The sequence below is a fragment of the Rhizobium sp. SAFR-030 genome, assembly GCF_059415005.1.
The window spans coordinates 340,371-397,542 of the sequence record NZ_JBPFDO010000003.1 but is presented as its reverse complement, the minus strand read 5'-3'; the positions used below and the strand labels follow the sequence as shown (position 1 = coordinate 397,542).

The 57,172-nt window shown below is 62.6% G+C and carries 52 protein-coding genes and 2 tRNA genes (2 of these 54 only partly in view); 18 read left to right on the top strand and 36 right to left on the bottom strand.

Annotated features, from left to right (window positions below; genetic code table 11):
* Positions 1–329 carry the final stretch of a zinc ABC transporter substrate-binding protein ZnuA gene (znuA, locus tag ACR65N_RS11430; protein WP_440457096.1) on the top strand. It extends 727 nt beyond the left edge of the window, so the window shows 329 of its 1,056 coding nt (coding positions 728–1,056); its start codon lies off the left edge, out of view; its stop codon occupies positions 327–329.
* 98 nt (positions 330–427) lie between these two features.
* On the opposite strand, the gene ACR65N_RS11425 is transcribed toward znuA, so the two are convergent.
* From ACR65N_RS11425 to gnd, 3 genes are all read right to left on the bottom strand, one after another.
* Complete coding sequence (locus tag ACR65N_RS11425) at positions 428–754, bottom strand: RcnB family protein (protein WP_430303867.1); 327 nt, start codon at positions 752–754, stop codon at positions 428–430.
* 214 nt (positions 755–968) lie between these two features.
* Positions 969–2,012, bottom strand: coding sequence for an L-glyceraldehyde 3-phosphate reductase (gene mgrA / locus ACR65N_RS11420; protein ID WP_440457095.1), 1,044 nt, complete (start codon positions 2,010–2,012; stop codon positions 969–971).
* 135 nt (positions 2,013–2,147) lie between these two features.
* Positions 2,148–3,584 carry an NADP-dependent phosphogluconate dehydrogenase gene (gene gnd, locus ACR65N_RS11415; RefSeq protein WP_440457094.1) on the bottom strand — a complete coding sequence of 479 codons (1,437 nt, stop codon included), beginning with the start codon at positions 3,582–3,584 and terminating at the stop codon, positions 2,148–2,150.
* A gap of 200 nt (positions 3,585–3,784) precedes the next feature.
* Between gnd and ACR65N_RS11410 the strand changes: the two genes are divergently transcribed.
* Complete coding sequence (locus tag ACR65N_RS11410; RefSeq protein ID WP_440457093.1) at positions 3,785–4,204, top strand: SRPBCC family protein; 420 nt, start codon at positions 3,785–3,787, stop codon at positions 4,202–4,204.
* Between the two features lie 2 nt (positions 4,205–4,206).
* Here ACR65N_RS11410 and ACR65N_RS11405 read toward each other — a convergent pair whose 3' ends face one another.
* From ACR65N_RS11405 to ACR65N_RS11375, 7 genes are all read right to left on the bottom strand, one after another.
* Positions 4,207–5,142: a lipid A biosynthesis lauroyl acyltransferase gene (locus ACR65N_RS11405; RefSeq protein ID WP_440457092.1), complete on the bottom strand. Its 936-nt coding sequence runs from the start codon at positions 5,140–5,142 to the stop codon at positions 4,207–4,209.
* Between the two features lie 6 nt (positions 5,143–5,148).
* Complete coding sequence (locus ACR65N_RS11400; RefSeq protein ID WP_440457091.1) at positions 5,149–6,177, bottom strand: zinc-binding dehydrogenase; 1,029 nt, start codon at positions 6,175–6,177, stop codon at positions 5,149–5,151.
* 66 nt (positions 6,178–6,243) lie between these two features.
* Positions 6,244–7,533: a beta-ketoacyl-ACP synthase gene (locus ACR65N_RS11395; protein ID WP_440457090.1), complete on the bottom strand. Its 1,290-nt coding sequence runs from the start codon at positions 7,531–7,533 to the stop codon at positions 6,244–6,246.
* Positions 7,534–7,543: 10 nt separating this feature from the next.
* Positions 7,544–8,749, bottom strand: a complete 1,206-nt coding sequence (locus tag ACR65N_RS11390) for a beta-ketoacyl-ACP synthase (RefSeq protein ID WP_440457089.1) — start codon at positions 8,747–8,749, stop codon at positions 7,544–7,546.
* Between the two features lie 29 nt (positions 8,750–8,778).
* Positions 8,779–9,249: a 3-hydroxyacyl-ACP dehydratase FabZ family protein gene (locus tag ACR65N_RS11385; RefSeq protein ID WP_440457088.1), complete on the bottom strand. Its 471-nt coding sequence runs from the start codon at positions 9,247–9,249 to the stop codon at positions 8,779–8,781.
* Between the two features lie 23 nt (positions 9,250–9,272).
* Complete coding sequence (locus tag ACR65N_RS11380; RefSeq protein WP_034477251.1) at positions 9,273–9,551, bottom strand: acyl carrier protein; 279 nt, start codon at positions 9,549–9,551, stop codon at positions 9,273–9,275.
* A 141-nt stretch (positions 9,552–9,692) separates the two neighbouring features.
* Entirely contained in the window at positions 9,693–10,652 is a 960-nt protein-coding gene (locus ACR65N_RS11375; protein ID WP_440457087.1) for a nucleoside hydrolase, read from the bottom strand.
* Between the two features lie 174 nt (positions 10,653–10,826).
* Here ACR65N_RS11375 and ACR65N_RS11370 point away from each other — a divergent pair, with 174 nt between their 5' ends.
* On the top strand, positions 10,827–11,612 hold the full coding sequence (locus ACR65N_RS11370) for a TSUP family transporter (RefSeq protein ID WP_440457086.1): 786 nt from the start codon (positions 10,827–10,829) through the stop codon (positions 11,610–11,612).
* Positions 11,613–11,615: 3 nt separating this feature from the next.
* Here ACR65N_RS11370 and cobU read toward each other — a convergent pair whose 3' ends face one another.
* Positions 11,616–12,143, bottom strand: coding sequence for a bifunctional adenosylcobinamide kinase/adenosylcobinamide-phosphate guanylyltransferase (gene cobU / locus ACR65N_RS11365; RefSeq protein WP_440457325.1), 528 nt, complete (start codon positions 12,141–12,143; stop codon positions 11,616–11,618).
* 680 nt (positions 12,144–12,823) lie between these two features.
* Between cobU and ACR65N_RS11360 the strand changes: the two genes are divergently transcribed.
* Positions 12,824–13,822: an ABC transporter substrate-binding protein gene (locus ACR65N_RS11360; RefSeq protein ID WP_440457085.1), complete on the top strand. Its 999-nt coding sequence runs from the start codon at positions 12,824–12,826 to the stop codon at positions 13,820–13,822.
* A 222-nt stretch (positions 13,823–14,044) separates the two neighbouring features.
* On the opposite strand, the gene ACR65N_RS11355 is transcribed toward ACR65N_RS11360, so the two are convergent.
* Positions 14,045–14,203: an entericidin domain-containing protein gene (locus ACR65N_RS11355; RefSeq protein ID WP_430303882.1), complete on the bottom strand. Its 159-nt coding sequence runs from the start codon at positions 14,201–14,203 to the stop codon at positions 14,045–14,047.
* 385 nt (positions 14,204–14,588) lie between these two features.
* On the opposite strand from ACR65N_RS11355, the gene ACR65N_RS11350 reads away from it, so the two are divergent.
* Positions 14,589–15,365: a formyl transferase gene (locus ACR65N_RS11350; protein ID WP_440457084.1), complete on the top strand. Its 777-nt coding sequence runs from the start codon at positions 14,589–14,591 to the stop codon at positions 15,363–15,365.
* 577 nt (positions 15,366–15,942) lie between these two features.
* Here the strand turns inward: ACR65N_RS11350 and ACR65N_RS11345 are convergent.
* Positions 15,943–16,839, bottom strand: coding sequence for a LysR family transcriptional regulator (locus tag ACR65N_RS11345; RefSeq protein ID WP_440457324.1), 897 nt, complete (start codon positions 16,837–16,839; stop codon positions 15,943–15,945).
* Positions 16,840–17,194: 355 nt separating this feature from the next.
* On the opposite strand from ACR65N_RS11345, the gene ACR65N_RS11340 reads away from it, so the two are divergent.
* Both ACR65N_RS11340 and ACR65N_RS11335 read left to right on the top strand, forming a co-directional pair.
* The gene (locus ACR65N_RS11340; RefSeq protein ID WP_440457083.1) at positions 17,195–17,422 is read left to right on the top strand and encodes a hypothetical protein; all 228 of its coding nucleotides are present in this window, start codon (positions 17,195–17,197) and stop codon (positions 17,420–17,422) included.
* A 257-nt stretch (positions 17,423–17,679) separates the two neighbouring features.
* A complete protein-coding gene (locus ACR65N_RS11335; RefSeq protein ID WP_440457082.1) occupies positions 17,680–18,699 on the top strand; it encodes a GlxA family transcriptional regulator in 1,020 nt (339 codons plus the stop codon).
* 27 nt (positions 18,700–18,726) lie between these two features.
* Here ACR65N_RS11335 and ACR65N_RS11330 read toward each other — a convergent pair whose 3' ends face one another.
* The 3 genes from ACR65N_RS11330 to ACR65N_RS11320 form a co-directional block, all read right to left on the bottom strand.
* A complete protein-coding gene (locus tag ACR65N_RS11330) occupies positions 18,727–19,584 on the bottom strand; it encodes a response regulator (RefSeq protein ID WP_430303886.1) in 858 nt (285 codons plus the stop codon).
* A gap of 141 nt (positions 19,585–19,725) precedes the next feature.
* On the bottom strand, positions 19,726–22,239 hold the full coding sequence (locus ACR65N_RS11325) for a GcvT family protein (RefSeq protein ID WP_440457323.1): 2,514 nt from the start codon (positions 22,237–22,239) through the stop codon (positions 19,726–19,728).
* 175 nt (positions 22,240–22,414) lie between these two features.
* Positions 22,415–24,907: a mechanosensitive ion channel domain-containing protein gene (locus ACR65N_RS11320; protein ID WP_440457081.1), complete on the bottom strand. Its 2,493-nt coding sequence runs from the start codon at positions 24,905–24,907 to the stop codon at positions 22,415–22,417.
* A gap of 273 nt (positions 24,908–25,180) precedes the next feature.
* Between ACR65N_RS11320 and ACR65N_RS11315 the strand changes: the two genes are divergently transcribed.
* Positions 25,181–25,432: a GlsB/YeaQ/YmgE family stress response membrane protein gene (locus ACR65N_RS11315; protein ID WP_430303888.1), complete on the top strand. Its 252-nt coding sequence runs from the start codon at positions 25,181–25,183 to the stop codon at positions 25,430–25,432.
* A gap of 80 nt (positions 25,433–25,512) precedes the next feature.
* Here ACR65N_RS11315 and ACR65N_RS11310 read toward each other — a convergent pair whose 3' ends face one another.
* Positions 25,513–26,004, bottom strand: coding sequence for a heme-degrading domain-containing protein (locus ACR65N_RS11310; protein ID WP_440457080.1), 492 nt, complete (start codon positions 26,002–26,004; stop codon positions 25,513–25,515).
* A gap of 260 nt (positions 26,005–26,264) precedes the next feature.
* On the opposite strand from ACR65N_RS11310, the gene ACR65N_RS11305 reads away from it, so the two are divergent.
* Together ACR65N_RS11305 and ACR65N_RS11300 are read left to right on the top strand one after the other, a co-directional pair.
* Positions 26,265–26,340, top strand: a tRNA-Lys gene (locus tag ACR65N_RS11305).
* Positions 26,341–26,478: 138 nt separating this feature from the next.
* A complete protein-coding gene (locus tag ACR65N_RS11300) occupies positions 26,479–26,664 on the top strand; it encodes a hypothetical protein (RefSeq protein ID WP_430303890.1) in 186 nt (61 codons plus the stop codon).
* Positions 26,665–26,763: 99 nt separating this feature from the next.
* Here the strand turns inward: ACR65N_RS11300 and ACR65N_RS11295 are convergent, their stop codons facing one another.
* On the bottom strand, positions 26,764–27,024 hold the full coding sequence (locus ACR65N_RS11295) for a DUF6074 family protein (protein ID WP_430303891.1): 261 nt from the start codon (positions 27,022–27,024) through the stop codon (positions 26,764–26,766).
* Between the two features lie 158 nt (positions 27,025–27,182).
* Positions 27,183–27,872, bottom strand: a complete 690-nt coding sequence (locus tag ACR65N_RS11290; RefSeq protein ID WP_440457079.1) for a thermonuclease family protein — start codon at positions 27,870–27,872, stop codon at positions 27,183–27,185.
* A gap of 192 nt (positions 27,873–28,064) precedes the next feature.
* Here ACR65N_RS11290 and ACR65N_RS11285 point away from each other — a divergent pair, with 192 nt between their 5' ends.
* From ACR65N_RS11285 to glgB, 4 genes are all read left to right on the top strand, one after another.
* Positions 28,065–28,286: a DUF982 domain-containing protein gene (locus tag ACR65N_RS11285; RefSeq protein WP_440457078.1), complete on the top strand. Its 222-nt coding sequence runs from the start codon at positions 28,065–28,067 to the stop codon at positions 28,284–28,286.
* Positions 28,287–28,482: 196 nt separating this feature from the next.
* A complete protein-coding gene (locus ACR65N_RS11280) occupies positions 28,483–31,737 on the top strand; it encodes a maltotransferase domain-containing protein (RefSeq protein WP_440457077.1) in 3,255 nt (1,084 codons plus the stop codon).
* A 25-nt stretch (positions 31,738–31,762) separates the two neighbouring features.
* Complete coding sequence (treS, locus tag ACR65N_RS11275) at positions 31,763–35,044, top strand: maltose alpha-D-glucosyltransferase (RefSeq protein ID WP_440457322.1); 3,282 nt, start codon at positions 31,763–31,765, stop codon at positions 35,042–35,044.
* A complete protein-coding gene (gene glgB, locus ACR65N_RS11270; RefSeq protein WP_440457076.1) occupies positions 35,041–37,251 on the top strand; it encodes a 1,4-alpha-glucan branching protein GlgB in 2,211 nt (736 codons plus the stop codon). The genes treS and glgB overlap by 4 nt, the downstream gene beginning before the upstream one ends.
* On the opposite strand, the gene ACR65N_RS11265 is transcribed toward glgB, so the two are convergent.
* From ACR65N_RS11265 to ACR65N_RS11240, 6 genes are all read right to left on the bottom strand, one after another.
* The gene (locus ACR65N_RS11265; RefSeq protein WP_440457075.1) at positions 37,232–37,960 is read right to left on the bottom strand and encodes a nucleoside/nucleotide kinase family protein; all 729 of its coding nucleotides are present in this window, start codon (positions 37,958–37,960) and stop codon (positions 37,232–37,234) included. The genes glgB and ACR65N_RS11265 overlap by 20 nt on opposite strands.
* 50 nt (positions 37,961–38,010) lie before the next feature.
* Positions 38,011–39,369, bottom strand: coding sequence for an FAD-dependent monooxygenase (locus ACR65N_RS11260; RefSeq protein WP_440457074.1), 1,359 nt, complete (start codon positions 39,367–39,369; stop codon positions 38,011–38,013).
* Between the two features lie 100 nt (positions 39,370–39,469).
* A complete protein-coding gene (locus tag ACR65N_RS11255) occupies positions 39,470–40,585 on the bottom strand; it encodes a nucleotidyltransferase family protein (protein ID WP_440457073.1) in 1,116 nt (371 codons plus the stop codon).
* Between the two features lie 10 nt (positions 40,586–40,595).
* On the bottom strand, positions 40,596–41,015 hold the full coding sequence (locus tag ACR65N_RS11250) for a hypothetical protein (RefSeq protein WP_440457072.1): 420 nt from the start codon (positions 41,013–41,015) through the stop codon (positions 40,596–40,598).
* Positions 41,016–41,144: 129 nt separating this feature from the next.
* Entirely contained in the window at positions 41,145–41,426 is a 282-nt protein-coding gene (locus tag ACR65N_RS11245; RefSeq protein ID WP_430303900.1) for a hypothetical protein, read from the bottom strand.
* 178 nt (positions 41,427–41,604) lie between these two features.
* Positions 41,605–42,015: a DUF6894 family protein gene (locus ACR65N_RS11240; protein WP_440457071.1), complete on the bottom strand. Its 411-nt coding sequence runs from the start codon at positions 42,013–42,015 to the stop codon at positions 41,605–41,607.
* A 128-nt stretch (positions 42,016–42,143) separates the two neighbouring features.
* Between ACR65N_RS11240 and ACR65N_RS11235 the strand changes: the two genes are divergently transcribed.
* Positions 42,144–42,395, top strand: a complete 252-nt coding sequence (locus tag ACR65N_RS11235; RefSeq protein WP_440457070.1) for a CrpP-related protein — start codon at positions 42,144–42,146, stop codon at positions 42,393–42,395.
* 341 nt (positions 42,396–42,736) lie between these two features.
* Here the strand turns inward: ACR65N_RS11235 and tig are convergent, their stop codons facing one another.
* Together tig and ACR65N_RS11225 are read right to left on the bottom strand one after the other, a co-directional pair.
* Positions 42,737–44,233: a trigger factor gene (gene tig, locus ACR65N_RS11230; protein WP_440457069.1), complete on the bottom strand. Its 1,497-nt coding sequence runs from the start codon at positions 44,231–44,233 to the stop codon at positions 42,737–42,739.
* Positions 44,234–44,392: 159 nt separating this feature from the next.
* Positions 44,393–44,477 (bottom strand) — tRNA-Leu (locus ACR65N_RS11225).
* 692 nt (positions 44,478–45,169) lie between these two features.
* On the opposite strand from ACR65N_RS11225, the gene ACR65N_RS11220 reads away from it, so the two are divergent.
* Positions 45,170–45,316, top strand: a complete 147-nt coding sequence (locus ACR65N_RS11220) for a DUF1127 domain-containing protein (RefSeq protein ID WP_430303905.1) — start codon at positions 45,170–45,172, stop codon at positions 45,314–45,316.
* A 260-nt stretch (positions 45,317–45,576) separates the two neighbouring features.
* Complete coding sequence (locus tag ACR65N_RS11215; protein WP_430303906.1) at positions 45,577–45,720, top strand: DUF1127 domain-containing protein; 144 nt, start codon at positions 45,577–45,579, stop codon at positions 45,718–45,720.
* Between the two features lie 130 nt (positions 45,721–45,850).
* Here the strand turns inward: ACR65N_RS11215 and ACR65N_RS11210 are convergent, their stop codons facing one another.
* The 8 genes from ACR65N_RS11210 to ACR65N_RS11175 form a co-directional block, all read right to left on the bottom strand.
* Entirely contained in the window at positions 45,851–46,789 is a 939-nt protein-coding gene (locus ACR65N_RS11210) for an NAD(P)H-dependent flavin oxidoreductase (protein WP_440457068.1), read from the bottom strand.
* Between the two features lie 175 nt (positions 46,790–46,964).
* Positions 46,965–47,183 (bottom strand): hypothetical protein, encoded by a 219-nt coding sequence (locus tag ACR65N_RS11205; protein WP_430303908.1) that lies wholly within the window; start codon positions 47,181–47,183, stop codon positions 46,965–46,967.
* Positions 47,184–47,532: 349 nt separating this feature from the next.
* A complete protein-coding gene (locus ACR65N_RS11200; protein ID WP_440457067.1) occupies positions 47,533–48,450 on the bottom strand; it encodes a PhzF family phenazine biosynthesis protein in 918 nt (305 codons plus the stop codon).
* Positions 48,451–48,538: 88 nt separating this feature from the next.
* Positions 48,539–49,282 (bottom strand): NUDIX hydrolase, encoded by a 744-nt coding sequence (locus ACR65N_RS11195; protein ID WP_440457066.1) that lies wholly within the window; start codon positions 49,280–49,282, stop codon positions 48,539–48,541.
* Complete coding sequence (locus ACR65N_RS11190) at positions 49,279–50,388, bottom strand: endonuclease/exonuclease/phosphatase family protein (protein WP_440457065.1); 1,110 nt, start codon at positions 50,386–50,388, stop codon at positions 49,279–49,281. Before ACR65N_RS11190 ends, ACR65N_RS11195 begins: the two co-directional genes overlap by 4 nt.
* A 49-nt stretch (positions 50,389–50,437) precedes the next feature.
* Positions 50,438–51,469 carry an ABC transporter ATP-binding protein gene (locus ACR65N_RS11185; RefSeq protein ID WP_440457064.1) on the bottom strand — a complete coding sequence of 344 codons (1,032 nt, stop codon included), beginning with the start codon at positions 51,467–51,469 and terminating at the stop codon, positions 50,438–50,440.
* Positions 51,457–53,151: an ABC transporter permease gene (locus ACR65N_RS11180; protein ID WP_440457063.1), complete on the bottom strand. Its 1,695-nt coding sequence runs from the start codon at positions 53,149–53,151 to the stop codon at positions 51,457–51,459. Before ACR65N_RS11180 ends, ACR65N_RS11185 begins: the two co-directional genes overlap by 13 nt.
* Before the next feature lie 5 nt (positions 53,152–53,156).
* The gene (locus tag ACR65N_RS11175; RefSeq protein ID WP_440457321.1) at positions 53,157–54,140 is read right to left on the bottom strand and encodes an ABC transporter substrate-binding protein; all 984 of its coding nucleotides are present in this window, start codon (positions 54,138–54,140) and stop codon (positions 53,157–53,159) included.
* A gap of 232 nt (positions 54,141–54,372) precedes the next feature.
* Here ACR65N_RS11175 and ACR65N_RS11170 point away from each other — a divergent pair, with 232 nt between their 5' ends.
* The gene (locus ACR65N_RS11170) at positions 54,373–56,274 is read left to right on the top strand and encodes a CASTOR/POLLUX-related putative ion channel (protein WP_440457062.1); all 1,902 of its coding nucleotides are present in this window, start codon (positions 54,373–54,375) and stop codon (positions 56,272–56,274) included.
* 46 nt (positions 56,275–56,320) lie between these two features.
* Here the strand turns inward: ACR65N_RS11170 and ACR65N_RS11165 are convergent, their stop codons facing one another.
* Positions 56,321–57,172, bottom strand: the 3' portion of a protein-coding gene (locus ACR65N_RS11165) for an epoxide hydrolase family protein (protein ID WP_440457061.1). The gene runs 300 nt beyond the window's last position; the window shows 852 of its 1,152 coding nt (coding positions 301–1,152); the start codon falls outside the window, past its right edge; its stop codon occupies positions 56,321–56,323.

Sequence of the window (57,172 nt, the reverse complement as noted above, 5' to 3'; positions counted from 1 at the left end):
TCGTCGTCTTTCACGATGCCTATCAGTATTTCGAGCATCACTACGGCGTGAAGGTCGCAGGCTCGGTCACCGTCTCGCCGGAGACTGCACCGGGCGCCGAGCGGCTGCGTGAGATCCAGTCGAAGATCGTCGATCTCGGCGCCACTTGCGTGTTTGCCGAACCGCAGTTCACCCCGAAGCTGATCAACGTCGTGACCGAGGGCACCAGGGCGCGCCACGGCGTGCTTGATCCCGAGGGTGCGACGCTGAAGGAAGGACCGGATCTGTACTTCGATCTGATGAATGGCCTGTCGTCGTCGCTGGTCGAGTGCCTCGGCAAGGACAGCTAGAGCAGAACCGTCTGGAAGGGCCAGGATCTTGGATGGCCCTGAACGCAGAAAAGCCGCCGGGATCCCCGGCGGCCTTTCGAATAGTCCTGGTCCAGCCTTTAGCGACCGGCCATGATGCTGGAAATGATGCCGCTGGTGACGCCGATCAGCAGGAACTGGTTGTCGACGCGCACCCACTGGTAGCCGCGCGGCGGAGCCGAAAGGCGGTGGCTGCGATAGTCACGAACCGCGGCAGCGCGGGCGCGTTCGGCGCGGGTCATGCGGTGACCCTTGTTCCAGCGCTGCTTCTTGACGATCGTCTTCTTGACGATCGTACGCTCGACGGTGCGGTGACGATCGGGACCATGGCCGCGGTAGTCCTGCGCCATCGCCATCGGCGCGGCAAGAATGGTGGCGGCGGTCAGGATGGAAATGAAAGCCTTCATCGGGCGTCTCCTCGTATGTCTTGTTCAACAGCCTGACCCTAGGTGCCGAGGGGTGAACGGCAGATGAACCGCCACATTACAATTCGGCAATGAAATGAGCCGCTTGTTCCAACTCGTTTACGCCGCACCTGAAGCGCCTGCGGGTCACCGATACGAAAAAGCCCGGCGCTCGGCCGGGCTCTGACGATGACGATGACGACGCGGACCGAAATGCTTAGCGGGCCGGACCTTCGCGTTCTGCCGAGGCCGCCCAGAGATTGATGTCGGCATCCTTGGCGAAAACCTCGATCTCCGCCAACTCCTTCGCCGAAAAGTCCGGCCTATCCAGCGCCTGCACGCAATCCACCACCTGCTCCGACCGGCTCGCACCGATCAGCGCCGAGGTCACCCGCCCGCCGCGCAGAACCCAGGCGATCGCCATCTGCGCCAGCGTCTGGCCGCGCTTCTCGGCGATCGCATTGAGACCACGCAGGTTGCCGATATTGCGGTCGTCGAGGAAGGCCGGACGCAGCGACTTGCCCTGCGCCGCGCGGCTGTCATCGGGAATGCCGCCGAGATACTTCGATGTCAGCATGCCCTGGGCGAGCGGCGAGAAGACGATGGAGCCAACGCCGAGATCCTCGAGCGTATCGAGAAGCCCGTCCTCCTCCACCCATCGGTTGATGATGGAATAGCTCGGCTGATGGATGATGCAGGGCGTGCCGAGAGCCTTGAGGATCTCTACCGCCTCGCGGGTGCGCTTCGAGTTGTACGAGGAGATGCCGACATAGAGGGCGCGGCCGGAGCGGACGATATGGTCCAGTGCGCCACAGGTTTCCTCGAGCGGCGTGTCGGGGTCGAAACGATGGGAGTAAAAGATATCGACGTAATCGAGCCCCATCCGCTTCAGCGACTGATCGCAGGATGCGATCAAGTACTTGCGGCTGCCCCATTCACCGTAGGGACCCGGCCACATGTTGTAGCCGGCCTTCGACGAAATGATAAGCTCGTCGCGATATCCGGCAAAGTCGGTCCGCAGGATCTCGCCGAACGCGGTTTCAGCACTGCCCGCCGGCGGACCGTAATTGTTGGCGAGATCGAAATGGGTGATGCCGAGGTCGAAGGCGGTCCGGCAGATATCCCGCTTGCGCTCGTGCGGCGTGTCTTCGCCGAAATTGTGCCAGAGACCGAGCGACAGCGCCGGAAGCTTGAGGCCCGAATGACCACAACGATTGTACTGCATGCGGGAATAGCGATCGTCAGATGGCTGCCAGCCCATGGATATCTCCTCCGTCTTGAAAAGAACCCGTCCTCCCTCAGGACGGAAAAGCCGTGCGCGATGTTGGACGCGCACGGCGGTCGCTCAAGGCCGCGGACCGGCGAAGATGCCGGGTCCGCAGATGTCGTTCATGGATCAGGCGCCGGTTCCCAGCCCGCTCCCCCAGGGGCCGTGCGGGCGATCGATACCGTCGACGCGCTCGAAGCCGTGCGCGCCGAAGAAGTCGCGCTGAGCCTGGATGAGGTTCGCCGTGCCGCGACCGCGGCGGTAGGTGTCGAAGTAGGACAGCGCCGAAGCGAGCGCCGGAACCGGCAGCCCGGACATGACGGCCGTCGAAACGACTCGGCGCAGCGAGGCGTCGGTTTCCTTGACCAGCGCCGAAAACGCCGGCGTGACGATCAGGTTGGCGATATCCGGGTCCTTGGTGAAGGCCGAGGTGATCTCGTCGAGGAATTCCGAGCGGATGATGCAGCCGGCACGCCAGATCTTGGCGATCGTTGGCATCGGCAGGTTCCAGTTGTACTCCTTGGACGCTGCCGCCATCACCGCAAAGCCCTGCGCGTAGGCGGCGACCTTGGCCGCCAGCAGCGCGTTCTCCAGATCGTCGAGGAAGGCCATTCCGTCGATACCGGGCATCGCCGTCGTCTGCGGTAGGCCGAAGATCTCCTCGGCGGCAACCCGCTCGGCCTTCTGCGACGACAGGATACGGCCGGCGACCGCGGCCTCGATGCCCGTTGCCGCCACGCCGAGGTTCTGCGCCTCGATCACCGACCACTTGCCGGTGCCCTTCTGGCCGGCTGCGTCGAGGATGACGTCAACCATCGGCTTGCCGGTAATCGGGTCGGCAGCCGACAATACCTTCTCGGTGATCTCGATCAGGTAGCTGTCCAGCCGGCCGGTGTTCCAGCGGCCGAACACCTGGGCGATCTCGGAGGCCGACAGCTTCAGCCCGTCGCGCAGGATGCCGTAGATCTCGGCGATCATCTGCATGTCGGCATATTCGATGCCGTTGTGGATCGTCTTGACGAAATGGCCGGCGCCGTCGTTGCCGAGCCAGGCGACGCAAGGCTCGCCGTCGTACTTCGCGGAGATCGAGGTCAGCACGCTCTCGACGCGCTTCCAGCTGTCTTCCGTACCGCCGACCATGATCGACGGGCCGTGGCGCGCGCCTTCCTCACCGCCGGAAACCCCCATGCCGATGAAGGTCAGCGGGCTGTCCTTCAGCGCATCGAAGCGGCGCATGGTGTCGCGGAAATTGGCATTGCCGGCATCGATCATGATGTCGCCGGCCGACAGGTAGGGCTTCAACAGTTCCATCTGCTGATCGACCGGATCACCGGCCTTGATCATGATGATGATCGGCCGCGGCGGACGGATGGCAGCCACGAATTCTTCGAGTGTTTCGCAGGGAATGATCTGCCCCTGCAGGCTTCCGGCCTCGGCATAGAACTTCCGGGTCGCTTCCGGCGTACGGTTGAAGACCGCGATCCGGTTGCCTTTTTCGGCGATGTTCAGTGCGAGGTTGGACCCCATAACACCAAGGCCGATAAGGCCGATTTCTGCCTGTTCCACGAAAATGCCTCCATAGGGATCGGGATGCTGTTTTGGCACTGCATATGGCAAACAGCAAGGCGATTGGCGAGGAGCGGCAATGAAATTTACTGACGATCGGTCTCGTCCGCACCCGCTATGCAGCAGGATTGAAAGGCTTCCTTGCCAGGCCCGTCAGCTGCGCCATAAACATAGGAAAGATAAACAGGAAGGAGCAACGCATGGCACCGATGGAGAGCCGCATCGTCCACCTGGCGATCAACAGGGACTGGCGCAGCGTCTACGATTTCGCCCATCGTCCCGAAAACATGTCTCGCTGGGCATCGGGGCTCGGGGAAGGCCTGAGGGCGGACGGCGACGGGTGGCTGGCCGATGGCGGACCGCTTGGCGAGGTACGGGTGAATTTCGCAGCGCCGAATGCTCTGGGCGTCATAGACCATGTGGTCGACATGCCGTCCGGCCTGCGGGTCCACAACGCCTTCCGGATCGTGCCGAATGGCGATGGTGCCGAGGCGATGTTCATGGTCACCCGCCTGCCCGGCCAGTCGCCGGAGCAGTTCGAGGAGGATGCGCGGCATGTCGAGGTCGATCTGCAGCGGTTGAGGGAAATCCTCGAAACCGACGTGGAGACCAGCGTCTGACATCAATCCTTAAGGCTGTGCTTGATGTTCCAACGGTCGTGGTACCAGAGCCACTGCTCTGGATGTTCGCGTACCCAGCTCTCGACCTTGTCGTTGAGCAACTGGCCCATCGCCTGCACGTCGACGGCGCCCTTGTCGTTGCGGGCGATCTCGATCTTCGGCTCGATCTCCAGCCGGTAGCGGTTGTCGGGGAGCCGGATGCAGCGTGCCGGATAGACTTCGCAGTCGAACTGCCGGACGAGCTTGGCAAGCAGCGGATTGGTCTGCACCGGGTTGCCGAAGAACTGCGTCGACAGCCCCTTCTGGAATTTCTGGTCGACGAGGACGCCAATCCCCTTGCCCGCCTCCAGTTGCCGGGCGAGCGCGAACGACGATCCGGCATGCGAGGGAACGAGCTTGCCCATTCGGGCCGCCCGGAAGGAAAACACCTTCTCGGCAATGTAGGGATTGTTTGGCGGCCGGAACATCACCGTGACCGTCAGGCCGAAGGCGTTGCCGGCCACCGGCAACAGTTCGAAATTGCCGGTATGGGCGGTAAAGACGATGAACGGCCGTGGATTGTCGCGCAGATCGAGGAAGATCGGGATGCCCGAAACCTCCACCCGTCCCGGTGCCTGGCTCTCCGGGTCGAAATCGAACAGTTCGTCGAGGAATACGTATTCGGCCGCGAGCCGGCCCATGTGGCCCCAGCTGGCCATAGCGATCTCGTTCCGCTCGGCCTCGGATTTTTCCGGGAAGGCATTGGCGAGGTTGACCAGCATCAGCCGATGTCGCCGCGTGCGTGGCCCGATCTTGCGCACCAGCCAGTCGGCGAACCGGATCGCCGGATCGGCCGGCAGCAGCTTCAGCAGGTTGAGGAAGCTGAAGGCGACCTGCGCCACCAGCCATTGCTGGAAGCGGCGCAGTGCCAGAACGATCCGGGTGATCACCATCTTCACGGCGCGTCAGTCCATCCTGAGGATGATCTTGCCGAAGATCTGCCGCGACTCCATGCGCTCGAGCGCCTTGTCGATCTCGCCAAAGGTCACCTCGGTGTCGATCACCGGGTGGACGATGCCGCGCGCCATCTTCTGCATGGCATTCGCCATGTTCTCCATCCGACACCCGAAAGAGCCGAGCAGCTTCAACTGCTGCTGGAAGAGCATCATCAGGTTGACGTCCGTCGAGACGCCGGAGGTCGAGCCACAGGTGACCAGACGACCGCCGCGCTTCAGGCAGAACATGGAAGCGGCAAACGTGTCTTTGCCGACATGTTCGAAGACGACGTCGACGCCCTTCTTCTTGGTCAGCTTGCGCACGACGCCTTCAAACCGGTCCGTGCGGTAATTAATGACGTGGTCTGCGCCAAGGGCCTTGGCCCTCTCGATCTTGTCGTCGGAGCCGACGGTGGTGATTACCGTGCAGCCCATCTTCTTGGCGAGCTGGATCGCGGCGCTGCCGATGCCCGAACCACCAGCATGCACGAGGATCGTCTCGCCGGGCTCGAGCTTGGCGTTGTCGAACAGCATGTGTTCAACCGTGCCGAAGGTGACTGGCGCCAACGCGGCGGCAACCGCATCGATGCCCGGCGGTGCCGGAACGAGCTGGCGGGCCGGGATGTTGATCTTTTCCTGAGCGAAACCGTCGAGATGAAAACCGTGCACGCCGGCTACGTGTTCGCAGAGATTGTCGCGCCCTTCGCGACAGGGCTTGCAGAGACCGCAGGTGCGCGCGCCGTAGACCGAAACCAGTTGGCCGGGCAGAACGTTCGACACGCCGGGGCCGATGGCCTCGACGACGCCAGAGGCTTCCGCGCCGATCGTCAGCGGCATCTTGCGCTTGGCAAACGCCATGCCCCGCCATCCCCAGACATCGATGTGGTTGAGCGCCACAGCCTTCACCCGCAGCGTCACCTCGCCCGGGGCCGGCGCTTCGGGTTCGGGGATATCGACCGCTTCGAGACGGCGGTCGTCGATAAGTTGCAGAGCGCGCATAGAAGTTTCCTTATCACCCGGAGGCGTCAAAGATCATGGGGCCAACCGGCCGACTTGGAGCGCTGTTTAGGCTGGCTCCGCCGTCATGACAAGGCTGGCATTCTGACCGCCGAAGCCGAAGGAGTTCGACAGCACCGCCGTGACCTGCTGGTCGCGCTTCACGTTCGGCACGACGTCGAGCACGATCGTCGGATCCGGATTGATGTGGTTGATCGTCGGCGGAAGCGTGCCGGTCAGCATCGTCTGGATCGAGAACACCGCCTCGACCGCGCCGGCAGCCGTCAGGGTGTGACCGATCATCGACTTGTTGGACGAGCACGGGATCGCATCCTTCAGCCGGTCTCCGAAGACAGCCAGCATCGCGCCGTATTCCATCTTGTCGTTTTCGGGCGTCGAGGTTCCGTGGGCATTGATGTAGCCGATGGCGCCCTCGTCGATTCCCGCATCTTCCAGCGCCGCACGAATGGTGGCAATTGCCGGCCCGCCGTCGGGCGACGAACGGGTGCGATGGAAATGGTCGGCCTTTTCGCCGCAGCCCTTCAGGATGCCGAGCACCTTGGCGCCGCGGGCGACAGCCGATTCGAGCGATTCCAGCACCAAGGTCGCCGCGCCTTCGGCGATGACGAAGCCGTCGCGATCCTTGCTGAACGGCTTCGACGCCTTCTCTGGCGGATCGTTCTGCGTCGACAGTGCCGACAGAAGCGAGAAGCGGATCAGCGCCTCTGCACTGACCGATCCGTCCGTGGCAACCGTCAGCGCGCGGTCGGTGCGCCCCTGGCGGATCGCCTCGACCCCAAGCTGGATAGCCGTTGCACCGGAGGCACAGGCCGTCGACAGCGTCACCGGCAATCCGCGCGTGCCGAAGTAGTCCGAGAGCCGCTCGGAGATCGAACCGAACTGGGCGGCCTCGAGAAAGACCGGATCGGGACGTTCGCGCATGGCCGCCAGAAAACGATCATAGGCATCGCCTTCCACCTGCGCCGGCGGCGCACGATCGGCCAATTCGAACCTGGCGCTCCACTCGGGCTCGACCGGCGGTGCGGCAAGGAACAGCGGACCGCCGAAATCGCCGGACAGACCGGCCTGTGCCAGCGCCTCGACCGTCGTTTCGCGCGCAAACGCGAACGACCGCTCGACGGAGTTCGGACGCGGGATCTCGATGAAGTCGACCGTGCCGCTGATCCGGGTCGACAGACCCTCGGTGGGGAACCGTTCGATCGGATGAATACCGGAGGTGCCGGAAGTGAGCGCCGCCCAGTTGTCAGTCAGCCCCTGGCCGAGCGACGTAATGACACCCATGCCGGTAACGGCGACGATCGGCCGCCCCAGGTGATCCGTGAAAGCTGTGTTGGTCATGATGATGTCCTCAGCCGTTTGCCGACAGCACGGCGATACCTTCGCCGCGCAGATAGCCGACCGTCGTTACCACCGCATGGGACGCGCCGCCGCTCATCGGCCGCTCATGCTCGGCGTCGAAGGCCGGAACCTGTGCATGTCCGTCTAGCGCCAGCGCTGCGAGCGCCAGCCCCAGCGGAAACTGTGCTTCCATGGCGTGACCGGCAACCCCGCCATAGCCGCGGATCGCCGCGCCCGGGAATTCCGCTTCCAGCGACGCCCGTTCACGTGCCGCAAGATCGACCACGCCGCTCGATCCGGAAAATACAACCAGATCGCCCGTCGTCACGTCCGTCGCCAGACCAGCGAACCGGGCAAGTCGTGTTTCCAGGCCCCGATCCGCGCGGTTGCCGCGGTCGCCCTCGATCGCATCGATCTTTGCGTAGATGTGCGCACCGCGGGCTTCCGCATGGGTGCGGGATTCCATCACCAGGAAGGCGCCGACCGATCCCATCATCATCCCGCCGCCATTGTCGACAGAACGAGACCACAGCGGGTGCCATTCGCCCGTGGCATGGGCCTGGATGCCCTCTACCAGCAGGATGATGTCTGGACGTTCGGCAACGAAGGCGCCACCGACGAGCGAATGCGTCGACTGGCCGGCCTTGATGCGATGATAGGCGGTCTCGACCGCCGATATGCCGGCGGCTTCCTCGCCCATGAAGGTGCGCGACGAGCCGGTCACCTTGTGGACGATGGAGATGTTGCCGGCCATCAGGTTGGAAAGCTGCGCCAGGAACAGCGTCGGACGCAGTTCCGTCGTCAGCTTCTCGTTCAGCAACCGTTCGCGGTCGTTGCGCTTCAGACCTTCGTCGACGATCATCGAGTCGACCTTGATGTCGCGCTCGCCGCCGCCCGCTGCAACGATCATGTCCATCGACCCGCAGGCCTCGGCATCGTCCTTCAGGCCTGCATCGTCGAGCGCCAGACCTGCGGCGAACACGCCGAGCCGCTGCCAGTTCTCCATCTGGCGCTGATCGCCGCGCTTGGCGATCTGTTGCGACCAGTCGATCTCCGGCATCGGATGCACGGGATAGGGCGCAAACCGTTCGGTCTCGACGCGCGGCCGACCGACCTCGCCGCCCGTCAGCAACGCGATATGCGGCTCCTTGCCGACCCCCGCGCAGGTGACGATCCCGACACCGGTGATCACGACATCATTGTCTGAGCTGCTCATAGTGAGATCAATCCTTCTCGCCTGCCGGTTCACTCAGCGGCAAGCGCATCCATCAGCCCGACTTCCTCGGCCCGCTTGCGCACCACATCAGCCAGTGGCACCTCGTCGAACGGCATGGTCCGCAGCTTCAACTGCGCATCGCATACCCGCTTCCCCGCAACGGTGATCTTGGCCTTGGTCACGGCATAACCCGATCCCTCATGCTCCAGAAACACCTCTATGTCGAGGACCGCATCGGGTTCGACGAAGGTCCGCATCTTGGCGCCGTCGACCGACATCAGGAAAGGCATGGCGGCAAACCCGCTTGCCCCGAGCACCAGGAAGCCACTCGCCTGCGCCATCGTTTCGATCAGCAGCACGCCGGGCACCAGTGGCATGCCGGGGAAATGCCCTTCGAACACCGGGCTTTTCGAAGGCACGACGGATCGCGCCTTCAACGTCTTCGCGTTGAGATCGACCGCTTCGACGCGATCGATCATCTGGAAATATTCAAGAAGCATGAGGCCTCGCCGGCAGCGGCATTTCAGCCCTTGGCCGCCCTCAACTCGTCGATCTTGGCGCACAGGTTTTTCAGAACGAAGTATTCCTCGGTCGAAACCTTGCCTTCGTTGACTTCCTGCGTCCACTGCTCGAGCGGAATCTTGATGCCGAATTCCTTGTCGATCGCAAAGACGATGTCGAGGAAGTCCAGGCTGTCGATGCCGAGATCGTCGATCGTGTGGCTTTCCGGAGTGATGGTAGCCCGGTCGATCTCGCTCGTTTCGGCGATGATGTCGGCGACTTTATCGAAGGTAGCGGTCACGCTGATATCCTCTGAATGCTGATTAGTTAAGGTTCCACATAGGGAAAACCGGCTTCGATGCCAATGGGCCGCGAAGCTGGGAATGGAATTTTGCACCCGAACTGTTGCCTAAACAGCAACGCCGGGACCTGAAGCACTGGCTCAGAGAGCCTGACCCGAGACGATAGCCGCGCGGATCACCGCCAGCACCTCATCCGGCTGCACCTTCGTGCAGACGAGTTGGCTCGGATGACTGTCCCAATGGCCGGGGGGAAAGCCTCTGCTGTCCGGTTTCTGGATCGTCTGCCCGTCCGCAATCCCTCCGCACACCACGCGGATGGGGCCACTTCGGGTTTCAAAGAGATCCGGTCGGACGAGATAGACGCAGGCGCAGCTGTCGTGCACCACCATGCCGTCGCCGACCCGCGTCTTGTAGAATTCTATATAGAACTGGGAAATGTCGGACAGCAGCCTGACGTCCTCGCCGCCTGAAGCGACCATCTCCGCCAGGAAGCCACTTGTCATGACCGTCCGCATCGTCACGTCGAGGCCGATGACAACGACCGGCCAGGCGGCGGCAAACACCACGTCGGCGGCTTCCGGATCGCCATAGATATTGGCTTCCGCTGCGGGCGATACGTTGCCGTTGACGCCGAAGGCGCCGCCCATGATGACGACCTGCCTGACGAGGCCCGAAATTTCGGGATCGGCCTGCAGGGCAAGGGCGAGGTTGGTCATCCGCCCCACCGCAACAAGGGTGATCTCGCCGGGATGGGCGCGGACCGTGTCGATGATGAACTGGTGGGCAGGGCGACCGTCTTCGACGCGGTTGATGACGTCAGGGATGGCGACCTCGCCGATGCCGTTTTCGCCATGGATCGCGGTCGGCCAGTAGCCGCCCTTGCGATCTTCATCCAACGTGACGCCGGCACCCCGGGCGACGGGCGCCGGAATGCTCCACGCTTCACCGAGGTAAAGTGCGTTGCGGGTGGTGATGTCGATCGGAGCGTTGCCGAAAACTGTGGTCACGCCGACCAGATCGATCTGCGGGTGCTTGTGAAGGAACAGCAGCGCCATCGCGTCGTCGATGCCTGGATCCGTGTCGAAAATGACTTTGTGCATGGAAGACATCCCGAGAATTTGAAAAGCGGCGCACCATACCGCCGAAGTTCGAGGACGCAAGAGCGACGGTGCGGTGCGCAGTGGCTTTGTGACACGCGGATGCCCGGTTGCAATGCGCTCGGGCCGGTGCAACAAGACCGGCCTTGCCTCCTATCGCTTTGACGAGTCTTTCCCGTGCACGATCTCGCGCCCCAAGTTCTGTTGCTGCTGTTCCTTGCCGCCATTGTCGCCGGCTTCATCGATTCCATTGCCGGCGGCGGCGGACTGGTCACTGTTCCCTGTCTTCTGCTGGCCGGCATCCCTCCCCTAGAGAGCATCGCCACCAACAAGGTTCAGGGACCGTTCGGCGCTGCGTCAGCAACGATCGCCTATGCACGGCGCGGCCACGTCGATTTGAAAAAGCAGCTGCCGATGGCTCTCATCGCCGTGATCGCGGGCGGCGGCGGCGCGCTGATCGCGTCGCATGTGCCGGCGCGCGTGCTGGGTGCGGCCATCCCGGTCCTGCTCATTGGCATCGCGCTGTTTTTCGCCCTGAAGCCCAATCTATCGGATCTCGACAGCAGCCGTAGGGTTTCGCCGAGGATTTTTGCCGTCACCGCCGTGCCGTTGGTAGCGCTCTATGACGGCGTCTTCGGGCCCGGCGCCGGCTCATTCTACATGCTGGGCTTCGTGCTGCTGGCCGGCTTCGGATTGCTCAAGGCGACGGCGCATACCAAGCTTATCAACCTCGGCTCCAATCTCGGCTCGCTGCTGGTTTTCGCCATCAACGGCTCAATTCTATGGAAACTCGGGCTGATGATGGGCGTCGGGCAATTGATCGGCGCACAGATCGGTTCGAGGCTCGCCATGCGCGGAGGCGCGAAGCTGATCAAGCCGCTGCTGGTGCTTTCCTGCGTCGCCATGGCCGCCAAGCTGCTGTCTGATCCGAGCCATCCGCTTCGGCTGTGGCTGGGCGTCTGACCTTCAACCCTTCATCCTGAGCGGCAGGCCCGCGGCGACAAAATAGACTTCGTCGGCAATCGAGGCTATCTGCTGGTGCAGCCGCCCGGCATGGTCACGGAACTGCCGTGCCATCTTATTGTCGGGGACGATGCCGAGACCGACCTCGTTCGACACGAGGATGACCTGTCCGCGAATCTTCCGAAGCGCACCAGCGAGCTGCTCGCCCTCCCCTTGCACATCGCGCGCCGCCATCATCAGGTTCGACAGCCAGAGTGTCAGGCAGTCGACCAGGATGACCCGGTCACCCGCATCGACATCGCCGATGGCCTCGGGCAAATCCACAGGCACCTCGTGAGTCATCCATCCGTCGCCGCGTTGCTCCTTGTGCTGCGCGATCCGCGTCTGCATCTCGTCGTCGAAGGGCTGCGAGGTGGCGATGTAGTGTCGCTCCAGGCAGCTCGATATAGCGAGGCTCTCAGAGAACACCGATTTTCCCGAGCGTGCGCCGCCGAGCACCAGGATGATTTTGCCGGATTGGGGAACGTCCATGAACACGCCAGGCAAGAGGGGAAGGACGGACCGGCCGACACGCATCATCGTCCATGAAAGGCGGCGAATTCGTAGATGAGGAGGTCGCCCGCCAGGCTGATCATGGCTTTGAAGCGCGGGCCTCGGCCGCCAGGGCGTCTCATCCGCCTGCGAAATGCAGCGCCGTCGACAAGGAGCACCTCAGCCTGTCCCTCAGGACACCGATTGTCCGTCCGCACCACCGCGAAGAGACGCGGCGGCACGTCGATATTTGGGGCCGCGAGGCGTATCTGTCAACGGTGCATGCCGCCACATATCTTGCAGGGCAGGTCCGATCCCATGGGCGGCAACTTTGGGTAAGATGCGGGCAGGACGTATCTCCGCCCTTTCGAGCGGCGGCGGCAAGGCTCCGGGACGCAATACCAATCCGGAGCCACCGCGGCCTGGCCACGCAGGACTGATAGCCCGTCATGTGTTACCGAGGCGTTAGTGCCGACACCGAATGTCCGCCGGCGAGCTATTTTTTCCGCAGCCCGTGAACTCGTCCTCCCGTCCTGGCGATGCGCCGACTTGTCTTGATGGCCGGTAAGGGTCGGCCTCGCTAAGGCCGACGGAGGTTGCTTTTCCTCGCCGAAGCCGTAGGTTCCAACAACCGCGGAAACGATGATGCAGACGATATTGCTGCAGAGGTACAGGACAGGATGACACGGCTGCTCTCCTTTGCTGCTCTCGCGATCGGTCTCTCTGCAGGTGCCGCCTGTGCCGAGGCGGCTGACTGCGGAGACGTGACGATCGCCGAGATGACTTGGGGTTCTGCGGGCCTTGCGGCACATCTCGACAAGATCGTTCTTGAGGAGGGATACGGCTGCCAGGTTACGCTCGTTCCCGGTGACACGATGCCGACCTTCACCTCGATGAACGAGAGAGGCGAGCCGGATCTCGCGCCGGAAATGTGGGTTGACGGCGTGCGGACAGCGCTCGAGAAAGCGGTCTCCGAGGGACGGCTCATCCAGACAGTCGCGCTCTTGTCCGATGGTGGCGTCGAAGGCTGGTGGATTCCGAAATTTCTTGCTGACGCTAATCCGAAGATCCGGACGGTCCAGGACGCGCTTAAGTACCCCGACCTGTTTCCGGCACCGGATAATGGACGCAAGGGCGCGATCACCAACTGTCCCACGGGTTGGAACTGCCATGTAACGACGGAAAATCTCTATCGCGCTCTGAATGCTGAGGAGCGCGGCTTCCAACTGGTGCAGACGCGTTCGGCAGCCGAACTTGATGGGTCGATTGCCAAGGCGTTCAAAGAAAAGACCGGATGGCTCGGCTATTACTGGGCGCCGACCGCAACGCTCGGCAAATACGATATGGTGAAACTGTCGTTTAACGTGCCGCACGACAACATGGAATGGAACAGGTGCACCGCCATTCCTGGCTGCGAGCACCCAAAGGCCAACGCCTATCCGGTCTCCGACGTTCAGACGGTTGTCACCCGACGCTTTGCCGATAAGGCAGGCGTTGCGATGGAATACGTTCAGACGCGAACATGGGACAACCAGACGGTCGGCAAGGTGCTGGCATGGATGGACGAAGAGCAGGCTGCCAGCGAAGACGGCGCGAAATACTTCCTCAAGACCTATCCGGACATCTGGACGAAATGGGTCCCGTCGCATGTTGCGAAGAAGATCAAGGCATCACTCTGACGTCGATGCAGTTTCTCAGCCTAGTGGCTCGCCGCGGACCGACTCACGATTTTCCGCCGGCCCGCCTGAGACCCGAGAATGATCGAATTCCTTATTTTGGCCCACCGGAACGTGATCGCTGTGAGGACCGTCATGGCTCAAACAGCCGCAAGCACAACAGCATCCGGGAGATCATAAGAAAAAGCCGGTCCTACGTAGGACCGGCTTCTCGGTCCGGGCGCCTTACTGGGCGGCCCGATTAACACGCTTGCCAGCATCCTGCGTCGCATCGACGGTGTTAGCCGTATCGGCGCCCATGCCGCGAATGGTGTTGCCGCAGGAAGAAAGCGTCATGATTGCTGCGAAGAGGGCAGCGGTTACGGTGACTGTCTTGGCCGTCATGTCGAAATACTCCGATGGAAAGAGGCAAAATCGTGTCGGAAATCATGTTTCCGCTTCTGGAACGTACGAGACGCGAAAAGGTTCACGTGATTGCCTAGGGAGCGATTGCGAGCGAAATCCTGCGCGCATGTCAGCATCAGATCAATGAGCATATCGACCCCCGCCGTATGCCGGATATCTGGCATTCCTGCAGAAGATCGGGTGTCGGCAAAATCTTCTGTTCGCTGGGTTCGACCGGCACGCGAGCTGCAGCCTATCTGGAGCTTGCGTATGAGTGCTGTCTTGCCGGTTTCGGCGATATGTCGGCTGCGCTTACCGCCGTTTAACGCTTTCTTGCGAGCCCGTGGTGGAGGATCCCGGCGATCTGTTGGGAGGTTGGAAACCGATGCCGGAATTGCGCGACGCCAGAGTGGCCGTGTTAACAGCCGGCGGGCCGAACCCGCAGGTGATGATCAACGTGCTCGCCGCTCATTTTCCGAACCTGCAGGTGATCCAGGAGAATAGCGAGACCAAGCGCACGCTGCTGAAGCGACGAGCGCGAAGACTTGGGTGGCTGACGGCCCTCGGCCAGTTGGCGACCATGATCGTCTCGCGCTTCGGCAAGACGCTGGCGGCCCGGCGCAGCGCGGAGATCCTGAGCAGTCACAACCTTTCTGATGCATTCGACACCGCCCTGCCTGTCCGCCGTGTGGCATCGCTTAACGATCCCGAGGTGCATGCCGTGCTCGCGGAACTCAATCCGGACCTCGTCTTCACCATTTCATGCCGGCTCCTGTCGCGCGTGACGCTTGCCGCCATCTCCTGCCCCGTCGTCAACTTTCACGCCGGCATCAACCCGACCTACCGTGGCCAGATGGGCGGGTACTGGGCTCGCGTCGAGCGCGACGAGGAGAATTTTGGCGCGACGATCCATCTGGTCGATGCCGGCACCGATACCGGCAAGACGCTCCAGGAGATCCGCCTCCGTCCCTCGCCGCGGGACACGATCTCCACCTATCCCCTGCTGCTGACTGCCGCCGGCGCGCATCAGGTCGTCGCGGCACTGCGCGCCGTGCTGGATGGCACGGCAGCCCCTTACGCTCCCGAAGGCCGATCGGAACTGCGTTTCCCGCCGCCATTGTGGACATACCTCTACCACGGCCTAACCCGCGGCATCTGGTAAGGCCCCTCCTAGGAGCTTTGCGCAAGCGGCATCCGGAGCAGGTCGCCGCCGACGGCACCTCGATCGGGGTCGTCACGCTTACAAGTCGGTCCAAGGCGCTGTTGCAGCCACCTCGGCGGCACCCGCAGCCGCCGGCGGTCGGCGTGGCGGCCCGACGCAACGACTGGCGTGTCTCCAAGTGCGACAGCTTCGCGAACGGTTGCGCGGATAATGAGTGGAATGGCGGAATGCGCTTTCGCCTGTGTCTTCGGTCCGGTCATGACGATGCGGATGCGCAAGACGGAAAGGCCTCAGGATGCAGTATGACTGGACCGGGAGTGATGACCGCCGGCGCATGTTCGTCCGCCTCGGCTTCGTGATCGCTTTGGCGACGGCCTTGGTTGCCGCCGCCATCTTGCAATTGATGTGATGCACCAGACCCGCAACCTTCCTGTGTGGATCGGTTGCGGGTTTTACCGCCGCGTTCGCAATCTGATCGGCGTGTCGATGTCTGACACAGACCCGCTCGTTCTCGTCTTGCGTCCGCCAGGCGCGGCCGCTCTGCCCGCAGGCGCCGCCGAAATCACGACTGAACGCGTCAGGCGGCAGCCTTTTCCCGTTCCGCATAGGCATCGCGGATGCTGTCCGCCACCGCCTTCGCCGGAACGGATAGGCTTGGCGCACAGAGAAGCCGGACGTCGAACGTCATCAGGTCGGGCAGCCCCTCCTTGACCCCGAGCACCGCCATATCCTCGGTGATATACGACCGCGGAAACGGTGCGATCGCCAGATCAGAGAGCACCGCGGCGCGCTGCGCCATCGTATTGGCACTGAGATAGGAAATCCGGTAGGGCCGTTTCATTCGCTCCAGCGCGTTCACCGCCGCCTGGCGCCAGATGCAGCCTTCCTCCCAGATGGAAATCGGCAACGGATCACGAAGATGCGCCGTTCCGCATCGGGCTCCGGCCCAGACAAGCCTGTCCTGGTAGACGATCTCCCCCGGTAGCGTAGTCGAATGATTGGAGAAATTCACCAGTGCAAGATCAAGCCGCTGCTCTTCCATCCGGCGTCTGAGCTTCAGGCTCATGTCGACCGTCACATCGACCATGATACCGGGAAACTTGCTGCCAAAGTTTTTCAGTATCCCCGGCAGCAGTCGCTCGGCGATGTCGTCTGCCGCCCCAAGGCGGACAACTCCTGACAGTTCCGGCATGATGAAACGTGACACCGCCTCGTTGGACAGGGCGATCATCCGCCGCGCATAGGATAGAAGCATCTCGCCGTGCGGCGTCAGCGACACCGACCGCGCGTCGCGCAGGAACAGCGTTACCCGCAACTGCTCCTCCAGCTTCTTGATCTGCATTGAGACCGCCGAGGGAGTGCGCAACACCGCCTCGGCGGCGGTAGAGAAATTGCCGGTGTCGGCAATCGCTACGAACGTCTTCAGTACGTCGTTGTCGAGCAGAGGAAGCGCGGGACGGAAGGAGGCGTTCATCATCTGTCTTTCAATATTTTTGAACAGAGGAACGATATCACCGCGTTCGCCTCACAGTCAATCCGACGCGCGGCTCATCCGGATCGACGTCGGATTCCGTCGCACCTTAATCTTGATCGCAGTTCATGGCTGACGGGCACTCGGCAGATGGACTAGATATCTGCGCACCAGCGTCAACAAAATTGAAACTTAGCCGCACATCATTGCATTTGATTGACAGCAATTAATGGCGCAGCTTCAGAAAGCTACGGATCTTCCATCAATAACTATCATGGATCGGATAATGTCGATCTGATTGATTGAACAGTTGGCGAGGCGCATCCATAGCTCGGCTAAACAACGAAAGGATTTGGCTGTGACCCTTGCTCTCCCGCATGCCCGGCCTGACCGGCGGGCCTATTCCTCACCTGTGCTCACGGAGCGCCTGGCGCTCCTGGTGCAGGCAGCCGGCCGCCGGCTGCTGCGGCACGCCGCTGAAAGCAACCGCCGCCGGACGGCCCTGCAACTGGAAGGTCTACCCTTCGACGTCCGCAAGGATATCGGCTGGCCTGCTGATGACATCGGCAACGGGCCAAAGTCCTAGCATGGACCATCACCGCTCTGCTTCAAGCCCGCGCTGAACCGACACCGGTAGCGCGGGCGATGCGTCTAGCGTTTCGGCTAAACTTTCGGCAGATCCGGGCATCCACGTGTGCATCTGTGCAACCAAGCGCCAATCGGGAACGTCTCCAAAGACACTCCTGCCCGCGCGACGGCATTAGAGATGTAGATGTCGCAAACGAGACATTGAACAACCATAATTTCAAGCGAGGAATGTTGAACCGCCACGGAGTTCCCGCGATGAACAAGCACCCCGCCCACAAGCGTACCCTGGTCTTCTTCCTCGTGCCGAATTTCACGATGCTGCCATTCTCGGCAGCGGTCGAAACCCTGCGGATCGCCAACCGAATGCTCGGCTATCCAGCCTATGAGTGGCGCCTCTCCTCCGTTGACGGCGAAAAGGTCTCATCCTCCAGCGGCATTGCCATCGAGGTCAACACCTCGCTTGCCGAGGAGCGCCGCAACATCAGCGGCGAGCACCGTCCGAACATGGTGCTGATCTGTTCCGGCATTCAGATCGAGGACTTCAACAACAAGTCGGTGCATGCTTTCCTGCGCGAGACCTACAACCGCGGCACTGCCGTCGGCAGCCTCTGTACCGGCGCCCATGTGCTGGCCCAAGCCGGCCTCCTGAACGGCAAGCGTTGCGCGATCCACTGGGAGAACCTGCCGGGCTTTGCCGAGGCCTTTCCACAGGCGGAGGTCTATGCGGATCTCTACGAAGTCGACAGCAACCTCTACACATGTGCCGGCGGCACTGCATCGCTGGACATGATGCTCAATCTTATCGGCCAAGATTTCGGCGAGGCATTGGTCAACCGTGTCTGCGAGCAGCAGCTGACGGACCGCGTCCGAAACCCGCACGACCGCCAGCGCCTGCCCCTGCGGGCTCGCCTCGGCGTGCAGAATAGCAAGGTACTGTCGATCATCGAGCTGATGGAAAGCAATCTGGCAGAGCCGCTGTCGCTCGTCGAGATCGCCGACGATGCCGACCTCTCACGTCGTCAGATCGAACGGCTGTTCCGCCAGGAGATGGGCCGTTCGCCTGCGCGCTACTATCTCGAGATCCGTCTCGACCGCGCGCGTCATCTGCTGGTCCAGTCGTCGATGCCGGTGGTGGAGGTCGCAGTGGCCTGTGGCTTCGTCTCAGCCTCGCATTTTTCTAAATGCTACCGCGAGGTCTACAACCGCTCCCCCCAGCAGGAACGCGCCGAGCGCAAAATGACGCTCAGCAGCGCGCGTGCCGGCGTCGCAGCCTGACGCCTGGCATCTGTCGCGGCCGAGAGATCAGGCAGGCACGGCGAGACTGGCAGCCGCGTCGCGGGCGTTGGATGCCTTGATGGTTCGGATCTGCGACAGCGTGTCGAGGTTCTGGTTGACGCGGCAGTAGAACTCCTCGTCGATGAACGGCCGCAGCATGAAGTCGTTGCCGCCGGCCTTCAGGAACCGCGCCGACAGCAGCCGGTTGGTCGAGGACGACACGCCGATAACCCTCAATTCGTGCGAACCGCGAACCGAGCGGATACGCCGTGTGAGCTCGAAGCCGTCGATGTCTGGCATGTTGTAGTCTGTCACGACGAGACCGATATCGGCATTTTTCTTCAACAGATCGATCGCCTTGGCGCCGCTTTCGGCGACGCTGACACGAAAATTGTAGCGCTTCAGGCGGGTCGACAGCAGCGCCCGGGCCGTCGGGCTGTCGTCGACGATCAGCACGTGATGGCGGTGGTTTGTGAGGAACCGGCAGACTGACTCAACCAGCATCTCGACGGCGAAGATGTTGTCCTTCAGGATGTAGTCGACGATATCCTTGGCGAGCAGCTTCTCGCGCGTCTGCTCCTGGAACGTGCCGGTGAAGACGATCGTCGGAATATTGAGGTCAAGCAGATATTCCAGCGCCTCGCCGTTCTCTGCACCTGGGAGGTTGATGTTGGAGATGGCCAGCCGGACTGGTTCTTCCGACAGCTCGTTCGCCGTGGTCAGATCGTCGTAAGTCCGGCAGATCTCGACGTCGATGTCGAAAATCTCCTTCAAACGCTGCCGCACCATCGAGGTGAAGACGTTCGAATCCTCAGCGAGGAGAATCCGGGCATCCGGAAATTTTTCCCCAGTATACTGCATTCCAGAAACACCCAGATACGTCATGACAAGCCTTTTGATCCCCAATCGTCGTGACGATAAGGCACGCGGATTTCGGAACCATTAAGCAGGAGCGGGTGGACGACAGGCAAGACTTGAATAAGCGGCTACAGGAAGCCGCTTTTCGGGTGTCCGGAAAGTTCTTATTCAGGCACGCAGGACGTTGTTGTCGGGATCGAACGGGCTTTCTCCGATAACCTCTGCCTCATACAGCGTTCCGAGGATCTTGACCTTGAGCTGCGTACCGAGAGCTGCGTGTTGCGGCTTCAGCATCGCCAGCGCCAGCGACTTGCCGACGCGCCAGCCGAATCCACCGCTGGTCACGCGTCCAACGATGTCCCCTGCCTCGTTGTAGATCGCCTCAGAGCCGCGCGCGTCGACTTCCGTGTTACCGCGTACCTCCACCGTGCTGAATGTCCATTTCAGGCCGGCATCGCGGTAGGATACGAGCCCATCGCGACCGAGGAACGGCTTTTCAGGCTTGATGAAGCGGTCGAGACCGGACTCGTAGGCATTGTATTCGATCGACAGTTCGCGGCCCATGTTGCGATACGACTTCTCGACAGCCATCGAAACCATGGCACGGATCCCGAACGGCCTGATACCAAACTCGGCACCCGCTTCCATCAACCTGTCGAAGATATAGGCCTGCATTTCAATCGGATGATGCAGCTCCCAGCCCAGCTCGCCGACGAAATTGACGCGCAGAGCATGTGCGCTGGCAACGCCGACGGAGATCGGCTTTGCCGTCAACCATGGGAAGTCTTTGTTATCCAGGCTCGTGCGCGTCAGCTTCTTCAGCACGTCGCGTGACCGTGGTCCGGCAAGCACCAGTACCCCGCATTTCTGGGTGATCGGCTGCAGTACGACAGATCCATCCTGCGGCAGGAGCCGCCACAGAAGGTCGTGATCGTGCGCCTCAAGACCACCGGCTGAGACCATGTAGAAACGGCCGGGCGCCCATTCGTAGATGGTGAACTCGGCACGCACGCCGCCGGCCGGCGTCAGAATATGGGCGAGCGTGATGCGGCCGCGCTTCTTCGGTATGGCGTTGGCGAAGATTGTTTCCAGCCAGGCCCGCGCGCCGGGACCCGAAACCTCGATCTTGGCAAACGGCGACATGTCGAGCACACCGACATTCTCCGTGACGTTCTTCACCTCGTCGCCGACATGCTCGAAATAGTTCGAGCGGCGGAACGACCATTTTTCGACGACCCGGCCATCATCGGTCCGTGGCGCGTGGTTGTGGCTGGTAATGACGTCGGCGCCGACGCCGAGATCCTCCTCCGGCACCGCATAGCCGGCTGGCGCGAACCAGTTGGCACGTTCCCACCCATAGACCGAGCCGAACACGCCGCCGAGCGCCTTGAGGCGATCGTAGACCGGCGTCGTCTTCAGCGGCCGGGCCGCGGCGCGCTCCTCGTCGGGGTAATGCATGGTGAAGACGTTGGCATAGGCCTCCTCGTTCTTGGCGATGAGGTAGCCTTCCGTCGCGTAAGGCCCGAAGCGGCGTGGATCGACGCCCATCAGGTCGACCGTCGGCTCGCCGTCGACAATCCATTCGGCAAGCTGCCAACCGGCGCCACCCGCGGCCGTGATGCCGAAGGAGTGTCCCTCGTTCAGCCAGAAGTTCTTGAGCCCCGGCGCCGGGCCGACGATCGGGTTGCCGTCCGGCGTATAGGCGATCGCGCCGTTATAGACCTTCTTGATGCCGACTTCGCCAAAAGCCGGCACCCGGGCGATAGCTGCCTCGATGTGCGGCATCAGCCGGTCGAGCTCTTCCTGGAAAAGCTCGTATTCGCTCTGGTCCGAAGGTCCATCGACGTAGCAGACTGGAGCGCCGACCTCGTAGGGGCCGAGAATCAGGCCGCCGGCTTCCTCGCGCATGTACCAGGCGCTGTCGGATTCGCGCAGCACGCCCATTTCCGGCAGCCCCTGACGGCGGCGTTCCTGAATGGCCGGATGCGGCTCGGTGACGATGTACTGATGCTCGACGGGAATGACCGGAATGTTGATGCCGACCATCTCGCCGGTCTTGCGAGCAAAATTGCCGGTACAGGAGATCACGTGCTCGGCGGTGATGTCGCCCTTGTCGGTCGTCACCACCCACTGCCCGTCGTCCTGCTGCGCGATGCCCGTCACCGTTGTGTTGCGGTAGATCGTGGCGCCGAGGTCGCGGGCGCCCTTGGCAAGCGCCTGGGTCAGGTCCGCCGGCTGAATGTAGCCATCGTCGGGATGCTGGATGGCGCCGAGCAATCCTTCCGTCTCGCAGAGTGGCCAGACCTCCTTCACCTGTTCCGGTGTCAGAAGGTTGACCTTGACGCCGATCGTCTCGGCGATGCCGGCGTAGTACATGTATTCGTCCCAGCGGTCCTTGGTGCGCGCCAGGCGGATGTTCGACACCTTGGAGAAGCCGACATTCATGCCGGTTTCCTGCTGCAGTTCCTCGTAGAAGCGAACAGAATACTTGTGCAGCTGGCCGACGGAATAGCTGAGGTTGAAGAGCGGCAGCAGTCCTGCAGCGTGCCAGGTGGAGCCCGAGGTCAGCTCCTTCCGCTCGATCAGGACGACGTCGCTCCAGCCCTTCTTCGCCAGATGGTAGAGGGTCGAGACACCGACGACGCCGCCTCCGATAACCACTGCCCGCGCCTGTGTCTTCATCACCCAACCCTCTCAACCTTCCGCCGGCGTTCACGACGCGGCGGATCGGACCCGCAATGGGCTGGACTATGCAGTTCCCGCCCGCCCGCCAGATGCCTGATAACGACAGCGAAAGAGCTTGGCGCGACGAGGGCAGCTTTGGCAACAGGATCGCGCGGAAGGACCGCGGTTGCCGTTACTTTCCCTCGTCCTCCGGCAGCGTCTCCGGCTGTGCAGGAGGGATCGGCTGCGGCATCGGATGCGGTTGCCGGCCCTGGCGCGCGGTGAACACGGTGCCGCTGACGTTGATATCCTGATGCGGGAACGGCATCTCGATGCCAGCCTCCCGGAAGCGACGCAGCACTTCCATCCGCACGCGGTTTCGAACCGCCAACCCGTCGTTCATGTCGGCAAGGTGGAAGCGCAACTCGAAATCAAGCGACGAAGCGCCGAACCGCAGGAATTCCACATGCGGCTCCGGATTGCGCAACGCCTCTGGTATCTCGCTGGCGATCTGCATCAGAAGGTCGATGACCTGCTGCGGATCAGTCTCGTAGCTGACGCTCACCGGCACCTCCGAACGCTGGATCCGGTTGCGGTGGGTCCAGTTTCCGACGGCCGCGTTAATGAGATCGGAATTCGGCACGATGATCGACTGCTTGCGGAAGGTCTCGATCTCGGTGGCGCGCACAGAAATTCGCTTGACGATGCCTTCCGTCGTTCCGGTAACCACATGATCGCCGACCTTGAACGGGCGCTCTACGAGAAGGATGAGCCCCGAGACGAAATTGGAGACGATGTTCTGCAACCCGAAGCCGATACCCACGGAGAGCGCGCTCGCCACTAGCGCCAGGCTCGACAGGTCGATGCCTGCCGCCGAAATGCCGACGACGGCGGCAAGCCCCATCCCCAGATAGCCGATGCCCGTCTTCACCGAATTTCGGACGCCTAGATCAACCTGGCTGCGCGCCATGACGTTGCGGTCGATCCAGCGCTGGGCAAAGCGGGTGCCGAGATAGCCAAGGAGGAACAGTAGGATGCCGCCGAGAATGCCGATCAGCGAGATGGAGATGCTGCCGATCGATATCTGCGTGAACAGCCGGTAGGCGGCCGCCTGGATGTCCTGGATCTGGAAGCCCCAGGTGAGCAGGATCATCGGAACGCCGAAGACCAGCGCCACGGCGTAAATGCCGAGCCCGGAGGCAAGGCCGATCTGATCAAGCGCCACCTCCGACAGCCGGTAGCGGCCGGTGAGATAGCGTCCGACGGAGGTGCGGGCGAAGGCGCCCTGCTTGCCGACCGCCTTGCCCGAGAGAATGCCGATATACATCGTCACGACCAGCGCGCCGGTGAGGACGATCTGCGTCGCGGCGAAGCGCGCCAGTCCGACATAGCCGGCAAGAACCGCCAGGATCAGCGCCACGCCTGCAGCCCGCAACAGCAGCGGGAAGCCGCGCGGCCAGGGCCGGCCCGGGGAGTCCGGATCCCTGTCTTCCGCCAGCAGCGGCTTCATGAACGACATCAGCAGCAGGATTACGCCAATCAACACCGAGGCGATCAGGCTCTTGGCGATGGTGAGGACCACAGGCGAGTTCAGCACCTCGCTGATCTCCGCCAGCACGTAGTCCAGGCCGTTGATCACCGCCATCAGCAGCGTCAGCCAGTACATGCGCCGGGCGCCGCGGTTCGACATGCGAATGAGGCGCCAGTTCGGATGGAGCGGCGCAAACACCAGGCCGCTCAGGCGAGCCACGAACACCACCACCCAGATCATCCCCAGCAGCGCTCCCAGCACCGGCGCAATGTCGGGCCGCAGCACGTTGAAGCTGACCAGGAAGAAGAAAGTCGAAGCCAGGAAGGCGGACAGCGAGAAGGTCTGGACAATCAGCGACCAGAAGGCAAACGACAGTCGGGTGATGAAGGGTGGGCTCTCCATCGCCAGGTCGCGCTTCACCATCCGGCCGAAAAACCGGTAGCCGCCGGCAAGAAACAGCAGGGCCGCGCCGAAAGACAGGACCACGGCTCCGAGAAACTGCAGCTTCTTGAACTTCCAGGCAAACGCCAGCCATCCGGCAAGCGTTGCGGTGAAGGTGCCTATCTCGTCGATGAAGGCTGAGCCGGCATCGATGAAGACGCCCGGCGACAATTCCGTGTGCTTGAGGAGCGTTGCCGAGAATAGCCGGCGCCGCTGCTCGGTGATCTTGCCGGAGAGTTCTCGCGCGCCGGCGACGATGTGGTTGATCTCGCTGCCGGTCGCCGTCAGTTCGGTCCGCTCGACCGTCAGCCGTTCACGCTCTTCGGTGACCACGGCGGCCTCCGGCGGCTGTCCCTCCTTCGGTGGCTCTCCAAGTTCCTTCAGACGCGCCTGGATCTGTTCGACACGCTGGTTCAGGTCCGCCAGGATCGCCGTCAGTTGCAGGTCCACGTCATCGGACTGCGCCTTGAAGTCCGCCAGTTGCACGTCCTCGACGTTTTCAGCATCCGCCTGGGCGCGGAGCGCCTGGAGGCTCTTGCCGGCATCGGCTGCGGCCTTCTGCGATCGCGTCGTCAGCCGGTCGGGAGCGGTATCGGCCGCCGGCACGGCATCAGGCGTCGATGCTGCACCCGCGTCGGGTGCCGGCGCCGGTGGCGGCGCTGCTGCCGATGGCGGCGCGGGCTCGGACTGCGCCAGCACGGCAGCTGGAGCCACTGCCGATGCGACCAGGCAAAGGACGAGGACGGCATGGCGAAGGAGCGCGGGCGTAGATCGAAAAACACGGTTCTGCAAGTCCGTTGACCTCATCGAAGATGGCGCATCCAGTTAAAGACAGCCGCTTGCAAAAGAAAGCGCTTCCTCAGAACCGGCTTTGATCGAGGCCCTTGGAGAAGATTTCCCCGGCAGAACTATGGCGGGTTCCAAAGCTCGGGAACCTGAAGCGAGGATCCGCGTTGATGGGGCGCAACCACAATGGAAGGGACAATTATGGAAAGCGCAGGCATCGGCTGGATCGCAGCTATCATCATCGGGGGTATCGCCGGCTGGCTCGCAGAGCAGTTCATGAAGAGCAACATGGGCGTTCTGATGAACATCCTGCTCGGCATCGTCGGCGCGATCATTGCCAACGCCATTCTGGGCATCTTCGGCGTCGTTCTGGGCGGCTGGATCGGCTACCTGATCGCCGGCTTCATCGGCGCTTGCATCCTGATCGCCGTTGGCCGGATGATCAGACGATAATTGTCGTCACCAGTCTGTCGGAGGGCCGCCATAGCGCGGCCCTTTTTCGTTGTTGATTGATCCGACTCGGAAGAGGCCTCTCAAGGTAGCCGGAGATGGCTCGGCTCGATGCCGAGATGCAGTGCCAGCGCTTCGACGACCAGACTATGGTCTTCCCGCTGCGGCAGGCCGGACACCGTCACCGCACCGATGCACCCCACTCCGATGACGCGAATTGGAAAGCTGCCGCCGTGCGCTGCGTAGTCGGCGGATGACATTCCCCATTTCGCTTCCGTCGTCGTGTTCTGCTGCGCCAGTTCGAGTCCGATAGCGTAGCTCGGCCGCAGCAGTCTCAGCGTCAGATTGCGCTTGCGGCGGATCCAGTGCTCGAAATCGGGCCTGGCGCCAGGCAGTGCGACAAAGAACGCCTGCATCCCGTTGATCTGGATGTCGATCGAAAGGACATGGCCTGCAGATGACGCGGCCGCGCGAATATGCTGGCCGAGAGACCAGGCGGAATCGAGATTGAAGTGCTCGAAGCAGAGCGCCTCTTCCTGCGCGGCAATCCGCGCCAGATCGTCTTTCGTCGACATCCTCATCTCCTCCTCTGATAGACGGCTCCTCTAATTGGACGTCGCGAACTGCGCTGTAAAGCCTAACTGATGGCCGGCAGTTGGCTGCAGGCAAGCCGTTTGCGAAGTCCCTTACGAGTTGCACGCGACGTTATCCCCAGACCGCTGGCCAATTGAAAAGAAACGAAAGTTTTTTCACATGGGTGCTAGACAAGCCTGCGCATCCTCTTTATACGCCCCTTCACACCAGCGGCGCCGCCGAACGGAAGCGCCACGGGGATGGGTGATTAGCTCAGTTGGTAGAGCAGCTGACTCTTAATCAGCGGGTCGTAGGTTCGAGCCCTACATCACCCACCAAACATTTTCCTGACAGGTCATATCAGAGAGCTGCAGCGCAAGCTGCGGCAGAACTGCAACGATTACAGATGTCGTTCGACAGGCTCTTGCAGTCTGGCGTCGCATGTACGATCTACGCGGCATAGACTGGAGATCGTCATGAACAAGAAATCCGCCGCTGTTGCACTTATCCTCGCTTTCGCGAGCCTCAGCCTTGCCGGCTGCACGTCCACGGGCAATCCGCACATCTATCAGGGACAGCCCGTCGGCGGCTTCGTCCAGGAACATGGCGGCGCCAATCCCGAACCGGTCGTCTGGCCGTCCGCGGTCGGCGGCGGCTACTGATCCTGCCGATCAGGCATTCTCGCCGAGAGCCTCGGCGAGGCCGCTGGATATTGCGGCCTCCGCCGGAATCGATCAGGGAACTGAGAAGATGCGCGGGAATCAGGCGCGGGCGTCGACGGCCAGATCGTCGTCTGCCGCGAACAACGCTTGCAGTTCCATCTGCACGGCATTCATGAACAGCGCCGCCTGGCGCGAGATCTCTTGTGGCTCAGCGCCCTGCTGCGCAAGTTCCGCGGCGATCGCCCGCATTTCGGAACGCCAGTACTGGTTGGCTTCTTCGCCATGAAGCGTCAGGAGCGCCTGCGCGCAGCGGCGGATATCGGCAGTCCGTCTATCGGCCGGGAAATGGGCAAGCGTCATGGTGTCTCCTGCTACGCACGCGTTCGAATCAAACTCACTTAGGCAAGATCGCCTGAACTGGTTCCCAAATCCTAAACACGCTGCGGACAATCCGATCGGTGCCTCGATCCGGAACAGCGGCCGGGCCTGCCGGCGCAGCCGCATCTTCCGGTCGCCGGTCAGCTGCACCAGGTTCTTCCGCCATCCGAAGCGGTCCGCACCAGACCTTCGCGAGCAAGCTGAGCGCCTATCGACTGGCCGTTGCGCATCACCACCCTGAGCTTTCGGCCTTGCCCGTCCTCATCCTTGTTCGGCCAGTCGGCGAGTTCGAACGTGCCGTCATTCAGCAGATCCCGAAGCCGCACCTTCGCCGCAAAACCCTTGGCGCGCTCTCCGTCGCACCGGGCATTCTGCGACGCTGGCGCCGAGATATCCGCAAGCCGGATTGCCTGCTTGCGGAACCAGAAGACATCGCCGTCCGCAACGCAGTTGTCGAGGCCGGACGTGCCGCAGAAGTAGAAGGTGCCGTGGAAGTTCTTGCCGACCAGCTCGCCGGCCTCCGGCTTGCTGACGGGCGCCGCCGCCATTGGAACTCCCGTAACCGGTGCGCGCGGCACCGGGTGGACGATCGGCACGGCAGGTGCCGGACGATCCGCCAGCCGACTTTCGGTCGCCGCCAGCAGCCTGGCCGGGGCGGTCTTGAACACCGTCGGCGTCCACCTGCGAAGCTGGTCGCCATGCTCGTAGGCCGTGATCCCGCCTGCGACACCGACGAGCGCCACCACCCAAGGCCAGACCCGGCTGCCGCTCTTCTTCCTGGTCGTCCGACGCTTGGTCCGCCGTCCTTTGCTTGCAGATGCGTTGGCCATGATCGCTCCATTCCAAGATGGCTGCATCATCCTCCGTGGAGGTTGCCAAAGAGTTTTCAGCCGCGGCTTCATCCCCGGTTTTGGCATAGGATGTCAGGACACAGAAAACGTGGGTTGGAACTTTGGATCATGATTGAAGTTAGCGCCTCGTCGCTACGGTATTGTTCTGCCGGCAGCGCGTGGGAGGAGCACATGGAACATACTCAATGGCGCCGGCCGGTTCAGGCCGCCGGGCTCGATATTACTGGCCCGCTCGAAGCGATCCAGTTCATGGATCATCGTTGGCCCGGCGTGAAGGCGATGAGCTTCGCGACCGCCCACCAATCGTGCTTGGCGGCCCTCGATGGTCGCGAGAAACCCGACCACGCACGCGATTGTTTCAAGCAGGCGGTCGACGAGGCGCAGCTGCACTGAATACTTGCGGATGGGCGCTAGCCGGCTCGACAACGCCACCGGCCGGCGATGGTTGTCCGTCAGCCCCGAGGGTATCCTCGTTGCGTCCGGCGGGGATCTCCCGACGCGCGTCGCTGTGCGGCCAAGAACGCTTGGCGCGCGTGGAACCTGCCCTTCCTCCCGACGTTAGACGCAAAACCTGCGGAGTACGGCGCCCATGAACATCGTTCAATCGAACCTTACCTCTTCCACCCTTGCCGCCCCCCGCATCTACTACATTCATCCTTTACTGCTCACCGATCCCGCCGCGTGGAACGCCGTCTTCCAGCATGCCCGCGGGCTCGGCTTCGACACCATTCTCAGCGCCCCGCTCTTCCCCCGCGCCGTTAACACGAGCGTCTTCGTCGCATCCTCTCTGGACCGGCTGGATCCGGCCTATGGGCTCGGCGATGATCTGGAGGAGGGTCTTCGACGCTTGGTGGGGATGGCCGACGAGCATGGCCTGTCACTGATGCTGGACCTGGTGGTTGACCGTCTCGCAGTTGCAGAAGGCCAAACCAATGGCCCGGCCGCCGATCCGCGGCTTTCTCCGCACGACGCGAACAGCCGCCGAGTGAACGCCGACGATCCCGGAGCGCTCGAAGCGCATCTGAACACCTGGTCGCAACGGCTCATGCGGATAGTCGGTGCCGGTGTTGCCGGCTTCCGCTGCCTTGGTCTGGAGGGCCTGCCGACCGAGAGCTGGCGGCGGCTGATCGAAGCCGCACGGCGCGCACGTCCGGATGCCACCTTCCTCGCCTGGACGCCCGGCACCTCTTTCGAGCTGCGGCGGGCGCTTCCCGACGTCGGTTTCGATGGCTGCTTCTCCTCGCTTGCGTGGTGGGATCTGGAGCAGCGCTGGTTCATCGAGGAGCATGATCTGCAGCGCGCCTTCCGGTACCAGATCGCTTTCCCCGAAGTCCCCTTCGCAAAGCGCCTCGCCCACGGCATGGACAGCACCGAGATACGCGCCAGACGGGCAGTCCAGGCTTTGAAGCTTTCGGCCTCGATCGGCAGCGGTCTGATGGTACCGATTGGGTTCGAATATGGCGCGACGGCAGCGCTCGATCCCGTGCACGGCAACGGCGAGGGCCTACGCGGACTTGCGGACCGCCAGACATACGATCTTTCCTCCGAGATCCGCCGCGTCAACGACACGCTGTTGCGCGATGGAGCACAGTTTCGCTCAAGCCCGTTGCAACTGATCAACGTGACGCAGAGCCCTGCGGTCGCCCTGCTGCAGGCCGACGCGGCAGACCATCGCTCGGCGCAAGGCATCCGCCTGGTGGTGGTCAACCGCGATCTGCGCGCCGGGGCACCGGCGCCACTCAATGCGGTGCGCGATGCAGCCTCCGGCTTCCTGCCGCTGACAGATCCGACCGAGGGCGGCTCCTCGCCGATTGCCCCCCACCTGCGCCTCAAGCCCGGCGAACTGCGCATCTTCGAGGGGTACGCTTCGCCCGCTATTGCCGGCGCAGTGCCCGCCCAGGATGTCGATGAGGCAGCCGCCTCGCCGCGCCTGGCGATCGAGGCAATCACCCCGAGCGTCGACGACGGACGTTTTGCCGTCAAGCGCGTCGTCGGCGATACGGTTGTCGTGGAAGCCGACATCTTCGGCGACGGCCATGATCCGATTTCCGCTGCCCTGTTCTGGAGGACGGCCGACGAGGAAAGATGGACGGAAGTTCCAATGCGCCTGGTCGAGAACGATCGCTGGCGCGCCGAGTTCACGCCGAAGCGCATGGGCCGGCACGAATTCGCGGTCGAGACCTGGCGCAACCCGTTCCAGATCTTCCGCTACGAGTTTTCGAAGAAGCACGACGCCCGCCTGGACCTCAACCTGGAGATCCAGGAAGGCATGGCCCATGTTCGAGATGCGCTTAGCGCTGCCAAGGGTGATGTTCTGATAGGCTTGCAGGAGCTGGCGGAAAGGCTGGACCGGGCAGCCGAGCCTGAACGTATCGAGCTCCTTCTGGCGCCGGAAACCTTCCGGTTGATGGCCGAGGCCGATCGTCGTCCGCACCGGCTTCGGTCGAAGAGCATTCCGCTGGATGCAGAGCGTCGCGAGGCTGCCTTCGCCAGCTGGTACCAGATCTTTCCACGTTCGCAGAGCGGCGATCCCAATCGCCACGGCACGTTCGACGACGTCATTGCGCGACTGCCGGCGATCCGCGAGATGGGCTTCGACGTTCTCTATTTCCCGCCGATCCACCCGATTGGCACCACCAACCGCAAGGGCCGCAACAACAGCCTGACGGCCGGGCCGAACGATCCGGGCAGCCCCTATGGCATCGGCTCTCCGGACGGCGGCCACGACGCGATCCATCCGGAGCTTGGGACCTTCGATGACTTCCGCAGGCTGGTCGGGGCGGCCGCGGAGAATGGCCTGGAGATCGCCCTCGACCTGGCTATCCAGGCATCCCCGGACCACCCCTGGCTGAAGCAGCATCCCGGCTGGTTCGACTGGCGCCCGGACGGAACGGTGCGCTACGCCGAAAATCCGCCGAAGAAGTACGAAGACATCGTCAACGTCGATTTCTACGCCAAGGACGCCGTGCCGTCGCTGTGGACCGAGTTGCGCGACGTGGTGCAGCTATGGGTCGACAACGGCGTCAAGCTGTTCCGCGTCGACAACCCGCACACCAAGCCCTTCCCGTTCTGGGAATGGCTAATCGCCGACATCCGTGACCGCCATCCGGACGTGGTCTTCCTCTCGGAAGCCTTCACGCGACCCAAGGTGATGTACCGGCTCGCCAAAGTCGGCTTCTCCCAATCCTACACCTACTTCACCTGGCGCAACACCAAGTGGGAACTCGAAACCTACATGCGCGAGATCACCACTGAAGCGCCCAAGGAATTCTTCCGCCCGCATTTCTTCGTCAACACGCACGACATCAATCCCGACTTTTTGCAAAACGCGCCGCGCTCGGCCTACCTGATCCGCGCGGCGCTGGCCGCCACCCTGTCCGGCCTCTGGGGCGTCTACAATGGCTTCGAGCTTTGCGAGGGCCGCCCGGATGCCAAGCGCAAGGAATATGCGGATTCCGAGAAGTACGAGATCCGTGCCTGGGACTGGGATCGACCTGGAAACATCAAGGGCGAGATCGCCCTGCTGAACCGGATCCGCAAGGAGAACCCGGCGCTCCATTCGCATCTAGGCCTCAACCAGCTGATCGCCTGGAACGACAACGTGATGTTCTACGAGAAGGCCAGTGCCGGCCGCGAGAACGTGCTCCTGATCGGCGTCAGTCTCGATCCGCACAACGTGCAGGAGGCGGATGTCGAGATACCCCTCTGGTCATGGAACCTCCCGGACAATGGCGCGCTTAACGTCGAAGATCTCGTCAGCAGCCAGAAATTTACGCTGACGGGGAAATGGCAGCGGCTTCGACTTGAGCCGAACCAGCCTTTTTCCATCTGGCGCGTACGATAACCGAGGAAAATCCTAAATGGACATGATGCAGAGCCAGAGCCAGCCGACCGAAAAGGATCTCCTGTGGTACAAGGATTCGATCATCTACCAGTTGCACGTCAAATCCTTCTGTGACGGCAACGGCGACGGCATTGGCGATTTTGCCGGTCTCACCCAGAAGCTCGATCATATCGCGTCGCTCGGTGCCACGGCGATCTGGCTTCTGCCCTTCTTCCCCTCCCCGCGTCGTGACGATGGTTACGACATTGCCGACTACGGCAATGTCAGCCCCGACTACGGCACGATGGACGAGTTCCGCGCCTTCGTTGATCAGGCGCATCAGCGTGGCATTCGGGTGATCATCGAACTGGTCATCAATCACACGTCCGACCAGCATCCGTGGTTCCAGAGGGCACGCAACTCGCCTGCCGGATCGCCAGAGCGGGATTTCTACGTGTGGTCGGATACCGACCAGAAGTTCCCGGAAACCCGCATTATCTTCCTCGATACCGAAAAGTCGAACTGGACATGGGACCCGGTCGCCGGCTCCTATTACTGGCACCGCTTCTACTCCCACCAGCCGGACCTGAACTTTGACAACCCGCAGGTTCTCGATGAACTGCTCAGTGTCATGCGCTTCTGGCTCGAGACCGGCATCGACGGCTTCCGCCTGGACGCCATCCCCTACCTGATCGAGCGAGAGGGCACCAACAACGAGAACCTGCCCGAGACGCACGACATCCTGAAGAAGATCCGCGCCGCCCTCGATGCGACGCATCCGGGAAAGGTGCTGCTCGCCGAGGCCAACCAGTGGCCGGAGGACACCAGCGAGTATTTCGGCAACGGCGACGAATGCAACATGGCGTTCCATTTCCCGCTGATGCCGCGCATGTACATGGCGATTGCCAAGGAGGATCGCTTTCCGATCACCGACATCATGCGTCAGACGCCGGAGATCCCGGAAAACTGCCAATGGGCGATCTTCCTGCGCAACCACGACGAACTGACGCTCGAAATGGTGACCGACGCCGAGCGCGACTATCTCTGGAGCATCTACGCCGCCGACCAGCGCGCCCGCATCAATCTTGGCATCCGCCGGCGCCTGGCGCCTCTAATGGAACGCGACCGCCGACGCATCGAACTGATGAACGGCCTGCTGCTCTCCATGCCTGGAACGCCGGTCATCTACTACGGCGACGAAATCGGGATGGGGGATAACATCTATCTCGGCGACCGCGACGGCGTTCGTACCCCGATGCAGTGGTCGCCGGACCGCAATGGCGGGTTCTCGCGGGCCGACCCGGCCCGCCTCGTGCTGCCGCCGGTCATGGACCCGCTCTACGGTTACGAAGCGCTGAACGTCGAAGCACAGAGCGTCGACAACCACTCGCTGCTCAACTGGACGCGGCGCATGCTGGCGCTGCGCGGCCGGCATCCGGCATTCGGACGCGGTACGCTGCGTTTCCTGACGCCCGGCAACCGCAAGATCCTCGCATACCTGCGCGAATACGGAGGCGACACCATTCTCTGCGTCGCCAACCTGTCGCGCCTGCCGCAGGCAGTCGAGCTCGATCTGTCGGAATTTCAGGGACGCGTGCCGATCGAACTCACCGGCATGTCGCCCTTCCCTCCGATCGGCCAGCTGACCTACCTGCTCACTCTGCCTCCCTTCTCCTTCTACTGGTTCCAGCTTGTGGCCGAAGCCGATGGCCCAGCCTGGCGAACGGAGCCCCCCGAGCAAATGCCTGACCTCACGACGATGGTCATGCGCCGAGACCTGATGGAGCTGATCGACGAGCCGAAGCTTGCAGCCACCCTGTCGCGTGACATCCTGCCGGCCTACCTCGACAAGCGCCGCTGGTTCGGCTCGAAGGGCGAAACCCTCAAGCGGGCGACGCTGGTGGCGGCGACCCCCATGGGCTTCACCCACAACATCCTGCTCGGCGAACTGGAAGCTGAACTGGAGGGCCACACCGAAACCTATCTGCTGCCGCTGACGGCCGCCTGGGACGACACTCAGCCGCCGGCACTGGCCCAGCAGCTGGCTTTGGCCCGCATCCGCCAGGGCCGCCGCGTGGGCTACCTGACGGATGGGTTCGCCATCGAGAACATGGCACGCGGCGTCATCCGCGGTCTTTGCGAAAGATCGGTCATTTCGGGCCGCTCAGGCACCCTCGAGTTCCTCGGTACCGAAGCGCTCGACTGCATGAGCCTTGCCGAGGATCTGCCGGTTCGGTGGCTGTCGGCCGAGCAGTCCAACAGCTCGCTGATCATCGCTGACGTGGCGATGATCAAGCTGATCCGCCACATCTTCCCGGGCGTTCATCCGGAAGTCGAGATGACCCGCTACCTCACCAAGGTCGGCTACAAGAACACTGCGCCACTGCTGGGCGAAATCGCCCGGACCGCGCCCGACGGTACACGCTACACGCTGATCATCGTCCAGGGAGCGATCCGCAACCAGGGTGATGCCTGGAACTGGATGCTGACCAATCTGCGCCGGGCTCTCGACGATATCGGCCTGACGCAGCCGGGTCCGGAAGCCGAAGCCGACCTCCTGCGCCCGCTGGTCGAGTTTTCGGGCATGATCGGCAAGCGGCTTGGCGAACTGCACGTGGCGCTCGCCAATCCGACGGACGACGAGGACTTTGCCCCGCTTCCGGCCAAGCCGGAGAACGTCGAGTTCTGGCGCCGCAGCGCAGTGGGCCAGATCGAAAAGGCACTGGCGATCCTGGAGGAGAACCAGCGCGACATGGAACCGGAGACGGCAGCACTGGTCACGCCGCTTCTGTCCCGCCGGGACGAGCTGTTGCGGATTTCCGCGGAGCTTGCACAGGCCGCCGAGGGCGCGCTGATGATCCGCAATCACGGAGACTTCCATCTGGGCCAGATCCTGGTTGCCGAACACGATGCCTACATCATCGATTTCGAAGGCGAGCCTGCGCGCGACCTGCAGGAGCGGCGCGGCAAGACCATCCCGCTTCGTGACGTTGCAGGACTGCTGCGCTCGCTTAGCTACCTTGCGGCCACTGCAGACCTGGAAACCGAAGCGGTGACCGAAACTGATAACCCGGTGCGCGGCGATATCATCCGCCGGTTCACCGAGCAGGCGGAAGCGGCCTTCCTCGAACAGTATTTCGAGGCAGTCGGGCAGTCGGAAAACCTGGCTGTCAGCGAAGATGACCGGCGCCGCATGCTGGATCTCTACCTCCTGGAAAAGGCGGCTTACGAGATCAGTTACGAAGCACGCAACCGTCCGAAATGGCTGCCTATTCCGCTGAGCGGCTTTGCCGCCATCGTCGACAGGCTCGCGGAGAAGAGCGCATGAACATGGAACGATCCGAACTTATCGCCGGCCTCGATCGTGACGCGGTGAATGCCCTTGTCGATGGACGACACGGCGATCCCTTCTCCATTCTCGGGCCCCATGTCGTGAATGGAATCACGGTCGTGCGGGTCTTCCTGCCCGGCGCCGAGGGCGTCGAGATCCTGCAGGCGGATGCAAGCGCCGTTCGCACCAAGATGCATCCGGTGCACGAGGCCGGCCTGTTTGCGACTGCGTTGGAGACAGGCGGGCGCTACAGCTTCCGGATCCAGTGGCCGGATGCGGTACAGGAGACCGAAGACCCCTACTCCTTCGGGCTGCTGCTCGGCGAGCTTGATCTCCACCTGATCAGCCAGGGAACCCATTACGATCTCGGCCGCACGATGGGTGCGCGTGCGATGGAGGTGGACGGCGTTGAAGGCGTGCGTTTCGCGGTCTGGGCGCCGACTGCCCGGCGTGTTTCGGTGGTCGGCGACTTCAATGCGTGGGACGGCCGCCGTCATCCGATGCGCCTGCGCCCGCAGGCCGGCATCTGGGAAATCTTCCTACCGCGCATCGGCCCGGGAGACCGCTACAAGTTCGAAATCGTCGACCAGAACGGCAACCTTCTGCCGCAGAAGGCCGACCCGGTCGCACGTGCCAGCGAAGCCGCGCCGGCCACCGCCTCGATCGTTGCGTCCAGCCGGCCGTTCCAGTGGACCGATGGCGAGTGGATGCGCCAAGGTGCCGCCAAGCGCTCGGGCGAAGGGCCGATCTCCGTCTACGAGGTGCACCTCGGCTCCTGGCTGCGCGTCGCCGAAGAAGGCAACCGCTCGCTAGATTGGGTCGAGCTTAGCCAGCGCCTGGTACCCTATGTAGCAAAGCTCGGTTTCACCCACATCGAGCTGATGCCGATCATGGAGCACCCTTTCGGCGGCTCCTGGGGCTACCAGCCGCTGGGTCTCTTCGCGCCGACAGGGCGCTACGGCACGCCGGAGGATCTTGCCTACTTCATCGACCGCTGCCATGCCTGCGGCATCGGCGTCATCCTCGACTGGGTCCCGGCGCATTTCCCGACCGATCCGTGGGGGCTCGCCCGCTTTGACGGCACCGCACTCTACGAGCACGAGGATCCCCGCGAAGGCTTCCACAAGGACTGGAACACGCTGATCTACAATCTCGGCCGCAACGAGGTGAAAGGCTTTCTCATTGCCTCGGCACTCGAGTGGCTCGAGCACTTCCACATCGATGCGCTGCGCGTCGACGCGGTCGCCTCGATGCTCTACCGCGACTATTCGCGCAACGCCGACGAATGGATTCCCAACAAGTATGGCGGCCGCGAAAACCTCGAATCGGTGGAATTCTTCAAGCACCTCAACAGCATTATCCATCAGCGCTGCCCGCATGCCTTCACCGTTGCCGAGGAATCGACTGCCTGGCCAGGCGTTACGAAGCCTGTGGAAGAAGGCGGTCTCGGCTTCGACTTCAAGTGGAACATGGGGTGGATGCACGACACGCTCCACTACATGCAGGAAGAGCCGGTCTACCGGAAGTACCACCACGGGACGATGACCTTCGGCATGGTCTACGCCTATTCCGAGCGGTTCATGCTGCCGCTCAGCCACGACGAGGTGGTGCATGGCAAGGGCTCACTACTCGGCAAGATGCCCGGCGACCACTGGCAGAAGATGGCGAACCTGCGCGCCTATTTCGGTTTCATGTGGGCGCATCCGGGCAAGAAGCTCATCTTCATGGGCTGCGAGATTGCGCAGGAGACCGAATGGAACCACGACGCCTCGATCGTGTGGGATCTCCTCGACCGGCCGGACCACGCCGGCATGCAGCGGCTGATCGGCGACCTCAACCGGCTCTATGCGGAAGAACCCGCCCTGCAGCACGGCGACCTACACCCCGACGGCTTCGAGTGGGTGATCGGCGACGACGCCGAGAACTCGGTCTTCGGCATGCTGCGCAAGACGGGCGATGGCTCCGCCATGGTCGTCGCCATCTCCAACATGACGCCAGTTCCGCGACAGGGCTATCGCGTCGGTGTGCCGCGGGAGGGCCGCTGGCAGGAGGTCCTCAATACCGATGCTGTCGTCTATGGCGGCTCCAATCTCGGCAATGTCGAGGCACGGAGCGAGCCGCAGCCGTCACATGGCAGGGATCATTCGATCCTTGTGACGCTCCCGCCGCTGGCGACGATCTACCTCAAGTGGCAGCCGGCGTAAGCTCCGGCTGATCGGCGGGCAGCGGCTGCTGAGGCACAGTCGTCACTCCGCTGCCCGGCCAGTCGGTCTCGAGACGTAAGTGCCGCAGGATCGCGTCGACGACATCCGTGTCACGTGTCGTCTCGTCCTGCGGCACGACCATCCAGCCATCCGCCTCGGCCATCTGCATCAGCAGAACCTGGATGCTATCCTGGTAGGCGCAGTAGGCGCTCCTCGGATCGCCGGCCAGGCCGTCCCAGCGGCCAAGCTCGGTCTCCTTGAACTGAGCCCGACGCGTCCAGGAAAGCTTGGGATCGATCGACAGCAGCACCACCAGATCCGGTTCTGCCGCCGCGGCAAAATAGCCGCGCAGCACGTCGAGGCTGAGACCGGCCCGTCGATGTGCCTTGGCGATAACCCGGTACTGCGACCCGTCCATCACCGAGATCGTCCGGCTGCCTTTCAGCATGCGACCGATGGCGGAGAACCAGGCGGCCAGAAGGTGCAGATAGAAATACGTACCGAGCAGATCCTGCTTCGGCTCGCCTTGCTGCGGCCAGATGACCTCCTTCAACAGGCTGAGCCGGCTATCGGCGAAGTTGTCGCCAAAGGTGATGTCGCTCTTGTTCAACGCCCGCGCCGGGTGGCCGAGCTCGCTGAGCGCCCGCGCAAGCCTGCCGGCGATGTGCGTTTTTCCCGCACCGTCTATTCCCTCTATGGCGATCAGCATGATCCACGTCCCTGACGGCATATCTGATTGTCGATGAAGTGCATCAGCCCCTATTGGGCGGCGACCGGCTGCCATTGCTCCTCGGCGGATGGCAGGACTTCGTGGCCGAGCGCTGCCGCAATGGCTGCACCCACATAGGCGCCGCTGACCAGCGCCGGAACCAGCCCCCGGAACCGGCCGACCACATCGCCGCAGAACCAAATCCGTCCGTCGCCGGCAGAGAGACCGTTATCGACAGCCGGGAAGGCCCCGACGCCCTCGATCGCCGGGAACAGGCAGACCGTCTGTGGCGACAGCATGTCGGGGAAGCGGCCGATCAGCATCCGCAGGCTTTCCGCGAGCATCTCGTAGAGTTCCGGATGAAGCTTGCCGGCGATGTCGCCGCGGCGGAAACCACCCTGTGGATACCAGGGCCTGCCGTGCGGATCGGGATCGCCGTCCGGCATCGGCAGTCCCAGGAACTCGGGCAGCGGCTGCCAGACTGCCGGTGCCTCCTCGCCCAGCTCCTTCTGCATGGCATCCCAGATCCGCCGGCCGGTCTCGAACCGCTGGCCTGTGAAGCGCGCCAGGAGGCCGAAATTGCAGTAGCGACTGGGCGGGCCATCGGAACGCCCGGACAGCGCCGCGACGTCGCCATAAGGGATCATCCAGACCTCGCCGTTGCGGCAGGTGCAGAACGTGCGCACCTCCGTCTCCAGCGCGTCGAGGATGAACTTGACGTCGGGACGCTTGACGCGAGACAGGAAGCCGATGCCATCGGGATGCTCAAGGCGGATGCCGAATTCCAGCCGCAGGTCGGTCATTGCCATCGGCGACGACAGCATTCCGGCGAGCGCTTGCGGTCCGAAGCGGCCGGTCGCCAGCGCGAGGTGGCTGAACTGCTCCTCGCGGACCTTTCCATCCAATCCGACAGACCTGACGCCGAACCCGTCCGCGGTCTCGTCGATGTGCTCGACGCGCGTATCGCAGCGGATCTGCTCCTCGAAGTCGCGGATCATCCTGCCGATCAAAGCGCGGCGCTGGATGAGCGATCCGTAGGTGGAGAGATAGGCCTTGGCGATCATCGGCGCGTCGGCTGCGACAAATCCGTGTCTGGCATCCGGGGAGAGCGGTGGTGCCTCGATGCCGGCCTCCGTCAACTGCCGCTCGATCGAGCTATAGGCCTCTCCCAGCCGCACACGATCGGCGAGTGTGTAGAGGTGGGTGCCGGACGGATAGAAGCTGAACTTGCCGTCCGAAAACAGGCCGGCGCCGCCGATGCCGGCACCGAGATGGCCCGCCTGCTCGTGTTGCCGCTCCATGAGTGCCTTGCCGGCCTCGAACAGGACGAAATCGATCCCGGCTTCGGCCAATACCTGGCCCGTGGCCAGACCCGCAGGCCCACCTCCGATGATTGCTACGCGTTGCATGCTCTCTCCCCCCGGAATTTGTGAACATCGCTGGGCCCCATCCATCCGGGCAGCAAAGATGGCTGCCGGTCAGAACACGTGCTGGATGTCGTGACTTGGTTCAGGCAAGCTCGATGTCGGTGACGACGGTTCGCGACAGGAGCTTTGGCAGGATGTCGCCGAAATCGGCGGGATCCGGCTGGCGTGTCGGATCCGGAAGCAGAAGCACCAGGACCTGCATCGGGATCGGCGCGTCGAACAACCGCCGAACCTGCTCAAGCACGTAGAAGATCGCCGCCGAGAAGCGATACTTCGAGGCGATGGCGAGAAGCTGCGGCCAGTCGATCTCCGACCCGTGCAGCCGTAGCAGTGCATCGATATCGCCGAGCATCTGCAGCTTCAGCGTGCCGTGCTGGAATGCCTCGTAATAGACCCGCGCGGCGCTGAACCAGAGAGCGGTGGTCAAGGACTGGCTCGGCACCTCCCGCCCCAGAACACGCCGCCGGCCAGTGCCGCGCCAGACATCCGCCTCGTCCATCCCCTCGCCGAGACTGAAATGCACGTCAATGAACACCGGCATGCGAACCGTCCCGTCGTCCTTGACGAATGACTTGATCTGTCGCATCCGCCATTCCGGGGCGATCAGGCTGACGTCGAGCGCCGGCCGGATTTCTTCGACCTTGGTGACCGAATGAAGCGCATATTTATGCTCCATGGTCTTCGGCGTGATCTTGCGGAACATGTGCGTGAACACTCCGTCCGCCGGATTGAACACGCCGTGCTGGTAGCCGAGGGCGTAGAGCTCGCGCTGGACGCGTCGCACGTCTGCCGCCCGTACCATCAGATCGATGTCCTGCATCGGCCGCAGAGCCGGGTCCGGGTAGAGAAGTGCCGACATCATCGGCCCCTTGAACAGGTAGTGATCGATGTCTGCCCCACGGAAATGCGCGAGCAGTTCGCCGAGTTGCTTGAACTGTACCTCGCTGCGTGCCCGCGATAGCTGCGACCAGGCCGTCATGTAGGCGATCACCCACTGCGGAACGGCGTAGCCGAGGTCCAGTCGGCGAAGATGATGGAGGCAGACCGGAAGCGTCTGATAGCTCTCGGCACGCCAAAGAATGAAGGACCAGTCGGGCTCCTCCGCGACGATGCGCATGAGACGCTGGTCGTCGGCGCCCGACAGGTAGGGTCTGCAGGTCAGGAGGAGAAACGTCTCCTCACGGGAAAGCTGAACCATGCCATCCTCCTCACGGATTGGCGGCCTTGACGACCGCCTTCTTGGCGCGCATCGCGTCATCCCCGTCGGCTGCGATCAGCGGAGCACCCGCCGGTCCGCGTGCCGACATCGGCAGCATGTTCTGGTACCGATCCAACTGCCGCTCGAAGTCGTCGAGGTCGCGGTCGAACCCCTGACCGAAGATATCCTCGAGCGAGGTTTCCTCCCGTTCTGCGCCGTTCCCGGAAGGCTGCTGCATCAGCCGCACCGCCTGCGAGGCAAGCAGGCTGTAAGGGAACAACCGCGTCACGCTGCCGGCGGAGCCGGGCTCATTGGTCACTTGCGCGGCGATGTCCTGCATGATCGGAAGCGCCAGCTTGCCAGCCAGCGTGATGACGAACTTGCCATCGTTTTCCTCGACCGAATATCCAAAAAGCAAAGCGTCGTTCATCATGACCTCCCTCAGACAGTCGCTTTCTTTATCGCGCGCAGCGCCCCGGCGGGGACGTCGCCACATTGGCTGCGCCACCTGCACGCGGGGCTACGGCTTCGATTGCCCCGCGCCGGAATGATCGAGGCTTCAGGCCGCGCGGTGAACTGCGAACGACCGGCGGCGGATGCTCTTGCCCTGCTTGAACAGCCGGATCTCCTGTCGGGCCAGCGCCAAAGCGCTGCGACCGGCCTTCACCATGCTCCAGTACTTCTTGCGGTTCCGGCTCGCCTTGTAGCGCTTGGCGAGCGCGAAGCAGTTCTTGGCGAGCTGCATGTGCCGGCCGGCCGGAGAGGCAGCCAAACCGCTGCGCGGCTTACTTGCCGAACCGGCCCGCGCCACCTGCAGAAAGGGATTCTTGGAATACACCATTTGCGTTCCTCCTGATTGACAAGACAACCGTAGAACGTATTAGCACATAGGTCAATTCAAAAGTGCATTCCTGTAAATAACGTCTCATGATTGTATGCATAGGTGCCGATTGATGGCTGGCAGAGCCCGCCATCGAAGGTTCGGTACGTCGTGATGGGATTGGAATAACAAGGAAGGCTTAGTCGGCGCCATCGCCGCCGGAGCTGCTATTGCCTAACCATTCCGCGACAAACGACAGGCTGCTCACAAAAATCGGGCAGCCCTCAGCGTCGAGGACCTCAAGAAAGACGAGAAGGCGGTCCCTTCCCGGCAGTTCGTCGCGGGCAACATCTGACAGCAGTCGACCGGCCTCCACCAGCACGTCGACAGGCGAGGCCAAATCGACGGCGACGACATCACTGGTCCATCCGTCGTCGCTGCGCAGATTGAAGTGGTATCGCGTCATGCCATCACCTTGACTGAATACGATGAAGTCATTCGATGGCGAATTGGTTCCTGGAATTCGCGACTGAAGCAGACCATCGGGTCCGCTTTCGCAACCTTTGGGATGTGGAATGGTTAGAGCGGCACGCGCCGACACCTGCTTCACTAAGCGACTGATTCTTCAAGCTTCTCTATTATGACGAATATTTGCTATTTCGCGTCCGTACTGCCGTCGATCGCCTTGCGACCACGCCGACATGTCAGTATTACGCCCTCCTCTATAAGGATCGGCGCATGGAAATTGAGTCTCTGTTGGATTGTCAGGAACGCGGTGCCAACGCCCGTATTCTCGGCGTGCCGGCACACGAGAACCCATATTTTTCGAGCGACGCCGCCCTCCTGAGCGAAGAGGAACGACGCCTGCTGCGTGAAGCCTGGGCATTCGGCTGGATTATCGAGGACTCGGTGCGCCAGAACGAGACCGGCGTTTACGCCTTCTTAAGGGCAGAAGCAGCTTCGGTGGCTTCGCACCGGGGCCGGCCTTGAGCCACTCGAAAGCCGCAGGCTAACGTGCAGCCAGCCGGCATGACGCCGGTCAGGGGCTCGCGGACCCCCGGCTCTGCAGAGAGTTGGTGAGCCCCGCCTTTGCGGGCGGCCGCGGAACAGACGTTCGATGTCGACAGGCGAGCCAGCCGTCGGAACGGGCTGCGCAGGGCAGCCGACCTTTCAGCCGTCTTCGGGTGCGTCGCGCCTCCTCTCCCATCCCACTCCCCCTGGAGCCCAGCCAGAGACGTCCACACAGCAGAGGCTGGCGTCTTCGCCCCCCAATCATGCAAAAACCCCCGGCATTGCTGCCGAGGGTTCTGATCATGAGTGAAGGTTCGCGCTTACTCGGCGTCGCCTTCGGCAGCCTTCTTCTTGGCCGGAGCCTTCTTCTTCGGAGCGGCAGCTTCTTCGCCTTCGGCAGCTTCGGATGCTTCCGCCTTGGCGGCCTTCTTCTTCGGAGCAGCCTTCTTCTTTTCGGCCTTGGCACCGTCTTCGGCACCATCTTCGTCTTCGGCCATCAGCTCTTCCTTCGTCACCGTCTTGTCGGTAACGTCGATTTCCGACAACAACTGGTCAACGACCTTCTCTTCGAAGATCGGTGCACGCAGCGAAGCGGAAGCGCCGGGGGTGTTGCGGAAGAAGTCGAGGATTTCCTTCTGCTGGCCCGGGAACTGCTGCAACTGGGCGTACAGCGCACGCTGCATTTCGTCCTCGGTCACTTCGACGCCGGCCTTTTCGCCGATCTCGGAGAGCACCAGGCCAAGGCGAACGCGACGCTCGGCGAGCTTGCGGTATTCCTCGCGAGCGTCCTCTTCCGTCGTGTCTTCGTCGGCAAAAGTCTTGCCCGACTGCTCGAGATCCGTGTTGATCTGGCGCCAGATGTTGTCGAACTCGGCATCGACGAGGCCAGCCGGGGTCTCGAACTTGTACATTTCGTCGAGCTGGTCGAGGATCTGACGCTTGACCTTCTGACGCGTCACGTTGCCGTACTGGCTTTCGATCTGGCCGCGAACGATTTCCTTCAGCTTGTCGAGCGACTCGAGACCGAGCTTCGAAGCAAGCTCGTCGTTGAGCTCGACTTCTGCCGGAGCAGCGACTTCCTTGACGGTGATGTCGAAGGTGGCTTCCTTGCCCGAAAGGTTGGCAGCCGGATAGTCAGCCGGGAAGGTCACGGTGATGGTCTTCTCGTCGCCAGCCTTGACGCCGACGAGCTGGTCTTCGAAGCCGGGGATGAAGCGGTTCGAGCCGATCACCAGTTCTGCGTCTTCAGCAGCACCGCCGTCGAACGCTTCGCCGTCCACCTTGCCCAGATAGTTCATGGTAACGCGATCACCGGAAGCGGCCTCGCCATCCTTCGTTTCGAAGGTGCGGGCGCTATCGGCAATCTTGAGGATCTGCTCGTTGACTTCGTCTTCGGAAACTTCAACGACTTCGCGGGTGACCTTGATGCCGCTGGTCGGCTGCAGTTCGATCGGCGGGATGACTTCGTAGGTCAGCGTGAATTCGAAATCGGCCTGAGCGTTGAGGATCTTCTCGGCTTCGGCTTCGTCTTCGGTCATCGCGATGGTCGGCTGTGTCGCCGACTTTTCGCCGCGTTCCGAAAGGATGGCGCTCGGGCGATCACGAACGATTTCGTTGACCAGCTCGGCCATGATCGACTTGCCGTACATCTTCTTCAGATGCGCGACCGGCACCTTGCCCGGACGGAAACCATTGATGCGAACCTTGTCCTTGGCATCAGCCAGGCGTTCGTTCATCTGCTGTTCCATGTCCTTGGCCGGGATAACGACCTTGATTTCGCGCTTCAGCCCTTCAGCGAGCGTTTCGATAACCTGCATAAGTCATACCTTCATATCATGCGGCGGTGCTCAGACAGCCGTGGTTTCCGTGAGCACGACGCCGGAACGTGTTGCCGGTCGTGGCCTCGATGCAATCTCGTGCGCTGGGTCTTTGCGGCCACCGGCCGATTTCGGCCTTCGACGACAGACTCCTAGACCTGGTGCGGGTAGAGAGACTTGAACTCCCACGCCTTGCGGCACCAGAACCTAAATCTGGCGTGTCTACCAATTTCACCATACCCGCGCCGCAAACCGCGACGAAAATCCTCGCGCAGAGGCCTTCCGGAGCGCGCGTCTCTATAACAACCGTTTTTTCCGTACGCAAAGGAAAAATGACAGGTCGGGCCGCCTATCCCAAGGGCGAAGCTGCAGTGCCTTACCTGATAATGCCGCGTGTGATGAACCTTGGCCAATGCCGGGATCTTAATGCTCCGGTAACCAGTTCGGAATAGGATTGAGCATCTGCAGATAAGACATGCGCCTGATGAATGGCTCGCATTCGATTATTGCCCCGCAAAATAGGCGGCAGTCAGTCTATCTCATCAAGATAACGCAGATTGATTTCTGCGGCGACATTCGGAGCGCCGCGCTCCTCCTCCCAGCGGGACTCCGATCGACCGGCAACCCTCCTCCTCCCAAGCGCTGGTCACTGAGATGACGCCCACCGGACATACTCCCCCGGTGGGCGTCGTTCTTGCGCGTCCATGTAGCCGGACGACCCGCAGCCGGAGCGTCCAAGCATCCGCCCACGCCAGTCCGCACATTTATTCACCAGCTGGCCACAGGGGCGGATCAAGCAATGCATTTCTCGCATGGGTGGCATACGGGATGGGCGCTGTTCATCGGCGCAGGGCTGATTATATTGGCATTCAATCGATTGAGAGACGGCAACACACCCCGTGAACGGCTCTCGCAACCATCAAGAGGAATTGACCAATGAACATCGCTCGCTCGCTCACCAACTGGCGCAAGTACCGTCAGACCGTTTCGGAACTCGGCCGCATGTCGGACCGCGAACTTCACGATCTGGGTATCGGCCGCTCTGAAATTCGCCGCATCGCCCGTACGGCCGTCGGCATCTGATACGACGTCGTCCTGCGGCTTCTGCCGCTTGCAAAACGCCCTCCCGATCGCGGAGGGCGTTTTTTTATGTCCGCGTTTCCGGCGTTCATCCTCTGCGCCTAGTTTCTGATCCACGGCTACAAATGCGGCAATCCATTGCACATTTGCATGGCAGTCGCTTATTTTTTGCACTGCAAGATATTGAGCTTTGCGCCTATATAGGTGCATCGCCAGTGACAAGACCGTCACCCGGCGCGAGACAAGCTCAAGGAAACATCACCATGAACCCGATTCGCCTCGCAAAGAGCTGGATCAGCTACCGTCGCACGATGAACGAGCTGGGCAGCCTGTCCAGTCAGGCCCTGAACGACATCGGCCTGACCCGCTACGACATCCGCACGATCGCATCCCGCTCGTTCCGCTAAAAGACGCATACCGCCATCGGCGCGCCAGAACGCAGCCAGTGGTACGGTAGACGTTAAATGCATGGCCCCCAAGCTTGCTCGGGGGCTTTTTGCTGTCCAGCGTTTCGCAAGGCCAGCGGTGTCTCGGCCGCTAGGACAGAAACCGGTCTTCGGCTCCCGCCGACAGCGCTGCGCGGTACTCGCGGATCAGTCGGGCGCACAGTTCTGCCGCTGAAGGAATGTCGTCGATCGCTGCAACGCCCTGCCCGGCTGACCACACGCTTTTCCAGGCCTTCGCCTCATGGCCGAGATCCATCGGTCCGCTGGCGACGAGATTATCCGGATCTAGCCCCGCAGCCACGATGCTCTGGCGCAGAAAGTTCGCGTTCACGCCGGAAATAGCCGGCGTGTAGACGACGTCACCGGCACGGGCTTCCATCGTCATCTGTTTCTGCTCCTGGCTCGCCATCGATTCCTGCGTCACCAGGAACCGCGTGCCGAGATAGGCCAGGTCGGCGCCCATCAGGCGCGCGGCAGCCACCTGCGCCCCGGTGCTGATTGCGCCGGACAACAGGATCGTTCCATCGAAGAACGAGCGGATCTCAGGAATGAAGGCGAACGGGCTCAGCGTCCCGGCATGACCGCCGGCTCCGGCGCAGACCGCAACGATGCCGTCGACCCCTGCTTCCACGGCCTTCTCCGCATGGCGCCTGCTGATCACGTCATGGAAGACGACGCCGCCGTAGGAATGAACCGCCTTCACGACGTCCGGCACGGCGCCGAGAGACGTGATCACCAGCGGCACCTTGTGGTCGACCACGGCCTTCAGGTCCGCCTCGATGCGGGGATTGGAGCGGTGAACAATGAGGTTGACGCCGCATGGCGCAGCGTCGGGCACGCCTGCCAACCGTCCCTCGATCTCCGCCAGCCAGTCGACGAAACCTTCCGTCCGTCGCTGGTTGAGCGCCGGAAAAGTGCCGACGACACCGGCGCGGCAGGTCTCGACGACAAGATCGGGGCCCGACGCCAAGAACATAGGCGCCGCGACGGCAGGGATACGCAGGTTCTTGAACGACGGTGGTAGCGGCATGGATCCTCCCCAGGATGACGTGCCGCAAGGCGGCAGCACTCCACCGATATAAACCGCAGTTTACGTAAACGGCAAGGCGCCGCTGGGTCTGCTGCTGTGTCTCTCAGACAAGAACGGCGCGGACCGAGATCCGCGCCGTAGACATAATTCCGGAAGTCTTCCGAGGGTGCGGAGATCAGTGACCGCGTGCAGCCGCTACCATTTCGCGCAGCAGATCCTCGCGGCGGACGCCCTGCCGGTAAAGCTCGATGGTGATGGCTGCGAGACGATTGGTCTCCTCCGCGTCGTCATCCGGGCAGATTTCCAAGCGCAGACGCTCGAAGACCTGCTGGCACTTCGCCAGGTCCTCCGAGTTCAGCGGATCCTGGCTGGGTCTCGTCTCGCTCCTGATCATCAGGTTACTCCTAAAGCATGCAATTTCGACGGATCGCCGCGGCGGCCACACGGGTGGCGCTACGCTTGAACAGAGCAGCGATCATCTTTTTTCTGGAGGTGAACACTCGCCTCCGACGGCGATTTCAGCGCCTCGTCGGTTTGGCAGCGGGATGTCGGTTCAACGCAGGCGGCACATCAACGGGATCGATCCGGTCGATCAATTGCGGCTGGATCAACCGGGGAAAATTCGGCTGGTTCCAGCATCATCAAGGTGCACTCGAAACACGTCTGCATCGTCCTTCTCCGCTCGGCTCCCAATAACGCCGACCTCGGATCCAGGTTCCCATCGGCCGAAAAAATATCCGGAATCAGAGATGGATCTCGCCGGTCGCTGTCTTCAGAGACTGCCCCCCAATGCGCGCCCGCGCAATGGCACCGTCCTTCACATCTATGTGCAGATGAATGAAGGAGGGACGTCCCATCTCGACGCCCTGCTCGATCAGGACAGGATGATGGCCGTCGGGGAGCCCATCGAAATGCCGGATTGCGCCGGACAGAGCAGCGGCTGCCGCTCCCGTTGCCGGATCCTCCGCTATTCCCATGTCCGGCGAGAACATCCGGGTGTGGAATTTAGCCGCATGGTGCACCCCGCCACGGCAATAGAGGTAGGCCGAGGCCATGCGACCCTCGACGAACGGCGCCGCCTTCTCCCAGAGGCCGGGGTCAAACTCGACCGACTGGGCAACCGCCAGATTGTGCAGCGGCAACATCAGAAACGGCACCCCGGCACTCCAGATCGACGGCACGTGATTTTCGAAGGCGAGATCGGCAACCTTCACGCTGAGCGCGTCGGCAAGTCCCTGACGGTCGAGATTGAGCTCGATCCGGGAGGGAGTGCGCGGTAGGTCAAACTCGGCGAAGCTTGCAGCCTCCGCCGACAGGCGAACGGCGCAGCGAACCGGCCCGACCTTTTCCTCCAAAACGCAGACAAGGTCGAAATCCGGGCGCTGCTCGGCATGATTGAGTTCACAGAGCGCTATCGCCGCGCCGACGGTCGGATGTCCCGCAAACGGCAGCTCGCGCATCGGCGTAAAGATCCGCAACCGCCCCGCATGTGCCGGATTGGCGGCACTGCAGATGAACACCGTCTCCGAGAGATTCATCTCGCGTGCCAGGGCCTGCATCGTTTCGTCAGACAAAGCGTCTGCATCGAAGATCACGGCCAGCGGATTACCCGCCAGCCGGCGATCGGTGAAGACGTCATAAATGGCGTAGCGAAGACCCAAGGAAACCTCCCGATGCGATACTCTTTCATGGCTGCCGGAACCGGCAGCCGGCCGTTCGCGCCCAAACTGCCCGAGACGACCTCTTCCTTCAACCCGCAATGTCTCGCGGGTTGCCGAAAACGAAGGGCAGCACGATGCGCGTCAGACCGTCGTAATCGAAGGCCTGCGGATCGGCATCGCGAATCGCGTAGACGGCGTCGATCTCAGGGTTGGGGTCCGTTTGCATATGCGTTTCGACACGCCGACACATCTCTTGCGCCGTCATCGGGAAACGGAACAGCCTGAAAGCATAGTGACGACGGTTGAAGGCGGTGGCGTAGAGTTGCGGATCGGCGACCGCCTCGGCAACGGAAAGACCGGTCTCCTCAAGCAGTTCCCGCGCCATGCTGCCCAGCGTATCCACCTGGCCGCCCGGCATCACATCCGAGCGGTCGAGCGAACCTGCAGCGAAGTAGACCTTGCCGGCATTGGCCGTATGCCGGGCCATACGGATGACGATCAACGCGCCGTCGCTGGACATGGGCACGGCGCTGGCGACGAAGATGCCACCGCTCACCGGCTGCCGCTGCTTGAGCCACCACAGCAGCGTTGCGAAGTCCGAGAGCCTTGCCCGAGCATGAACAACGCCGTTCTCCAGCCGCACCTCGTCCTGCAGCAGCACGTCGCCATTGAACAGCGCCGGGTTGGCCGTCGTTTCGAGCGACCAGTTCCGGGCAATGGCATCGGCTTCTGCAATCTGGAACGGATGCTGCCCGTCGTGAAGGCGCATGTCGACGCGGTCGATCGGCACGACGCTCCGTTCGCCCGGCCAGACGATCCTGTCCGAACTCATGGAAGCTCCAGCGAAACGACCACCGGGCAGTGATCAGAAGCCTTGGGCCGATCCCAGCCAACGCGCGGGAAACGCTCCACCTGCTGGCCAGCGGGCATGACGGTCCGGTACGGCTGCCCCTGGCGAATGATCTCCGGGAAGACGTCCGGATTATGCCGCGCCAGCGCCTGCGACAGGAAGATGTAGTCGAGCTGGCAGAGATGCTGTTCCTCCGGCCCCCGGGAGTGAAAGAGTGTCCAACGATCCATCTCCGGCCTGCGCCTGACGATATTGTCGGCAAAGCCGTCGCGGGTGAAGATGTCGAGCGCGCTCATCTCCTCGCGCACCGGCTCGAAGGCATAGCCGGAGAACTGGTCGCCGGTGACCTTCAGGCGCTCCTGATAGTCGTTCATGTCGCCGCAGATGACGAAGCTTGCCGTGCCGGCACCGTCGGTGCCGAAGCGCCGCTCGATGATGTGCCGAACGGCCCTGACCTCCGCCTCGCGCACCGGCATGCTGGCAAAGCGGCCGTCGGTATCGTCGCGCGACTGGGTCATCGACTTGAGATGCAGGACGTAGATGGTCAGCGGCTTGTTGCCGATCCGCACGTCGACCTCCAGGCAGTCGCGGCGGAAGACGCGATCGTCGGGCTTGTTGGTCAGGCCGATCTGCGGCGTGAACAGCCCAAGCTGCTCATAAGTGAGCGCGGCGTGACTGCGCACTTCCACCAGTTGGATCGGCTGTCCGTCACGGGTCTTGTCGCGCATCATCAGCGCCACGTCGATGCCGCGCGTGTCGTTGCCTTCGACGAGAACCTTCTGGCGATAGCCGACACCCATCATACGGCTCAGATAGGCGCGCTCGAAACTGTTGAGCGCCGCCATGTCGTCGACTTCCTGCAGGCAGAGGATGTCAGCACCCGTCGCAGCGATCGCCAGCGCCGATAGCTGGCGGGTATCGTCCGTCTCCGAGATCAGCCGCGCCTGTTCGAGATCGCGGTAGAGTTCCTTGTCGCTGACGCCGAACATCCGCACGACCCGGTCCTGCCGATTTTCGTGACGAAAGCCCGAAAAATCAAAGCGGGCCATCAGGTTTTCGATGTTGAAGGTGGCAATGCGGAGGGGCATGGATGGCTTTCACGGTTACGGCGCAGAAGAATAGCGTCGCGGCGAAGGACTACAACCTCCATGCCGAGCGGATCACCACCCGAACATGATCGCCAGGGCTTGCGGACCTGCGGGTGAAGGCGCGGAGCCCCTGCCCGTCGGCGAGCTTCAAGCCGAGCGCGTAACGCTCTCCCTCAAAGACAACGGTCTCGACCACCGCGTCCAGCCCCTCGCCGGAGATCACCACGTCCTGCGGTCGAACCAGCACATCGGCGAGCGGCATGTCCGGGGATGGCCGCAGGCCATGCAGGCCCCTCACCTGCGTCCAGTCGGCCTGGCGCGATGCTTCCCAAGGCCAGGCCAGGCTTAAGATGGAGCCCTGCCCGATCAGCCCGCCAACCAACTTTCCCTCAGGCCGCGCGTAGATCTCTTCCGGCGGCGCTGCCTGCAGCAGCCGTCCTTCCGACATTACCGCGACATCGGTGGCAAGTGCCATGGCTTCGGCCTGGTCGTGCGTCACGTAGATCATCGTCGCGCCGGACCGGCGGTGGAATTCGCGAAATGTTTCTTCCATCTCCTGGCGAAGATGCCGGTCGAGGTTGGCGAGCGGTTCGTCGAGCAGCACGACATCCGGTTCGGTGACCAGGCATCGGGCGAGCGCCACGCGCTGCCGCTGGCCACCCGACAGATCCGCAGGCCGGCGTTCGGCGAATTCTTCGAGCCGCACCGATGCCAAGGCATCTCGCACGATCCGGCGGCGCTTCTCGCCGCCGATGCCGCGCACCTTGAGCGGATAGCCGACATTTTCGGCAACGCTCATGTGCGGCCATAGCGCATAGGACTGGAAGACCATCGCCATGTTGCGCCGCTCGGGCGGAACACTGGTTGCGGCATCCGCCAGCAGGCGCTCGCCGAGCAGGATCGCACCGTCAGTCGGCTGCTCGAAGCCGGCAATCATCCGCAACACGGTCGTCTTGCCACAGCCCGAGGGGCCGAGCAGTGCCAGAAATCCACCTTCGCGAATGGTCAGCGAGACGTTGGAGACGGCCGACCGACCCGTGCCGAAATCCTTCGACAGATGGTTGAGGGTCAGCTTCGCCATGGCACCACTCCCTTGGGAAGCCTGCCGGAGAGCAGTTCCAGCAGCCCCATCATCGCCAGCACCAGAACGACGACCAGCACCGACAATGCCGACGCCAGATTAAAACTGCCGCTGTCGTCGAGATTGTAGATCGCGACGCCGAGCGTCTGCGTGCCCGCCGACCATAGAAGAGCCGATACCGTCAGTTCGTTGCAGGCGATCAGGAATACCAGCACCACCGAGGCACCCGCCGCCGGCGCCACCAGCGGCACGAGAATGTCGCGCATCCGTCGCCCGAAGCCTGCGCCGGCCAGCCGCGCCGCCTCCTCGAGTGATGGATCGAGCTGCCGGAAGGCGCTGGCAATCGGTCTCAGGCTGACCGCGAGAAAGCTCGACAGGTAGGCAAACAGCAGGATCCAGATCGTCCCGTAGATTGAAACGCCGATCACCGGCAACGGTGCGGCAAACAGCAGGATGCAGGCGACCGCAAGAACGATCCCGGGGAGCGCGTAAGGGATATCGGCCAATGTTCCGATCACCGCCGCCACCCGACGATTGCTGCGTGCCACGACATATCCCATCAGCACCGTGACCAGGAGGAGACCAAGTGCGGTCGAAAGAGACAGGAACAGCGAGTTGCGGAATGCCGAACGGATGGCCGTCTGGCGCAGAAGAACTTCCTCGTAAGCATGCAGGGTCGCGGTCTTCAGGGTGAGCGGCACCCCATAGGCGGGCGCCAGTGAACCGGCGACGAGTGCCGAAAACGGCAGGATGAGAATGATGATCATCAGCAACCACAGCAGGAGCTCGGCGACCACGCGATATCCGTTGAGCTGGAAAACCTGGCTGCGTCCGCTGAGACCGATGATGCGGTAGTCGCGGCCCTTCAGGACACGTTCCTCGACCAGCAGGCCGGCAAGCGACAGCAGCGCGATGACGCCGGAAAGCATCGATATGTCGGCGAACGTGTTGGTCCCGAAGCTGGCGAACTTCGCATAGATCAGTGTCGGCAGCGTATATATCCCGGCCGGAATGCCGAGGATGGCTGCAATGCCGAAATTGCCGACATTCGAGACGAAGGCCATCGCAGCTCCGGCGGCAAAGCCCGGCAGTGCCAGCGGCAGGATGATGTCGCGAAGCACCTGGTACGGTGAGGCGCCGGACAGTCGCGCCGCCTCGATGCCATCGCGCGGTAGGGCCAGCAGCCCCGCCCGCAGCGCCAGATAGACGAGCGGCGCGCTTTGCACGCCCAGCAGAAGCGCAAGGCCACTGAGCGAGTAGAGGGGTTGCGGGCTACCAAGCGGCGGCGCCATGCCGACCGCCTTCAAAAGCGTGCTGGAGGGGCCGGTCAAGCCGAGCCAAGACAGAGCCGTCACCTGCGGCGGGATCATCATCGGCAGCATGAACAGGAAGCCCAGAAGCGTGCGGCCGCGGATGTCGAACAGGGTCAGCAGCAGCCCGAACAGGCCGCCGAGCAACACCGAGACCAACATGCCGAGAAACGAGCTGGCCAGCGTGTTCCAGGTCGCCTTCCACAGCGCCGGGTCGGAGATCAGGTCGTCGCCGCCGCCACGCAGAAGCGACAGGATCCCCGTTGAGGCAAGCCGGCCAAGCGGCAGGACGCTGAGGCAGAAGAGAACGATGAGCACAAAAGGAAACAGCCAGCGCGGCTGGCTGCTTCCGTGACGGGTGGATGTCGGCATGCGCCTCAGCCGTTGCCGCCAAAGATCTCGGAGAATGTCTTGAGATCCTTGTCGCTGCTCTTCAGGGCTTCCGCCGGGTTGAGCGGCATCACCTTGATCGTGTCACGCGCCAAGAAACCTTCCGGCACCGGCATGCCGTTGCGCGCCGGGATGTAGCCGAGCTTCAGGAATCCCTGCTGGCCCTTTTCCGACAGTACGTAGTCGACGAACTTCTTTGCCGCATCGGCATGCTTGGTGCCGGCCATGATGGCGACCGGCTCGGTCACTGCCGACACGCCTTCGCTCGGGAAGACGAACTCGACCGGTGCTCCCTTGGCCTTTTCGCGGATTGGCATGTAGTCGACGACGACCCCATAGGCCTTCTCGCCGGTGGCCACCGACTTCAGCACTGCGCCGTTGCCGCCGGCAGCCGTCGCGCCATTGTCCTTCAGCGCCTTGTAGTAATCCCAGCCAAGCGCCGGATTGCCGGCCAGCGTCTGGGCGTGGATGAGCGCTGCCCCGGAGGTAAGCGGGCTCGGCATGCTGACGAGACCCTTGGCCTCTGCCTTTGCCAGGTCCTTCCAGCCGGTCGGCTTCATCGCAGCCTGGGTGTTGTACATGATGCCGGTGGTGATCAGCTTCGTCGAGTAGTAGAAGCCGTCCGCATCGTAGAGAGAGGCATCGTAGGACGAAGCTTCGGACGATTTGTAGGCGAGCAGTCGCTTGTCCTGCTTCAGGCGCTCCAGCGTCACGGTGTCGGCGATCAGCAGCACGTCGGCGACCGGGTTGCCGGCTTCGATCTCGGCCATCAGCTTGGCCATGATCTTGGTCGTGCCGTCGCGCACCCATTCCACCTCGACGCCTGGATTGGCGGCCTTGAAGCCGTCGACGGTCGCCTGTGCATCTTCATTCGGCTGGCTCGTGTAGATCACCAGATCGGCGGCGGCGGCCGGCTGGCCGAGCGCGCCCAACGCCAGCAGTGCGGTAAATGCGGAAACAAGCGTTTTCATCATTCAGTTCCTCGGTGCGGATTGAAGCCGACCTTAAGCATCGCTCATTGACACGAATGTGACAGCCGATGCCAGCCGAAAAACGTGTTGCGTCCCGCCGCCCGAAGAACAACCGCGACGAAATTTACCCTGTCGCATGATTTGCCGCGTCTGACCTTTGCCGGCTGATTGATTTACAGCGGCTTTGCTGTAATCGCTGCAGTGCGACATTCGTCGAGGGGGCGCTTCTATAATGAAAACTCGGACACAACTTGCAGCGCGACTGCGCTACGAGTTCGACAAGACCATGGCCGGCGGCGCGATAGCGCTGATGGGCTGGCTGGCGCTGATCTCGCTCTTCGTCATCTTCCTCGCCGGCGCCATCCTCGCGCTGACCGGCATCGCCCCCGAGGGCGGCTCCTCCGTCGGCTTTATCGAGGGCGCGTGGGAATCGCTGATGCGGACCATGGATGCCGGAACGATCGGCGGCGACCAGGGCTGGAGTTTCCGCGGCGTCTCCCTGGTTGTCACCATCGCCGGCATCTTCGTCTTCTCGGCACTGATCGGCGTCATCAGTTCAGGTCTCGAGGAGAAGCTCAGCGAATTGCGCAAGGGCCGCTCCCGGATCCTCGAAACGGATCATACGATCATCCTCAACTGGTCTCCCTCGATCTTCGATGTGATCTCGGAGTTGGTGATCGCCAATCAAAGCCGCCGCCGTCCGCGCATCGTCATCATGGCGAACAAGGACAAGGTGGAGATGGAAGACGAGATCGCCGCGAAGATCGCAGACCGCAAGAATACGCGCATCATTTGCCGCAGCGGCGATCCAACCGATCTCTACGACCTCGGCATCGTCAACCCGCAGACGTCACGGTCGATCATCGTCCTGTCGCCAGACGGCGAGGATGTCGACGCCCAAGTGATCAAGACGGTGCTCGCCCTCGTCAACGATCCGCAGCGCCGGCCGGAAAGCTATACGATCGCCGCGGAAATCCGCGATGCCGGCAATGCCGACGTTGCCCGCATCGTCGGCGGCAGCGAACTGCAGCTGGTGCTGGCCGATGATTTGATCGCCCGCATCGTCGTCCACACCAGCCGCCAGGCCGGCCTTAGCGCGGTCTATTCCGAACTTCTGGATTTCGACGGCTGCGAGATATACACGATCGAGCAGCCCGAACTTGTCGGGAAATCCTTCGCCAGCGCTGTCCTGAGCTATGAAAACAGCACGTTGATCGGCCTGTCTCTGCCGTCGGGTGAGGTCGAGATCAACCCTGCCGCCAATCGCGTCATCGTCGCGGGCGAGAAGGCGATCATCATTGCCGAGGACGACGCGTCGATCGTCACCTGGAGCGGCGACCACGCCATCGACAAGCCGTCCATACGGCCGATCGTCCGGCGCACGACAGTGGCTGAGCGCACGTTGATCCTCGGCTGGAACCGGCGCGGTCCTATCATCGCAAGCGAGCTTGCCCGCTACGTGGCACCCGGCTCGCAACTGACGATCGCCGCCAATGCGCCGCAGTTCGAGGCCGATGTCGCAGAGCTTGCCATCGATCCCGCAGTCATGCGCGTAGACCACAAGATGATCGACACCAGCAGCCGCGCGGCGCTCGACCTCCTCGACATCCCCTCCTACGATCACGTGCTGGTGCTCGGCTACAGCGACAGCATGAACGCCCAGAGCGCCGATACCCGCACTCTGATCACCCTCCTGCAACTGCGCAAGATCGGCGAGGCCGCTGCCCGCCATATCAGCGTCGTCAGCGAAATGATCGACGTGCGCAACCGCGACCTAGCCGAAGTCACCCGCGCCGAGGATTTCGTCGTCAGCAACAAGCTGGTCAGCCTGATGCTCGCCCAGGCTTCGGAGAACGAGACGATGGCGGCGATCTTCGCCGAACTGCTCGATGAGGAAGGATCGGAAATCTACATGCGCCCGGTGAGCGACTATGTGGACATCGACCACCCGGTGAACTTCTTCACGCTGGCATTTGCAGCCCTGCGGCGCGGCGAGATCGCCATCGGCTATCGGCGCCAGCGCGAGGAGGACGAAGACGAGCGCAACCTCGGTGGCGTGACGGTAAACCCGCCCCGCGCCCAAAGGATCGAATACGACGACAGCGACATGCTGATCGTGCTGGCTTCCGACTGACGCCATCATCCGCACGCGCTGACGACGCGTGCGGACTGTTGCTCGATCAGTTCCGCAAGGGGCGGAAGAAGGTCCGTATATCTTCAGCCAGCAACTGCGGCTGTTCGAGCGCTGCAAAATGCCCGCCGCGCGGCATGTGTGTCCAGCGTTCGACGTTGAACACGCGCTCCACGTAGGAACGCGGCGGCGTCGGCATTTCGGCTGGGAAGAGCGCCATCGCCATGGGCGGCTCGATCCGATCTCCCGGTTCGAACGACAGCGGTGCCAACCTGTTCTCCCGGTAGATCCGAAGCGACGCGTCGATCATCCCGCCGAACCAGTAGATGCTGACGTCGCGCAACACCGCATCCATCGGGATGGCATCATCCAGGTTGCCCCCGCAATCACTCCAGGAGCGAAATTTCTCGACCATCCAGGCCGCAAGGCCGATTGGCGAGTCGGTGAGCGCGAAGGCGAGCGTCTGGTGCTTCGTGGCCTGGAGCGCCGCATAGGCTCCCTCCTCAAGGCTCCACGCCGCCGCGCGATCGAGGAAGTCCTGCTCCTGCTGCGAGAGTGGTTCGGCACCGGACAGAGGCGGCCGATAACTGCCGGGAATGTAGTTGAGGTGGAGACCGGTAAGCGCTTGAGGATACAGGCGGCCGAGCCAGGCGGTCACGCCTGCACCGATATCCCCGCCTTGTGCGGCAAAGCGGCTGTAGCCGAGTTCGCTCATCAGTGCGAACCATAGCTCTGCGACACGTTTGGAATTGGTGCCCGGCCCGGCAGGCGCTGCCGAGAAACCGTAGCCTGGCAACGACGGCACGACGACGTCGAATGAGTCCTCCGCGTCGCCACCATGCGCAGCGGGATCGCTGAGCAGGTAGATGATCCTCTCCATCTCGGTGAAAGAGCCGGGCCA

Bases quoted from the DNA above. Each gene is read 5' to 3' on its own strand.
- ACR65N_RS11425 (WP_430303867.1), bottom strand. From the start codon at position 754: ATGAAGGCTTTCATTTCCATCCTGACCGCCGCCACCATTCTTGCCGCG.
- mgrA (WP_440457095.1), bottom strand. From the start codon at position 2,012: ATGGGCTGGCAGCCATCTGACGATCGCTATTCCCGCATGCAGTACAAT.
- ACR65N_RS11410 (WP_440457093.1), top strand. From the start codon at position 3,785: ATGGCACCGATGGAGAGCCGCATCGTCCACCTGGCGATCAACAGGGAC.
- ACR65N_RS11400 (WP_440457091.1), bottom strand. From the start codon at position 6,177: ATGCGCGCTCTGCAACTTATCGACGACCGCCGTCTCGAAGCGGTCGAT.
- ACR65N_RS11395 (WP_440457090.1), bottom strand. From the start codon at position 7,533: ATGACCAACACAGCTTTCACGGATCACCTGGGGCGGCCGATCGTCGCC.
- ACR65N_RS11390 (WP_440457089.1), bottom strand. From the start codon at position 8,749: ATGAGCAGCTCAGACAATGATGTCGTGATCACCGGTGTCGGGATCGTC.
- ACR65N_RS11385 (WP_440457088.1), bottom strand. From the start codon at position 9,249: ATGCTTCTTGAATATTTCCAGATGATCGATCGCGTCGAAGCGGTCGAT.
- ACR65N_RS11375 (WP_440457087.1), bottom strand. From the start codon at position 10,652: ATGCACAAAGTCATTTTCGACACGGATCCAGGCATCGACGACGCGATG.
- cobU (WP_440457325.1), bottom strand. From the start codon at position 12,143: ATGGACGTTCCCCAATCCGGCAAAATCATCCTGGTGCTCGGCGGCGCA.
- ACR65N_RS11360 (WP_440457085.1), top strand. From the start codon at position 12,824: ATGACACGGCTGCTCTCCTTTGCTGCTCTCGCGATCGGTCTCTCTGCA.
- ACR65N_RS11355 (WP_430303882.1), bottom strand. From the start codon at position 14,203: ATGACGGCCAAGACAGTCACCGTAACCGCTGCCCTCTTCGCAGCAATC.
- ACR65N_RS11350 (WP_440457084.1), top strand. From the start codon at position 14,589: ATGCCGGAATTGCGCGACGCCAGAGTGGCCGTGTTAACAGCCGGCGGG.
- ACR65N_RS11345 (WP_440457324.1), bottom strand. From the start codon at position 16,839: ATGAACGCCTCCTTCCGTCCCGCGCTTCCTCTGCTCGACAACGACGTA.
- ACR65N_RS11335 (WP_440457082.1), top strand. From the start codon at position 17,680: ATGAACAAGCACCCCGCCCACAAGCGTACCCTGGTCTTCTTCCTCGTG.
- ACR65N_RS11330 (WP_430303886.1), bottom strand. From the start codon at position 19,584: ATGACGTATCTGGGTGTTTCTGGAATGCAGTATACTGGGGAAAAATTT.
- ACR65N_RS11325 (WP_440457323.1), bottom strand. From the start codon at position 22,239: ATGAAGACACAGGCGCGGGCAGTGGTTATCGGAGGCGGCGTCGTCGGT.
- ACR65N_RS11315 (WP_430303888.1), top strand. From the start codon at position 25,181: ATGGAAAGCGCAGGCATCGGCTGGATCGCAGCTATCATCATCGGGGGT.
- ACR65N_RS11310 (WP_440457080.1), bottom strand. From the start codon at position 26,004: ATGTCGACGAAAGACGATCTGGCGCGGATTGCCGCGCAGGAAGAGGCG.
- ACR65N_RS11300 (WP_430303890.1), top strand. From the start codon at position 26,479: ATGAACAAGAAATCCGCCGCTGTTGCACTTATCCTCGCTTTCGCGAGC.
- ACR65N_RS11295 (WP_430303891.1), bottom strand. From the start codon at position 27,024: ATGACGCTTGCCCATTTCCCGGCCGATAGACGGACTGCCGATATCCGC.
- ACR65N_RS11290 (WP_440457079.1), bottom strand. From the start codon at position 27,872: ATGGCCAACGCATCTGCAAGCAAAGGACGGCGGACCAAGCGTCGGACG.
- ACR65N_RS11285 (WP_440457078.1), top strand. From the start codon at position 28,065: ATGGAACATACTCAATGGCGCCGGCCGGTTCAGGCCGCCGGGCTCGAT.
- ACR65N_RS11280 (WP_440457077.1), top strand. From the start codon at position 28,483: ATGAACATCGTTCAATCGAACCTTACCTCTTCCACCCTTGCCGCCCCC.
- treS (WP_440457322.1), top strand. From the start codon at position 31,763: ATGCAGAGCCAGAGCCAGCCGACCGAAAAGGATCTCCTGTGGTACAAG.
- glgB (WP_440457076.1), top strand. From the start codon at position 35,041: ATGAACATGGAACGATCCGAACTTATCGCCGGCCTCGATCGTGACGCG.
- ACR65N_RS11265 (WP_440457075.1), bottom strand. From the start codon at position 37,960: ATGCTGATCGCCATAGAGGGAATAGACGGTGCGGGAAAAACGCACATC.
- ACR65N_RS11260 (WP_440457074.1), bottom strand. From the start codon at position 39,369: ATGCAACGCGTAGCAATCATCGGAGGTGGGCCTGCGGGTCTGGCCACG.
- ACR65N_RS11255 (WP_440457073.1), bottom strand. From the start codon at position 40,585: ATGGTTCAGCTTTCCCGTGAGGAGACGTTTCTCCTCCTGACCTGCAGA.
- ACR65N_RS11250 (WP_440457072.1), bottom strand. From the start codon at position 41,015: ATGAACGACGCTTTGCTTTTTGGATATTCGGTCGAGGAAAACGATGGC.
- ACR65N_RS11245 (WP_430303900.1), bottom strand. From the start codon at position 41,426: ATGGTGTATTCCAAGAATCCCTTTCTGCAGGTGGCGCGGGCCGGTTCG.
- ACR65N_RS11235 (WP_440457070.1), top strand. From the start codon at position 42,144: ATGGAAATTGAGTCTCTGTTGGATTGTCAGGAACGCGGTGCCAACGCC.
- tig (WP_440457069.1), bottom strand. From the start codon at position 44,233: ATGCAGGTTATCGAAACGCTCGCTGAAGGGCTGAAGCGCGAAATCAAG.
- ACR65N_RS11220 (WP_430303905.1), top strand. From the start codon at position 45,170: ATGAACATCGCTCGCTCGCTCACCAACTGGCGCAAGTACCGTCAGACC.
- ACR65N_RS11215 (WP_430303906.1), top strand. From the start codon at position 45,577: ATGAACCCGATTCGCCTCGCAAAGAGCTGGATCAGCTACCGTCGCACG.
- ACR65N_RS11210 (WP_440457068.1), bottom strand. From the start codon at position 46,789: ATGCCGCTACCACCGTCGTTCAAGAACCTGCGTATCCCTGCCGTCGCG.
- ACR65N_RS11205 (WP_430303908.1), bottom strand. From the start codon at position 47,183: ATGATCAGGAGCGAGACGAGACCCAGCCAGGATCCGCTGAACTCGGAG.
- ACR65N_RS11195 (WP_440457066.1), bottom strand. From the start codon at position 49,282: ATGAGTTCGGACAGGATCGTCTGGCCGGGCGAACGGAGCGTCGTGCCG.
- ACR65N_RS11190 (WP_440457065.1), bottom strand. From the start codon at position 50,388: ATGCCCCTCCGCATTGCCACCTTCAACATCGAAAACCTGATGGCCCGC.
- ACR65N_RS11185 (WP_440457064.1), bottom strand. From the start codon at position 51,469: ATGGCGAAGCTGACCCTCAACCATCTGTCGAAGGATTTCGGCACGGGT.
- ACR65N_RS11180 (WP_440457063.1), bottom strand. From the start codon at position 53,151: ATGCCGACATCCACCCGTCACGGAAGCAGCCAGCCGCGCTGGCTGTTT.
- ACR65N_RS11175 (WP_440457321.1), bottom strand. From the start codon at position 54,140: ATGAAAACGCTTGTTTCCGCATTTACCGCACTGCTGGCGTTGGGCGCG.
- ACR65N_RS11170 (WP_440457062.1), top strand. From the start codon at position 54,373: ATGAAAACTCGGACACAACTTGCAGCGCGACTGCGCTACGAGTTCGAC.